Genomic DNA, 57,671 nt, shown 5'->3' with positions numbered 1-57,671 from the left:
AGCAGAACGAGAAATTCGCGAACGAAGAAGTGAATTACAAAAACAGGAAAACCGCTTGTTACAAAAGGAGGAGAATCTCGATCGAAAGGACGAATCTTTAAACAAACGGGAAGCGTTGCTTGAGAAAAAAGAGAATTCTCTCAATGAAAGACAACAGCATATTGAAGAGATGGAAAGCAAAGTGGAAGAACTCGTTCGAAAGGAACAAGCAGAGCTTGAGCGTATTTCTAGCTTGACTCGTGAAGAAGCACGGCAAATCATTTTGGATCGTGTAGAAAAAGAGCTTTCTCATGAAATCGCGCTCATGGTCAAAGAAGCAGAAGCGAAAGTAAAGGAAGAAGCCGATAAAAAAGCAAAAGAAATTTTATCGCTCGCTATTCAACGTTGTGCTGCTGACCATGTTGCCGAAACGACCGTATCTGTTGTAAACTTGCCAAATGACGAAATGAAGGGTCGAATTATTGGACGCGAAGGACGTAACATTCGTACGTTGGAAACGTTAACAGGTATTGATCTCATTATTGATGATACGCCGGAAGCAGTCATTTTATCAGGTTTTGATCCGATCCGTCGTGAAACGGCACGGATTGCGTTAGATAAACTTGTTCAAGACGGGCGCATTCATCCGGCGCGAATTGAAGAGATGGTTGAAAAAGCGAGAAGAGAAGTGGATGAACATATTCGTGAAGTGGGAGAACAAACAACATTCGAAGTTGGTGTTCACGGATTGCATCCAGATTTAATTAAGATTTTAGGTCGATTGAAATTCCGTACAAGCTATGGACAAAATGTTCTTAAACATTCGATGGAAGTTGCATACTTAGCTGGTTTGATGGCAGCTGAGTTAGGTGAAGATGAAATGCTTGCAAGACGAGCAGGCCTTCTTCACGACATCGGGAAAGCTGTTGACCATGAAGTGGAAGGAAGTCATGTTGAGATTGGTGTAGAGCTCGCAACGAAATATAAAGAACATCCGGTTGTCATTAACAGTATTGCTTCCCATCATGGCGATACGGAACCGACGTCGATTATCGCTGTGCTTGTTGCTGCTGCGGATGCCTTATCTGCTGCTCGGCCAGGTGCTCGTAGCGAAACGTTAGAAAACTATATTCGTCGACTTGAGAAGCTTGAAGAAATCGCTGAATCGTATGAAGGTGTTGAAAAGTCGTATGCAATTCAAGCTGGACGCGAAATTCGCATTATGGTGAAACCAGATATGATCGATGACTTGGAAGCGCATCGTTTGGCGCGTGACATTCGCAAGCGCATTGAAGAAGAGCTTGATTACCCAGGTCATATTAAAGTTACAGTAATTCGCGAAACGCGAGCTGTTGAATACGCGAAATAAAGCTACTCCTCGTTTGGAGTAGCTTTTCGTATTGATAAAAGCTTTGTTTTGTGCGAAACTGAAAAATAGAAATCATGAGTATAGAAAGGGTAATACGATGAAACTATTATTTATCGGTGATGTCGTAGGACAACCGGGAAGAAAAATGGTTGATGAATACGTCCCGAAGTTAAAAGCAAAATATAAACCACATGTGATTGTTATCAACGGTGAAAATGCTGCTGGTGGGAAAGGAATAACAGAAAAAATATATCGGCGCTTTTTAGAAATAGGAGTGCATGTAGTAACCCTTGGGAATCATGCGTGGGATAATCGTGAAATATTTGAGTTTATTGATCAAGCGAAAGTACTTGTTCGTCCAGGAAATTTTCCAGCAGGTACACCTGGAAAAGGAATTGTATTTATTCAAGCAGAGGGATATGAGGTTGCGGTCATCAGTTTGCAAGGGAGGACGTTTTTGCCAGCGATTGATTGTCCGTTTAAAAAAGCAGATGAGTTAGTAGAAATGGCGCTCGCACGAACTCCTGTCATTCTGGTAGATTTTCATGCGGAAGCAACGAGTGAAAAACAAGCGATGGGATGGTATTTAGATGGGCGAGTAAGCGCTGTCGTTGGTACGCATACACACGTTCAAACGGCGGACTCTCGTATTTTGCCAAACGGCACCGGTTATATTACTGATGTCGGTATGACAGGTCCTTACGATGGCATTTTGGGTGTGGATCGTGAGGCAGTATTACGTAAATTTTTAACGGGCTTGCCGGTTCGTTTCGAAGTGACGACGGGGCGCGCGCAGTTGAATGCTGTGCTTATCGATATAGATGAAAAAAGCGGGAGAACGAAATCAATTCAACGAATTATGATTAATGATGACCACCCATATTTTGACTAGTCTCTCTTTTTAGATTTTTCTAAAAAATACATATAAATAGCAGGAATACGAGTGAACAGAGGTGAATATATAGTAAACAGTACGAATTTTCTACAAGCAATTGTTAGAAACAAGGAGGAGCTAGAAATGGAAATATTAAAAGTTTCAGCAAAGTCTAATCCTAATTCTGTAGCTGGTGCACTTGCTGGCGTGCTAAGAGAACGCGGTGCAGCTGAAATTCAGGCGATCGGTGCAGGTGCATTAAATCAAGCCGTGAAGGCAGTAGCGATCGCGCGAGGATTCGTAGCACCGAGCGGAGTCGATCTCATTTGTATTCCTGCGTTTACAGACATTCAAATTGATGGAGAAGAGCGGACAGCAATCAAACTTATTGTTGAACCGCGTTAATGCACATAAACCTGTTTGCTTGTATAGCAAACAGGTTATTTTTATCATATGCTACAGAGCGAATTTTCGTATGGAGGGGTCGTTGTGCGTATATTTGACGCTCATTGTGACGTTTTATATCAACTATTTTGTGACCAAGATGTATCGTTTGAGCGAAGCTCATCGCTACATGTCACGTACGATGGATTGCAGCAGGCGGGTGTAACAGTACAAGGATTTGCTATTTACATCCCAAAGCATGTAAGGCCAGAATCGCGCTTTTTTGTAGCTTTAGAGATGATTGATTATTTTTATGAGAAAGTTGTGTCACAACCAAATATGAAAGTAGTTCGTTCAAAAAAAGAAATTGATCAGTTACAACCAAATGAAATCGGAGCCATGCTCACATTAGAAGGGTGTGAAGCCATTGGTGAAAGTTTAACGCAATTGCGCACACTTCTTCGGCTTGGCGTTCGTTCTGTCGGTTTAACATGGAATGATGCAAATATGGTAGCGGATGGGGCATTTGAGCAACGAGGGGGAGGTTTAACGAAATTCGGGAAAGAAGTTGTCCACTTATTGAACGAACAACAATGTTGGACAGATGTGTCGCATTTAAGTGAACGAGCGTTTTGGGATGTCATTGAGTTGGCTCATTATCCGATTGCTTCACATTCAAATGCGTATACGCTTTGCCCGCACCCACGCAATTTGCGCGATGACCAGATTCAAGCTTTGATTAAGAAAAATGGGGTGATCGGTGTGACATTCGTTCCGCAGTTTTTACGTCATGATACGCAAACGACAACAGTGACAGATGTATTGCGTCATGTCGACTATATTTGCTCGTTAGGCGGGGAAAACCATATCGGGTTTGGATCTGACTTCGATGGCATTTTTGAAACGGTTGACCAATTAGCTAATGTTTCGCATTATACTCATTTCATTAATGAATTGCTGAAGCATTTTAAAGAGGAACAAGTGAGAAAATTTTTGTTTTGTAATTTTTATGAGCGAATCCCGCAATAAAAAATTCGGAAGAACAATTCACATTTTTGTAACAAATATGTTGCAATTTTTTTTCAATAGGGCTAGAATGAAAGCGTTTAGTAAATGAAATTTTTCAAAAAATTTATTAAGCGAAATGGTAGAGCTTTTTCTGGAAAAGTGCTACACTTATAATCGTACAATGTTACGTTACAATTGATGGAACTTTAAAGGGGTGTAAGACATGATTAGTCAACTTTCATGGAAAGTTGGAGGACAACAAGGGGAAGGTATTGAAAGTACGGGAGAAATATTCTCCATTGCGCTCAACCGACTAGGCTACTACTTATACGGTTATCGCCACTTTTCATCTCGTATTAAAGGTGGTCATACGAACAATAAAATTCGTGTTAGCACAACGCAAGTTCGTTCGATTGCCGATGATCTTGATATATTAGTAGCTTTTGACCAAGAAACAATTGATTTTAACTTTCACGAGTTACGTCAAGGTGGAATCGTCATCGCCGATGCAAAGTTTAATCCAACGATTCCAGACGAGTCAAGAGCTACGCTGTATGCGGTTCCATTTACAGATATTGCAACAGAATTAGGAACAGCATTAATGAAAAACATGGTTGCAGTCGGAGCTTCTAGCGCTGTACTCGGTCTTGATATTAGCGTATATGAAGGGGTCGTTCAGGAGATTTTCGGTCGCAAAGGCGAGCAGGTTGTTGCCAAAAACATGGAAGCGATCAGAGCGGGCGCTCAGTTTATGCGTGAACAACTTGGTGACAACATTCAACTCATGCAACTTGAGAAGGCGGACGGCAAAAAGAGAATGTTTATGATTGGAAACGATGCGATTGCGCTTGGTGCACTTGCGGGTGGCGCTCGTTTTATGGCAGCGTATCCAATTACCCCAGCGTCAGAGATTATGGAATACTTAATTAAGAAGCTTCCACAATTTGGTGGTACAGTCATTCAAACGGAAGACGAAATTGCAGCTTGTACAATGGCTATTGGTGCAAACTATGCGGGTGTTCGCACGTTGACAGCTTCGGCCGGACCAGGTCTTTCGCTTATGATGGAAGCGATCGGATTAGCTGGAATTACAGAAACGCCAATTGTCATTGTTGATACGCAACGCGGTGGTCCAAGTACAGGTCTTCCGACGAAACAAGAACAGTCCGATTTAATGGCAATGATTTACGGAACACACGGAGAAATTCCGAAAGTAGTCATGGCGCCAAGTACTGTACAAGAGGCGTTTTACGATATGGTTGAAGCGTTTAACATTGCAGAAGAGTATCAATGTCCAGTCATCGTTTTAACAGACTTGCAACTTTCGTTAGGTAAACAAACAGTTGAGCCGCTAGAATACGATAAAATTGAAATTCGTCGTGGCAAACTTGTTACGGGAGAACTCCCTGAAATTCCAGACAAAGGTTGTTTTAAACGATATGAAGTGACGGAAGATGGCGTGTCACCGCGTGTATTACCAGGAATGAAAAACGGTATTCACCATGTGACGGGCGTTGAGCACGATGAAACAGGCCGTCCTTCTGAAGTAGCAGCGAACCGTATTGCACAAATGGATAAGCGTCTGCGCAAGTTGAAACATATTCAATTCCCGACACCAGTTCATAAACATGTGAAGCATGAAGAAGCCGATGTGTTAATCGTTGGGTTTAACTCAACGCGTGGAGCGATTGAGGAAGCGATGGAACGTCTAGAGCGAGATGGCATCAAGGTGAATCATGCTCACGTTCGTCTCATTCATCCGTTCCCAACGGAAGAAATGTTGCCACTTGTGCAATCAGCAAAAAAAGTTGTTGTTGTTGAAAATAACGCAACAGGACAACTTGCCAACATTTTAAAAATGAACGTTGGACATGCTGAGAAAGTATTTAACGTGTTGAAATATGATGGCAACCCGTTCTTACCGCACGAAGTTTATACAAAATGCAAGGAGTTGTTTTAAACATGGCGACATTTAAAGATTTCCGAAATAACATTAAACCGAACTGGTGTCCAGGTTGTGGTGACTTTTCTGTGCAAGCAGCTATTCAACGTGCGGCTGCCAACGTTGGACTTGAACCACATGAGCTTGTTGTTGTCTCTGGAATTGGTTGTTCCGGTCGTATTTCTGGCTACATTAACTCATACGGTTTCCACGGTGTTCACGGTCGGGCACTTCCAATTGCTCAAGGGGTAAAAATGGCCAATCGTGACTTGACTGTCATTGCTGCTGGTGGTGACGGTGATGGATTCGCGATCGGAATGGGGCATACAATCCATGCGATTCGTCGTAACATCGACATTACGTACATCGTTATGGATAACCAAATTTACGGCTTAACAAAAGGACAAACATCACCACGTAGTGAAGTCGGATTTAAAACGAAAAGTACACCACAAGGATCCGTTGAGCCAGCGTTGTCGATTATGGAGATGGCGTTGACAGCAGGGGCTACATTCGTCGCTCAAAGCTTTTCTAGTGATTTAAAAGAGTTGACGCAATTAATCGAAGAAGGCATAAAGCATAAAGGATTCTCGCTCATTAACGTATTCAGCCCGTGCGTCACATACAATAAAGTAAACACATACGACTGGTTTAAAGACAATTTAACGAGCTTAAGTTCCATTGAAGAATATGATCCATCTAACCGCGAAATGGCGATGCAAACGTTGATGAAACATAAAGGGCTTGTTACAGGGCTCATTTATCAAAATAAAGAGCGCAAATCATATCAAGATCTTGTGCCTGGTTATAGCGAAAAACCATTGGCAGAAGCAGATTTAACAATGAGCAAGGAAAAATTTGATCAGCTTGTAGCTGAGTTTATGTAAGGAAAAAGAGGGTGGTGAAAGCCATCCTCTTTTTCATGGAAAAAACATTGTTTAAAAGTCCAGAAAATAATATACTATGTTAGTGTGCGTCTATGAACAAAAGAAAGGAGAATTATGATGAACGAAAAACAACGTTTACAGTACACAGCACAAATTGAAACAGATCATCCAACGGACAAAAAATCCGCTTTGGATGAAAATTTGCAACGTCTCAAGCAAAAAACGAGTCAAGACTATGAAAAATATTTTTCAACTGTATTTGTTCCTCCATCTTTAAAAGAAGCGAAAAAACGTGGAAAAGAGGAAGTGAAATATCATAAAGATTTCTCTATTCCAGAAGAGTTTCGTGGCATGGGGAACGGTCGCAAATTTTACATTCGTACGTACGGCTGTCAAATGAATGAACATGACACAGAAGTGATGGCTGGAATTTTTATGGCGCTCGGCTATGAACCAACGGATCGCCCAGAGGATGCCAACGTCATTTTGTTAAATACGTGTGCCATTCGTGAAAATGCAGAGAATAAAGTATTCGGGGAAATTGGACATTTAAAGCCACTCAAACAAAATAACCCGGATTTATTGCTTGGGGTATGCGGCTGTATGTCGCAAGAAGAATCAGTCGTCAATAAAATTTTGAAGCAATTCCAATACGTTGATATGATCTTTGGCACGCACAATATTCATCGTCTTCCATATATTTTGAAAGAAGCCTATATGTCAAAAGAAATGGTTGTTGAAGTATGGTCAAAAGAAGGCGATGTCATCGAAAACTTGCCGAAAGTGCGCAAAGGAAATATTAAAGCGTGGGTTAATATTATGTACGGTTGCGATAAGTTTTGTACGTACTGTATCGTTCCGTATACACGCGGTAAAGAGCGTAGCCGTCGCCCAGAAGATATTATTCAAGAGGTACGTCACTTAGCTGCACAAGGGTATAAAGAAATTACGCTTTTAGGACAAAACGTGAATGCGTATGGAAAAGATTTTACTGATATGAAATATGGTCTTGGCGATTTAATGGACGAACTGCGCAAAATTGATATTCCGCGCATTCGCTTTACAACAAGCCATCCACGTGATTTTGATGATCGTTTAATCGAAGTGTTAGCAAAAGGTGGGAATTTAGTTGAGCACATTCACTTGCCTGTACAGTCGGGAAGTAGTGAAGTGTTAAAAATGATGGCGCGTAAATATACACGTGAACAATATTTAGAGCTTGTTCGTAAAATTAAAGAGGCCATTCCAGGTGTGGCGCTTACAACAGACATTATTGTCGGATTCCCGAATGAAACAGATGAGCAATTTGAAGAAACGTTGTCGCTCTATCGCGAAGTCGAATTTGATTCTGCATTTACGTTTATTTATTCGCCACGTGAAGGAACACCGGCAGCAAAAATGGTTGATAACGTGCCAATGGAAGTGAAAAAAGAACGTTTACAACGCTTAAACGCATTAGTAAACGAAATTTCTGCGAAAAAAATGAAGGAATATGAGGGACAAGTTGTCGAAGTATTAGTAGAAGGAGAAAGTAAAAATAACCCAGACGTTCTCGCTGGATATACACGTAAAAACAAGCTTGTGAACTTCGTTGGACCTAAGTCTGCGATCGGTCAACTTGTAAACGTGCGCATTACAGAAGCAAAAACATGGACATTAAATGGAGAAATGGTAGAAGAAACGATCGAGGTGAAATAACGTGGCGAAATATACAAAGGATGACATCGTCCAAAAAGCAAAAGAATTAGCTAAAATGATTGCTGAAACGGAAGAAGTAGAGATTTTTAAACAAGCAGAAGCCAAAATTCATGAAAATGAAAAAGTACGCATGATGATTGCTAAAATTAAATCGTTACAAAAACAAGCCGTAAACTTGCAACATTACGGAAAAGTTGAAGCGTTAAAAAAAGTAGAAGCAGAAATTGATGAGATTTACGAACAGCTATCAGACATTCCGATTGTAGAACAATTTAAACAATCGCAAGTAGAAATTAATGATTTGTTGCAGCTTGTTGCGTCCACGATTTCAAAGACGGTGACAGATGAAATTATTACATCGACAGGTGGCGATGTGTTACGAGGAGAAACGGGTGCCCAAGTGAAACATAGCCATTGCGGCCATTGCCATTAAAGAGTCCATTTCACGTGGGCTCTTTTTTTATTTTTGTCACATATTTCGAACAAGTTGCATACAATGAACTATACGGAATGATTGTTTTTTTATGTACACTTTTAGTTTTTTCGTGCATAGGATAAAATGAACAATGCATTTTTGAGGAGGGTTTGTTTCATGTCCCAATACAGAGAAATTATTACAAAGGCAGTTGTGGGAAAAGGGAGAAAGTTTACGCAATCGACGCATACCGTTTCCGCGCAACATCGTCCAACGAGCGTGCTCGGTTGTTGGATTATTAATCATCGGTACGAAGCGAAAAAAGTGGATCGTAGTGTTGAAATTCATGGAAAGTATGATGTGAATGTTTGGTATTCGTACAACGATAATACAAAAACGGAAGTGCTCACAGAAACGGTATCTTATACCGATGTCATTCCGTTGAAGTATCGTAACGAAGAACTCATTAGCGAAGAACAAGAAGTGATTGCACGTGTTGTTCAGCAACCAAATTGTTTAGAATGTACGATTGCTTCAACTGGAAATAAGGTAACTGTGGAAGTAGAGCGGGAGTTCATCGCTGAGGTCATCGGGGAAACAAAAGTACGGATTGCGGTCGTTGATACATCATCTGAAGAAGTGGATGAGGATATTGAAGCTGAATTAGAACAGTTAGATGAAGAGCTTCTTCAAGAAGGAAGCAATAAAAACTAGGAAGTTTGTTCTTCCTAGTTTTTATTTTTTGTTATAATAATTGAAGTCAAGATTTCGGACGTTGGAGGAAAGGTCATGGCTTATACACCAATGATTCAGCAATATTTAGCAATTAAATCACAATATAAAGATGCCTTTTTATTTTTTCGGCTCGGTGATTTTTATGAGATGTTTTTTGAAGATGCGATTAAAGCATCACAAGAGCTAGAAATTACGCTTACTAGTCGTGACGGGGGCGGAGAAGAACGCGTGCCGATGTGCGGTGTACCTTATCATTCAGCCGCGATGTATATTGAACGTTTGATTGAGAAAGGATATAAAGTTGCGATTTGTGAACAAGTTGAGGACCCGAAAACTGCCAAAGGGGTTGTGCGACGCGAAGTCGTTCAACTCATTACCCCTGGAACAGTTATGGAAGGGAAGCAACTTGAAGACAAAGCAAATAACTATTTAGCTTCATTGACATCATTTGAGGATGGTACGTATGGATTTGCATATGCAGATTTAACGACTGGAGAAAGTCGTATGACGATGCTCCATGCATTTGAAGATGTGCTCAATGAAATTTATTCTATTGGCGCGAAAGAAATAGTCGTTCCAACAGCGTATCAAGAAAAATGGGAATTATTGCAAGAAAGATATGCTCTTACCATTTCGTATGAAGATGAAACAACCATTCCGCTTGATTGTACGTCTATTGTTTCACATTTGAAACAAGAAAAATTACTCGTGACGTTTGGGAGATTATTAAATTATTTAGTAAAAACACAGAAGCGACATTTAGATCATTTACAGCCGGTCGAGCTGTACGAAGTCGATGCACATATGAAAATCGACATGTACTCTAAACGTAATTTAGAGTTAACGGAAACGATTCGGAGTAAAGGAAAAACAGGTTCTCTTTTTTGGCTTCTGGACGAAACGATGACTGCGATGGGTGGACGTCTACTTAAGCAATGGATTGATCGTCCGTTATTAGATCGTGAAAAAATTGAACAGCGATGGCATTTTGTTGAACAACTGTTGATCCATTATTTCGAGCGTCAAGAATTACGCGAATATCTTCGCAGTGTATATGATTTGGAGCGATTAGCTGGGCGTGTGGCGTTTGGAAATGTGAACGCGCGTGATTTAATTCAATTGAAAAAGTCGTTAAAACAAGTACCTTTCATTTCCTCACTTCTTATGCAAATTCAAGATGATCACGTTCAATCATTTGCACAACATTTAGATGCATGTGAAGAACTTGTTCAATTGTTGGAAGAAGCAATTGAGGAAAACCCACCGCTTTCCGTGAAAGAGGGTGGCATCATTAAAGATGGTTATAACGAAACGTTAGATCGCTTCCGGGATGCTAGTCGTAATGGAAAGACATGGATTGCGCAATTGGAAGCGAAAGAGAGAGAAGTAACAGGAATTAAATCATTAAAGATTGGTTACAATCGCGTATTTGGATACTATATCGAAGTAACAAAAGCGAATCTACATTTATTGCCAGAGGGTCGATATGAACGTAAACAAACGTTAGCGAATGCTGAACGTTTTGTGACGAAAGAACTAAAAGAAAAAGAGGCACTAATTTTGGAAGCAGAAGAAAAAAGCATGGAACTTGAATACGAACTGTTTGTTTCTATACGTGAACAAGTGAAACAATATATTGTTCGTTTACAAAAATTAGCGAAATACATGAGCCAATTAGATGTTTTACAATGTTTTGCTACGGTTAGTGAAAAATATAATTACTGTAAACCGCAGTTTTCTTATGATCGTCGTCTTGTCGTTCGACAAGGACGACACCCCGTTGTAGAGAAAGTGTTAGGAGCAAATGTTTATGTTCCAAACGATTGTTATATGGATGCTGAACGAGAAATGTTGCTTATTACAGGTCCGAATATGTCTGGAAAAAGCACATATATGCGTCAAATCGCATTAACGGCGATCATGGCACAAATTGGTTGTTTTGTACCAGCAGAAGAAGCGATATTACCGATCTTTGATCAAGTATTTACGCGCATTGGAGCGGCTGACGATTTAGTTGCCGGGCAAAGTACGTTTATGGTAGAAATGCTCGAAGCACGTCATGCGATCGTTCACGCAACACAAAACAGCCTCATCTTGTTTGATGAAATTGGTCGCGGAACATCCACATACGATGGGATGGCGCTTGCACAAGCGATGATTGAATATATTCATGATCGTATCGGCGCTAAAACGCTATTTAGTACCCACTATCATGAATTAACAGCGCTTGAACAACAACTGCCGCGTTTAAAAAATGTGCATGTGAGTGCAATGGAAGAAAACGGTAACGTTATCTTTTTGCATCAAATTAAAGAAGGTCCAGCGGATAAAAGTTACGGCATTCATGTCGCGCAATTAGCGAAGCTGCCGTTAGACTTAATTCAGCGGGCGGAGCAAATTTTACGGGAATTTGAGACAAATGCAACACCGATCGTTAAAGAAAATAGAAAGCAGTTTGAGCAGTTAAGCATGTTTGAAGAACAACGCGACGAAGGGCGCTCAAGTGCATCGAAAAAAGAAAAAGAAGTGATCAAGCGTATCCAATCCCTTAATTTGCTTGATATGACACCGTTAGAAGCAATGAATAAATTATACGAAATTCAAAAATTATTAAAGTGAAAGGAGAGAAAACGTGGGGAAAATTCGTAAGCTTGATGATGCGTTAGCGAATAAAATTGCGGCAGGGGAAGTTGTGGAGCGCCCGGCTTCTGTCGTGAAAGAACTTGTTGAAAATGCGATTGATGCTCATAGCACGATCATTGAAGTGGAGTTAGAAGAAGCGGGATTAGCGAAAATTCGTGTCGTTGACAATGGGGATGGTTTTGAGGAAGAAGATTGTTTTTTAGCGTTTGAACGACATGCAACGAGCAAAATTAAAGATGAGGCAGATTTGTTTCGCATTCGTACGCTCGGCTTTCGAGGAGAGGCGTTGCCTAGCATTGCTTCCGTTTCACATTTAGAATTGAAGACGAGTACCGGTGAAGGACCAGGGACGTGGCTCGTTTTAAAAGGTGGAGAACTTGTGCAGCATGGTCGGACAAGCAGTCGAAAAGGAACAGATATTACCGTTTCTCATTTATTTTTCAATACGCCAGCGCGTCTAAAATATATGAAAACCATTCATACGGAACTTGGTCATGTTGTTGATGTGATAAATCGTCTAGCGCTTGCACATCCGCATATTTCATTTCGGTTAACACATAACGGAAAACAACTGTTTTATACGAACGGAAATGGGGATGTAAGGCAAGTATTGGCAGCGATTTACGGATTGGATGTCGCCAAAAAAATGATTGCGATTCATGCGGAGACGCTCGATTTTACAATTGACGGTTACGTTGCTTTACCTGAGGTGACGCGTGCGTCTCGGAATTATATGACGACGATCGTAAATGGACGGTATATTAAAAACTATTCGTTATATAAAGCGATTGAAGAAGGATATCATACGCTTCTTCCAATTGGACGGCATCCGATTACCTTTTTAAATATTATGATGGACCCGCTTCTTATAGATGTGAATGTTCATCCAGCAAAATTGGAAGTGCGTTTTAGTAAAGAAGCCGAGTTAAACGAGCTTGTTCAACAAACGATTCGCCAATCATTTCAAAAAAAGACGTTAATTCCTGAGGTAACGGCACCGCGAGTAGAAAAAACGAAAGCAGAACAACAAACGTTTTCGTTTGAACATATCGTGAAAGAATCGAATACGATGTCACCTCGTGTAACGGAGATATATCGTGATCAAGAAAAGAAAACAGAAGATCGAATCGTGTTGGAGAAAAGTGATGAACGCGTTCGTGATCAAGATGTCACACTACTTGATGTAGAATCCGTTGTTCCAAGCGAACATGTAATAGAAGAGATGGAGCAAGAACGCATTCCGCCCTTATATCCGATTGGTCAAATGCATGGGACGTATATTTTAGCCCAAAATGAAAACGGGCTATATATTATTGATCAACATGCTGCCCAAGAACGAATTAAATACGAATACTTTCGTGAAAAACTAGCAACCGTTACAAATGAATTACAGCCGTTGCTTATCCCATTGACGCTTACTTATTCATCAAGTGAGTATGTACTTATTGAAAGTTACCGTGATCAATTAGCTGCTTGTGGTGTGTTTTTAGAGCCGTTTGGTCATAACAGTTTTATTGTTCGTTCTCATCCCCAATGGTTTCCGAAAGGGGAAGAATTAGAAATTATTGAGGAAATGATTAAGCAAGTGTTAACGATGAAAAAAGTAGACATCAAGCAGCTCCGCGAAAAAGCTGCCATCATGATGAGCTGCAAACAGTCGATTAAAGCGAATCAATTTTTACGTAACGATGAAATATTTGCGTTGCTCGAATCGTTGCGAAAAACGAGCGATCCGTTTACATGTCCGCACGGTCGCCCAATTATTATTCATTTTTCTACGTATGAATTAGAAAAAATGTTTAAACGCGTCATGTGAAAATGGATGTTTTTTCACATTTTTTCAAAATGAAATGATAAAATGCATATTGTTTGTCTATAATAGATGAATGTGAATTAGAATGGAAAGTAGTGGTATTTTATGGGAGAGAAAGTCGTTGTGTTAATCGGTCCAACGGCTGTAGGGAAAACGAAAATGAGTATACAATTGGCGAAACGCTTAAACGGGGAAATTATTAATGGCGATTCGATGCAAGTATATAAAGGATTGGATATTGGAACAGCTAAAATTCGTCAAGAAGAAACGGAAGGTATTCCACATCATTTACTAGATATAAAGGAGCCGCATGAATCTTTTTCTGTTGCGGAGTTTCAGACGCTTGCTCGTTCACTTATTAAAGATATAACGAAACGAGGAAAACTTCCGATCATCGTTGGTGGTACAGGGCTATATATCCAATCTGTTATTTACGATTATCAATTTTCAGACGCCCCTTCTAACGACTTGTATCGTCAGTCACTTGAACGTTGTTCACCTGATGAGTTGTATGAACAATTGAAACGGATTGATCCTTTAAGTGCGGAACGTATTCATCCGAATAACGTTCGTCGTGTCATTCGTGCGTTAGAAATTTATCATTGTACAGGAAAAACAATGACAGAATGGCTGAAAGAGCAAAAACGTCAGCTGGTATATAACGTAGCACTTATTGGATTGACAATGGAACGAGAGAAGCTATATGCACGTATTAATCAACGAGTAGATCAAATGATTGATCAAGGGTTGATTGAAGAAGTGAAACGATTATATGAACAAGGTTTACGTGACTGTCAAGCAATTCAGGCAATCGGCTATAAAGAGTTATATGCGTATTTTGACGGGATGCTTACGCTGAAAGAAGCAATCGAACAATTGAAACAAAACTCTCGTCGCTACGCAAAGCGTCAGTTCACATGGTTCCGAAATCAAATGCCTGTTCAATGGTTTGACATGACCGATGATACAATATTTGAAAGACGAGTGAGTGAAATTTTGCATTATATAGAAGGAAAGTTTCACTTTCAGTCGAATATGTAAACGTAATGTAGAGAGAAAAAGAGGAGGACGAAGCAATGAAAAACACGATAAACATTCAAGATCAGTTTTTAAACCAATTGCGGAAGGAAGAAACAACAGTTACTGTATTTTTGCTAAATGGATTTCAATTGCGTGGGTTAGTGAAAGGATTTGACAATTTCACAGTATTGTTAGAAGTGGATGGAAAACAACAATTAATTTATAAACATGCCATTTCCACATTTGCACCACAAAAAAACGTAAAAATTGAGATTGAGTAAGATATATCGCTCACCTATATCGGTGGGCGATTTTTTCGTTAGGCATTTGTCACGAAATGGGCGATGGTAGCGTATATTGATAAAAGAAGCAACGATGAAGGAGAGGTGACGTTGCCTTGTCAGAGTTGACGATGAAGCAAACAAAAAGTCAAATTAATATCGTGCTTAATGCGAAAAACGTTAATTATTTACCGAAAGAAGAAACACCGAATCGCATTGATTATCATCAACATGCAGTATTGAAAGAGATTCAGAAGGAACTAGATGAGTTAGTTGGACTAAGTGAAGTGAAAAAATTAATTAAAGAAATTTACGCATGGTTATACATTAATAAAGCACGTCAAGCAAATGGATTAAAGGGAAATAAACAGTCTCTTCACATGATTTTTAAAGGGAATCCCGGGACTGGGAAAACGACAGTTGCTCGTATTCTTGGTAAGTTATTTTTAGAAATGAATGTGTTATCTAAAGGACATTTTATTGAAGCAGAACGTGCGGATTTAGTTGGCGAATATATCGGTCATACCGCCAATAAAACACGTGACTTAATTAAGAAAGCACGTGGAGGTATTTTATTTATTGACGAAGCATACTCCCTTGCGCGTGGAGGGGAGAAAGATTTTGGAAAAGAAGCGATTGATACGTTAGTAAAAGGAATTGAAGATTTTTCTGATGACTTAGTCGTTATTTTAGCAGGATATCCAGCCGAAATGGACTATTTTTTATCTTTAAATCCAGGATTGCCGTCACGCTTTCCGTTAATGCTTGAATTTCCTGACTATACAGCAGAGGAACTTGTACAAATTGCAAAACAAATGCTTCATATAAGAGAATACGAGCTTACTAATGAAGCAGAACGAAAGCTACGTGAACATATTGAGCAACTATTGGCCGACGGATATCAAAGAAAATTTAGCAACGGCCGTTACATTCGAAATTTGATTGAAAAAGCAATTCGAAAACAAGCGGTACGTCTGTTGCACGAAGGGCGTTACGATAAAAAAGAATTAATGATTATACGTGAACGTGACCTAGTTGTTGAATGAATAGGAAAGGGGGCCTTTCCTATTTTTTTATGTGAGTAAAGAAGGGTTTCTTTTTTATTTGTAGAATATAATCTGAAAATAAAAAATATTATTTATATCGATATAAAAATATAAGGGAGGGATTGTTTTGTATTTAACGATTGGTGAAGTGTTCACACAGACGGTAAGAAAGTTCCCGAAAAAAGAAGCGCTCGTTGATGTTCGTACAGGCCTTCGCTACACGTACAAACAATGGGCAAAAGAAGTGGACAAACTTGCGAACGCTTTCTTAAAAGCGGGTGTGCGAAAAGGAGACCGTGTATCGACTGTGCTATTTAATACGGCAGAACTGGCGACTGCTTTTTTTGCGTGCGCCAAAATCGGCGCTGTCTTCAATCCGATTAATTTTCGTTTGCGACCAAAAGAAATCGCTTACATTTTAGCGGATGCTACCCCAAAAATCGTGCTATTTGAACAAGCAGTCGAACCACAAATCACAGCCATTCATCATGAATTTCCACACATTTCTTTTTGGATCATTGACGGGCAAGTGCCAACATATGCTGTTTCTTATCACGAACAAATCCAATGTGCAAGCGACGAACTTCCAGCCATCGACGTTTTCGAAAATGATTTGTATGCGATTATGTATACAAGCGGCACGACAGGGCGCCCAAAAGGAGTGTTGCATCGCCACCGCGACATGATCGAACAAAGTTTAATTTGCAATTCGGTCATGCGCATTCGCGAAACAGAGCGAGGGCTTGTCACCGCACCGATGTTCCATTGCGCAGAATTGCATTGTTGCTTCCTTCCACGCGTCCATGCTGGCGCAACAAACGTGATTGTTCATCATTTCGACCCGAAACAAGTATTAACGGTCATCGAACAAGAACAAATTACCATCTTATTTGCCGCACCGACGATGTGGAATATGCTCTTGCAAGAAAAATTATCCGATTATGATTTATCGTCGCTTCGCATCGGTCTATACGGAGCCGCTCCGATGGCGCCAGTGCTTGTGAAAGAATGCAAAGAGCGGTTAGGCATTGATTTAATCCAAGCGTACGGCATGACGGAAATGGGACCAGCTGTTACGTTCTTGTACGAAGATGAGCAGTTAACGAAAGCTGGGTCTGCTGGGCGGGCGTGCTTAAACCATGAAATTCGCATCGTCAAACCGCGCGAAGACGGTCCATCCGACCCAGATGACATCTTGCCACCGGGACAAGTTGGTGAAATTATCGTTAAAGGTCCATGTATGATGGTTGGCTACTACAACCGTGAAGACGCGACCGAAAAAGCGATGTATAAAGGCTGGTATCATTCTGGCGATTTAGGTTATATGGATGAAGACGGTTATTTGTACGTGGCCGACCGCGTCGATGACATGATTATTAGCGGCGGCGAAAATGTCTATCCTCGCGAAGTAGAAGACGTGCTTTACGAACATGAAGGCGTGCTTGATGTCGCAGTGCTTGGCGAGCCAGATGCGCTATGGGGAGAAAAAGTCGTTGCTTTCGTCGTCAAAAAAGACCAACAGCTTACCGCAGAACAATTAGAGGCGTTTTGTAAACAAAGCGACAAGCTGGCTCCGTACAAACGACCGCGCGCGTACTATTTTGTCGAGGCACTGCCACGCAATGCGAGCGGAAAAATTCAAAAGTTTTTATTGCGCGAACAAATGAAAAAAATGGCGCAATCATAAGGTGGGGACAACATGGCAACCTATTTGCATGAAGAACATCACATTTTTCGGGAGGCGTTCCGAAAGTTTTTGCAAAAAGAAGCGTACCCGTTTTATGCGGAATGGGAAAAACAAGGAATCATTCCACGGGAGTTTTGGCGGAAAATGGGGGAGAACGGATTTCTTTGTCCGTGGGTAGATGAAGCGTACGGTGGATTTGGTGCCGATTTCGGCTATTCAGTCGTCATCAATGAGGAGTTAGAAAGAGTAGGGTCTAGCCTTGTCGGCATCGGCTTGCATAACGATATCGTCGTTCCGTATATCGCATCGTACGGCACAGAAGAACAAAAGAAGAAATGGCTACCGAAGTGTGTATCCGGGGAACTCATCACCGCCATTGCGATGACCGAACCAGGCGCAGGTTCTGATTTAGCAGGTATCCAAACAACGGCGGTGAAACAAGGTGACCATTATATCGTCAACGGGCAAAAAACGTTCATTACAAATGGCATTCATGCGGACTTAGTCATCGTCGTTTGCAAAACGAACCTGAGTGCGAACCCGCCGCATAAAGGGATTAGTTTGCTTGTGGTAGAGCGAGAAACACCGGGGTTTACACGCGGTCGGAAGCTTGAAAAAGTCGGATTGCATGCCCAAGATACAGCGGAGTTATTTTTTAGCGACGCGAAAGTTCCGGTGGAAAACTTACTTGGAGAAGAAGGAAAAGGGTTTTACTATTTAATGGAAAAATTGCAACAAGAGCGGCTCATTGTTGCGATTGCTGCACAAACAGCAGCAGAAGTGATGTTTGACTTAACGAAGCGGTATGTGAAAGAACGTACGGCGTTTGGGAAAACGATTAGCCAATTTCAAACCGTTCAATTTCGGCTTGCGGAAATGGCGACGGAAATTGCGTTAGGGCGCGCGTTTCTTGACGATGTCATCGAACAGCATATCGCAGGCAAAGACGTCGTGGCAAACGTATCGATGGCGAAATGGTGGATGACAGAAATGGCAAAGTGTGTTGCTTCGGAAGGGATGCAGCTTCACGGAGGATATGGCTATATGGAAGAATACGAGATTGCCAGACGTTACCGCGATATTCCGGTGAGCGCCATTTATGCCGGAACGAATGAAGTGATGAAAATGATCATTGCGAAACATCTTGGGCTTTAGGGGGGATTTTGTTGCTTGCTGGAATAAAAGTGATTGATTTTTCCCATTATCTCCCCGGTCCGTTTGCGAGTCTTCGCTTAGCGGATTTAGGGGCGGAAGTAATCAAAATCGAGCCGAAAACAGGCGATCGAATGCGGGAGTTAGCCGATGATTACCTTTTTGACGCGAACAATAAAAATAAAAAAAGCATCGCGCTCGATTTGAAGGACGAGCAAGATGTTCAAATCGCGCAACAGCTTATCCGCGAAGCAGACGTCGTTATCGAAAGTTTCCGTCCCGGTGTCATGAAAAAGCTTGGGCTTGGCTATGAAGACGTATCCGCTCTCAATCCAGCGATTGTTTATTGTTCTATCAGCGGGTATGGTCAGCATAGCACATATGGGAGCCATGACATCAATTATATGGCGCTTTCCGGTGTTTTAGCCCAGATGAAAGCGGACGGCCGCCCCATTCATCCGACGATCACGCTTGCCGATCTCATTACGAGCATGCATGTCGTTGAACAAGTTGCCGCTGCTTTGTATGCTCGGGAGCGGACGGGAAAAGGGTGTTATATAGACGTTGCCCTTGTCGACGGCTTACTTTCAATGATGACAAACCATTTTGTAGTAGAACACTATACGGGGCAAAAAAACGGGATTCCTGTATTAGCTGGCACGGTTGTGTCGTATCATTTGTACGAAACGAAAGACGGGCGCTATATGGCGCTTGCCGCGCTGGAAGCACACTTTTGGCGCAATTTTTGTGACGCAGTCGAAAAGCCAGAATGGTATGAAGGACATTTATCGGCAGCTTGTGACGACAATCCTCTCTTTCTAGAAATAAAGCAGTTGTTTCGCACAAAAACGTTCCAACAATGGATTGCGTTTGCCGAGCAAGTCGATTGTTGCTTAACGCCGGTATTCGAAACAGATGAAGCGAAAACGTGGTTTGCAAATAACGCGTACCGAAAAATGATTCATATCGACAACGACCAAATTGAAGTGGCGACTCGTTATGACGAACATTTTTTTACAAAACGTACACGAGCACCAAAGCTAAACGAACATGGAGGAGTGCATGCATATGATGAACGTTCCATTAAATATTGTGACAATGCTTGAACGGGCAGAAATGTTTTTTCCGAAAAAACAAGTCATTTCGCGGATGAAGAACGGGCTTGTCCGCCACACGTATCAAGAAATTGGCGAACGGACGAGAAAGCTTGCGAGCGCATTACGAACACTTGGCGTCCATACAGGAGACCGCGTCGGTACGTTTGCATGGAACCATCATCGCCATTTAGAAGCGTATTTTGCCATTCCAGGCATCGGGGCGGTGTTGCATACGATTAACATTCGCCTGTCGCCGCAACATATCGCCTATATTATTAATCACGCCAACGACCGTGTGCTATTGATTGACGACGATTTACTGCCGCTCATTGAACGTGTGAAAGACGAAATAAACGTTGAAGCGTTTGTCATTATGACCGATGAACCGACGCTTCCCGAGACGACGCTGTCGCCTGTTTATCATTATGAGGAATTGTTACAACAAGCCGAGCCGATTTCGTTTGTCAAAGATATCGATGAGCATCATCCTGCTGGGATGTGCTATACGTCCGCAACAACTGGAAATCCAAAGGGCGTGTTATACTCCCATCGCGGCATCGTTCTCCATAGCATGGCGCTAGGGCTTGCCGATAGCGCGGCGCTGTCGGAATCGGATGTGGCGCTGCCAGTCGTGCCGATGTTTCATGCGAATGCGTGGGGCTTGCCGTTTGCGGCGGTTTGGTTTGGAACGACGCTCGTTATGCCAGGGGCAGCATTTACACCGAAAATATTGGCAGAACTAATGGAACAAGAAAAAGTGACGCTTGCGGCTGGTGTGCCGACCGTTTGGCTTGGCTTATTGAATGAGTTGGAAAAAGGCACGTACGATTTACGCAGCGTGACGCGCATTTTATGCGGTGGTTCAGCAGCGCCAAAAGGAATGATTCGCGCCTTTGAAGAAAAATACGGCATCCCGTTCGTGCACGCCTACGGCATGACGGAAACGAGTCCGCTTGTCGTCTTATCGCGTCTAAAAAGCTACCAGCAGCACGTATCGAACGAAGAAAAATTGGACATCCGTGCGAAGCAAGGATTTCTTGTCCCTGGGGTAGAAATGAAAGTGATTGGCAAAGACGGCGAAGTAGCGTGGAACGGAACAGAAATGGGCGAACTATGCTTGCGCGGTCCGTGGATTGCCGACGAATACTACAACGATGAGCGAAGCAAAGACGCATTTCGCGATGGTTGGCTATATACGGGAGATGTCGTCACCGTCGATGAGGAAGGATTTATTAAAATCGTCGACCGGACAAAAGACGTCATTAAAAGCGGTGGGGAGTGGATTTCGTCTGTCGATTTAGAAAATGCCTTGATGGCGCACGAAGCGGTGTTTGAAGCTGCCGTTGTGGCGGTGCCACACCCGCAATGGCAAGAGCGACCGATCGCTTGCGTGGTAGTGAAAGAAGGAAAAAATGTGACAAAAGAGGAACTATACGACTTTTTACGTCCGCAATTTGCGAAATGGTGGCTGCCGGATGAGATTATTTTTATGAACGAAATTCCGAAAACAAGTGTCGGAAAATTTTTGAAAATGAAATTACGCGAACAATTTCGCGATTATTTCACGAATGTTCAATAGGGGGAGTAGCGATGCAAACAATTGCAGTCATCGGTGCTGGCTTAATGGGAAGCGGCATTGCCCAGTCGCTAGCGATGGGCGGAAAAACGGTTTATTTATACGATATTTCCGAAGCAGCGCTTGAAAAAGGAATGCAGTCGATTCAAAAAAGCCTTGCTCGCTTTGTAAAGGCTGGTAAACTACAAGAACAAGAAGCAACGGCTATTCTTGCCCGCATCCAAACCGAAACGAATTTGCAAGAAGCAGTAAAAGAAGCGGACGTTGTCATCGAAGCGGTGCCAGAACATTTGCCGCTCAAAAAACAAGTATTTGAACAGCTTGACCGCTATGCGAAACAAGAAGCGATTTTAGCAACGAATACGTCGGAATTAAGCGTGACCGCGATTGCCGCAGCGACTAAACGTCCGAGCCAAGTCGTCGGCATGCATTGGTTTAACCCAGCGCCAGTCATGAAGCTCATTGAGATCGTCAAAGGCGTGGCAACATCCGAACAAACGATCGAAGTGATTCAACAACTGTCCGAAGAAATCGGCAAAGAAACAGTCGTTGTCAAAGATATGCAAGGATTTGTGACAACAAGAGCGCTTGCGGCGCATATGATTGAATGCATTCGCATGTACGAAGAAGGAGTTGCTTCCGCCGAGCATATTGACAAAGCGATTCGCCTCGGGCTGAATTACCCGATGGGACCATTAGAACTTGCCGATTTAGTCGGATTAGATACGATGTTGTTTGTGAGTGAAAATATGACAGAAGCGTATGGCGACCGATTCCGTCCACCACAAACGCTTCGCAAACTTGTCGAAGCGGGGCATCTCGGTCGAAAAACAGGCAAAGGATTTTACACATACGAATGAAAGAAGGGAAAGATATGCGCGAAGTCGTGATTGTCGAAGCGGTACGCACTCCTGTTGGCAAGCGAAACGGGGTGTTCCGTGACAAACATCCTGTTCACTTAGCAGCTGTGGTGCTCGATGAAGTCGTGAGACGAGCGGGGATTGGAAAACAGCTGATCGAAGATATCGTGATGGGATGCGTAACGCCGATTGGCGAACAAGGCTACAATATCGGGAGGCTAGCAGCATTAGAGGCAGGCTTTCCGGTGGAAGTACCGGCGGTGCAAATTAACCGAATGTGCGGGTCGGGACAGCAAGCGATTCATTTCGCTGCGCAAGAAATTAAATCAGGCGATATGGATATTACGATTGCGGCTGGCGTCGAAAGTATGACGAAAGTGCCGATTTTAAGTGACGGGAACGAGCGAACGATTCCACCGTCGCTCCATGAAAAGTACGAATTCGTTCACCAAGGAGTGTCTGCTGAACGGATTGCCGAAAAATACGGATTGACAAGAGAACAGTTGGACGAATATGCATATGAAAGTCATCAACGGGCGCTTCGGGCACAAGCGGAAGGTCGTTTCACCGAAGAAATCATACCCATCCACGGGCTTGATAAAGATGGAAACGACATCATCGTAACAGCCGACGAAGGACCGCGCCAAGATACATCGTTTGAAGCGTTGGCGACATTGAAGCCGGTCTTTAAACAAAACGGAAAAATTACGGCTGGAAACGCAAGTCAAATGAGCGACGGTGCTGCTGCGGCGCTGCTGATGGAGCGCGAAACAGCGATTCGCCTCGGCTTGAAGCCGAAAGCAAAAATCGTCGCGCAAACGGTCGTTGGCTCCGACCCGACATATATGCTTGACGGTGTCATCCCGGCGACGAAAAAAGTATTGCAAAAAGCAAACCTCACCATTGATGATATTGACCTTGTCGAAATTAACGAAGCGTTTGCGCCTGTCGTCCTCGCTTGGCAAAAAGAAATCGGTGCTCCCCTTTCGAAAGTGAACGTTAACGGTGGTGCCATCGCCTTAGGTCATCCGCTCGGTGCAACGGGCGTGAAACTGATGGCATCCCTCGTTCACGAACTCGAACGACGAAAGGGGCGCTACGGGCTACTGACGATTTGCATCGGGCACGGTATGTCCACTGCGACCATCATCGAACGGTGGGAAGAATAAAAAGAAATCGGATGTCTCCATCAAGACATCCGATTTCAGTTTTCCATCTTCAACGATTTATTTGGCAATTTCCAGTTGTACGTATATGATAAAATACGTAATGTTGCAACAATAACAAACAATACGTACAAACTAATTGAAGAATGTGCGATTCCAGTTCCGACTGTAATGCCAGCTACAATAGCCCAAACAGCATAAATTTCATCGCGCAATACGAGCGGTTTTCTTCCCGCCAGTACATCACGGATCATCCCCCCACCGCTCCCGGTCAATACAGCAGCGACGATGACCGCGCTCAACGGAAGATTCATTTGAACAGCATATAGCGCTCCTTGAATGGCGAACGCTGAAAGACCGAGGGCATCAAAAAAGTTCCCCCACCGCTGCCAATGTGGTAGCATTTTTTGCGGAAACAAATAGACAATCGTCATCGCAATAAACGCAATCAAAAAAAGAGTTTGTTGCTGCCAAAGGATCGATACAGGTACACCAATTAATACGTTGCGTACAGCACCGCCGCCGAATGCGGTTACAATTCCGAGAATATACACACCTAAAATATCGTATTCTTCTTCCATAGCAACAATGGCTCCGCTAATCGCAAAGGCGATGGTGCCAATCATACTTAATACTTCCCAAGTCATCGTTGCATTCCTTTCTATCATGTAACATCACGTTAAAATTTTATGTGTAAAATACGAAAAAATCAATGCTCATTTTTCAGTCATAGCACTTTTACATAAGATTTGTTATGATGAGAACAGACGTTCAACAGGAAAGAGGGAAAATATGCAAAAAGAACAAGAAAGAGTGATTATTGTTGGGTGTCAATTACCACATGTCGATGATGAGCGGTTTTCGTATTCAATGGAAGAGCTTTCTTCGCTCGCTCATACGGCAAACGGTAAAGTCGTTATCCAGCTTACGCAAAAGCGGGAGATGATCCATCCGGCTACATATATTGGTAAAGGAAAAGTGGAAGAACTTGTTCGGCTTGTTGAACAGTTTGAACCAGATGTTGTTATTTTTAATGACGAGCTGTCGCCAAGTCAAAACCGCAACTTAACGAAGGTATTGAATGTGCGTGTCATTGATCGGACGCAGCTTATTTTAGACATTTTCGCAAGCCGGGCGCGTTCAAAAGAAGGGAAATTGCAAGTTGAGCTTGCTCAGTTACAATACATCTTGCCGCGGTTAAGCGGGCAAGGTGTAGAACTCTCTCGTTTAGGTGGTGGAATTGGAACGAGGGGACCGGGGGAAACGAAACTAGAAACGGATCGTCGTCATATTCGCCGTCGCATCGATGAAATTAAAGCGCAGCTAAGAGCGGTCGTCGAACATCGTGAACGGTATCGTGAGCGACGAAAAAAAAATGCTGTGTTTCAAATTGCGCTTGTCGGCTATACAAACGCTGGAAAATCCACGCTTTTTAACCGCCTAACGAACGCAGATGCGTTGGAAGAAAATTTATTGTTCGCTACGTTAGATCCGCTCACTAGAAAACTTGTGCTGCCAAGCGGCTACACCGCGCTGTTGACGGACACGGTCGGCTTTATTCAAGACTTGCCGACAACGCTTGTTGCAGCGTTTCGTTCGACGTTAGAAGAAGTGAAAGAAGCTGATTTGATTTTACATATTGTCGATTCGTCCAATCCGGACTATATTCAACATGAACAAACTGTTTACCGCTTGCTTGAGGAGTTGGAGGCGACATCTATTCCAATTGCTACCGTGTATAATAAACGCGACATCGTCCTTCCGAGCTTTGTGCCAAGCCCGAAAACGGACTATTTGTTAGTGAGTGCCTTTCATGAACAAGACGTCCAAACCTTACGCCATTTTATTGAACAAAAAATGATAGAGGCGATGGAACATTATAATGTAGCGATTCCGTCGTTTGCAGGAAAATTGCTCGCACAACTAAAAGCAGAAACAATTGTACAACATATGTATTTCAATGAACAAAGTGGTATGTACGAGTGTAGCGGCTATTTATTGCCGGAACATCCACTTTTAGCACAACTAAGAACATATCAAAAATAGAAAGGGTTGTTTTATGTTTCAACATTTAACTCATGGAGAAAAAATTGAAGCGCTCGTCAAAGAAGTTGAAGTACAAATTGCGCCGGTTCATCGGGCAATTGAAGAGCGGATCGACTATAACCAATATCGCGTTTTGCAGAGCTTTCGTCACCATCAAGTGAGCGATGCTCACTTTATTCCATCAACAGGATATGGTTATGATGACATCGGACGTGATACGCTTGAAAAAGTGTATGCGGACGTATTCGGTGGGGAAGCGGCGCTCGTTCGTCCGCAAATCATTTCCGGTACGCACGCCATTACGATTGCCTTGTTTGGCATTTTGCGCCCCGGCGATGAGCTTTTATACATCACTGGCAAACCGTACGATACACTCGAAGAAATTGTCGGCATTCGTGGCAAAGGTATCGGCTCGTTAAAAGAGTTTCATATCGGCTATCAAAGTGTACCGCTCACTCCAGAAGGAAAAGTTGACTTCGTAGCGGTCAAACAGGCGATCAACGAACGGACAAAGATGATTGGTATTCAACGCTCGAAAGGGTACGATCCTCGACCATCGTTCACTATCGCCGAAATAAAAGAGATGATTGATTTTGTCAAAGCAATCAAACAAGACGTTATTGTGTTTGTTGATAACTGTTACGGAGAATTTGTGGAAAACCAAGAGCCGTGCCATGTTGGTGCCGATTTAATGGCGGGTTCACTTATTAAAAATCCAGGTGGCGGATTAGCAAAAACGGGAGGATATCTCGTTGGTAAACGCGAATGTATCGAGATGTGTGCGTACCGCATGACATCTCCGGGAATCGGGGGAGAGGCAGGCGCCTCTTTATATAGTTTGCAAGAAATGTATCAAGGTTTTTTCTTAGCTCCGCATGTTGTTGGACAAGCGTTAAAAGGGGCGGTTTTCACATCAGCGATGCTCGAACGGATTGGAATGAATACGTATCCAACGTGGGATGCAGTACGTACAGATTTAATTCAATCGGTGCAATTTGATGATGCAGAACAAATGATTGCATTTTGTCAGGCGATTCAATTTGCATCACCAGTCAATGCCCATTTCACCCCATACCCGAACTATATGCCAGGCTATGAGGATGACGTCATTATGGCGGCAGGGACATTTGTACAAGGTGCAAGCATTGAGCTATCCGCCGATGGCCCGATTCGGCCTCCATATGTTGCATACGTCCAAGGGGGACTAACGTACTCACATGTCAAAATCGCTGTTTGCATGGCGATTGATCAGTTGCTTGAAAAACAGTTGATTCAATTATAAAATTTTCAGAAAAAAACATGTGATAAGATGTAACGTGTCATTGACATATAAACTAACATATAATAAAATAAAAATACGTATTACGTAAGGAGGGGTCGACATGAATAGTCACATTCGTCGCTCCATGCCGTTATTTCCTATCGGTATCGTTATGCAGTTAACAGATTTATCAGCGCGACAAATTCGCTATTATGAAGAACACGGTCTTATTTCACCTGCACGGACAGAAGGTAATCGGCGGTTGTTCTCGTTTAATGACGTGGATCGGTTGCTTGAAATTAAAGATCTAATCGAGCAAGGGGTTAATTTGGCGGGAATTAAACAAATTTTTGCTTCACGTCAGCAACAACACGCTGAAGCAACGCCACCTGTTGCGCCGAAAGTCATGAAGCAAGATTTGTCGGAAGCGGAGTTGCGCAAACTTTTGCGTGCCGAGCTGATGCAAGCAGGTCGCTTTAATCGCGCTTCACTTCGTCAAGGCGATATCGCTCGTTTTTTTCATTAAAGAATTTATGTTTTTAACATAAATGATCTTTTCATTTTTGGGGGAGGAATATGTATGGCTAAGTACACAAAAGAAGACATTTTTCGTATTGTAAAGGAAGAGAATGTAAAGTATATTCGCTTGCAATTTACTGATATTCTCGGCACGATTAAAAACGTAGAAATTCCAGTGAGCCAGCTACAAAAAGCGCTCGATAATAAAATGATGTTTGATGGATCATCGATCGAGGGATTTGTTCGCATCGAAGAATCAGATATGTACTTGTACCCAGATTTAGATACATTCGTTATTTTCCCATGGACAGCTGAAAAAGGGAAAGTGGCACGTTTTATTTGTGACATTTATAATCCGGATGGTACACCGTTTGAGGGGTGTCCGCGTTACAACTTAAAACGTGTACTAAAAGAAATGGAGGAGCTCGGATTTACAGAGTTCAACCTAGGGCCAGAGCCAGAGTTCTTCTTGTTTAAGTTAGATGAAAAAGGAGAGCCTACATTAGAGTTAAACGATAATGGCGGTTACTTTGACTTAGCACCAACCGATTTAGGAGAAAACTGCCGACGGGATATTGTATTAGAATTAGAAGAGATGGGATTCGAAATTGAAGCGTCTCACCATGAAGTTGCGCCAGGGCAACATGAAATTGACTTCAAGTATGCAAATGCGGTAAAAGCGTGTGATGACATTCAAACATTTAAGCTTGTGGTCAAGACTGTTGCACGTAAACATGGTTTGCACGCGACATTTATGCCAAAACCACTTTTTGGTGTAAACGGATCTGGTATGCATTGTAACTTATCGCTCTTTAAAAATGGTGAAAATGCTTTCTTTGATCCAAATGGCCAATTACAACTGAGCGAGACAGCATTACAGTTTATTGCAGGTGTGTTAAAACACGCGCCAAACTTTACAGCGGTAACGAACCCAACAGTAAATTCATATAAACGTCTCGTTCCAGGATATGAGGCACCTTGTTACGTTGCATGGTCGGCACGTAATCGTAGCCCGCTTGTTCGTATCCCAGCATCGCGCGGCATGAGCACACGAATTGAAGTGCGTAGTGTGGATCCTGCAGCTAATCCATATTTGGCCATGGCTGTATTATTGGCGGCCGGACTAGATGGAATTAAAAACAAATTGACGCCGCCTGCGCCAGTCGATCGCAACATTTATGTGATGACAAAAGAGGAACGTTTAGAGGAAGGTATTGTTGACTTACCTGCGACATTAGCGGAAGCGCTCCAAAACTTAAAATCGGATGAAGTAATTGTTAATGCGCTTGGTAAACATTTATTCGAACACTTTGTCGAAGCGAAAGAAATTGAATGGGATATGTTCCGCACGGCTGTGCATCCGTGGGAACGTGAACAATATATGAGCCTTTACTAAAAAAGCTAACGGTTTTTCCGTTAGCTTTTTTTCCGTTTCTTTTTCTTTCTTAATGAATAGTTCGATATACACCGATGACTTTCCCTAAAATTGTAGCGTTTTGGACAATGATCGGCTCCATTGAAGAGTTCTCAGGCTGCAAACGGATATGATCTTTTTCTTTAAAAAACCGTTTTACTGTCGCTTCATGATCTTCCGTCATCGCTACAACGATATCCCCGTTATTTGCTGTTTGTTGTTGACGGACGATCACGTAGTCTCCGTCTAAAATACCGGCTTCAATCATGCTTTCTCCGACAATTTGCAACATAAATACTTGATCATCTGGTGAGACGAACCGTTCTGGAAGGGGGAAGTATTCTTCGATATTTTCAATTGCAGTAATTGGTTGTCCGGCTGTGACTTTTCCGACGATTGGGACATTGATGACATTTGTTCTCGGGATGGATTCATGTTCGTCCAAAATCTCAATGGCGCGAGGTTTCGTTGGATCACGTCTAATGAACCCTTTGCTTTCTAAACGGGCTAAATGTCCGTGAACGGTAGAACTTGAAGCTAAACCAACTGCCTCGCCAATTTCCCTCACAGATGGTGGATACCCTTTCGTGCGCACTTCTTGTTTAATAAAGTCCAAAATTTGTTGTTGTCGTTTTGATAATTTTGCCACCATTATACACCTCTTCCTATTCAATCTTTGTCCATATTATAACATAAATTCGTATGTTAACACAAACATAAGTTCGAGAAATAGTTGACACGAACAAAAGTTCGCGTTATCATAAATACAAACAAATGTTCTTGGGGGTAGGTTTGATGAGCAAAATACATTATATAATAATGATCTTATTTAGCTTTTTGTTTGTATGGGCATTTATGCATGTCACACAATCTGTTGATAAAGAAAAATATGTGGAGATTACGGTATCAGCTGGCGATACACTATGGGGGCTTGCAGAGCAATATAAACATGAACATCAATTGTCACGGCAACAATTCATTGAATGGGTAATGAAAGTAAATAAACGTTCAGACGATCAATTGATCGTTGGTGAGAAAATTGTCATTCCTGTGTTAAAATCAAATAGCGAAAATCAGCTTGTTGCTAATAAACCATAAAGAAAGGGATGACGGATGAACGCGATTATTTATTGTCGTGTAAGTACGACAAAAGAGGCACAAGAAACATCGCTACAAAGACAAAAAGAAGAGCTTCAGCACCTCGCTATGGAATACGAAATGAATGTGATCAAGACCATTGAAGAACAGGCAAGTGGTTATGATATTGAACGGGAAGGAATTATGGAGCTGCTTGATACGATGAAACAACATCGCATCGACGTCGTTCTCGTTCAAGATGAAACAAGACTTGGACGAGGAAATGCAAAAATTGCTCTTCTTCGTTGTTTACAAAAGGAAGGGATTCGCGTCTATACGGTAAGTCATCGTGGGGAGCTTCAATTATCAGAAGCAGATTCGATGGTGTTAGAGATTATTAGTATTGTTGAAGAATACCAAAGAAAGATACATAATTTAAAAATTAAACGTGGCATGCAACGGGCCGTTCAAAACGGATATCGTCCAGAAAACAATTTACGCAACATTGGTGAACACGCTGGACGCGATCGGAAAGATGTGCCGATTGAAGATATTGTTCGTTTACGCCAAAATGGCTTAACGTTTGCAGAAATTGCGGCTACCCTTCGTTCATTTGGTTATGATGTATCTAAAGCGACTGTTCATCGGAGATACAAAGAACACGAACAACTTGTCAACAAAGAAAAGTTTTTGTATGATGATACGAGCAAAAAAATCAATACAAAGGAATGAGGTTGAATGTTATCTTCTGAAAAAATTGCACGAATTAATGCGTTAGCTAAAAAAGCAAAAATGGAAGGTCTTACGGACGAAGAAAAACAAGAGCAACTCCAACTTCGTACAGAGTATATTGCGGCGTTTCGTGCGTCAATGATTGAAACGTTGCATGCCGTGAAAGTCATTGATCCGAACGGAAACGATGTCACTCCTCAAAAATTAAAGGATAGTAAGAAAAAACGCCTGCATTAATATGCCTATCATGGAGAACATACGAGTATAGATGTTCTCTTTTTTCGTCAGTTTGTCAAAAAAAATGTTGTGAAGCATTGTACATTTTACGAACTTTTCTATATCATAAAAGATGAACATGTTTGCAAATGAAAGGATGAAGACGATGACACACTCTATTGAACAATTATCGATTGCGGCGATTCGTACGTTGTCCATTGATGCTATCGAAAAAGCTAATTCCGGTCATCCGGGTATGCCGATGGGCGCAGCACCGATGGCGTATACGCTATGGACGAAGTTTATGAATCATAACCCACGCAATCCAAAGTGGTTTAATCGCGATCGCTTTGTGCTGTCAGCAGGGCACGGTTCAATGCTATTGTATAGCTTGCTCCATTTAAGTGGTTACGACGTCACGATGGAAGATATTAAGCAGTTTCGTCAATGGGGAAGTAAAACACCGGGACATCCAGAATACGGTCATACCCCAGGTGTCGAAGCAACAACTGGTCCGCTTGGGCAAGGAATTGCGATGGCTGTTGGAATGGCGATGGCAGAACGTCATTTAGCAGCTACGTACAACAAAGATAAGTTCGAAATGATCAATCACTTTACATATGCCATTTGTGGTGATGGCGACTTAATGGAAGGGGTTTCGGCAGAAGCTGCGTCGTTAGCGGGGCATTTGAAACTCGGCCGCCTCATCGTTCTTTATGATTCGAATGATATTTCGCTAGACGGCGAATTACATCTTTCGTTTTCAGAAAGTGTAGAACAGCGTTTCAAAGCGTATGGATGGCAATATATTCGTGTCGAAGATGGCAATAACATCGAGGAAATTGCCCGAGCTATTGCTGAAGCTCAAAAAGATTTAGAACGTCCGACATTAATTGAAGTAAAAACGACAATCGGTTATGGTTCACCAAACAAAGCGGGAACAGCAGATGTACATGGCGCTCCGCTAGGTAAAGATGAAATTAAGTTAACAAAAGAAGCATATAAATGGACGTTTGAAGAAGATTTTTACGTTCCAGATGAAGTATATGCTCATTTTGAAAAAGTAGTTAAAGAAGCCGGAGAGAAAAAAGAAGCTGAGTGGAATGCTTTATTTGCTGAATATGAAAAAGCATATCCAGATTTAGCGAAACAGCTAAAAATGGCGATTGAAGGTAAACTTCCTGAAGGTTGGGAAAAAGCGTTGCCTGTATATGCTGAAGGGAAGAGTCTAGCAACACGTGCTTCTTCTGGAGAAGTATTGAATGCTATCGCAAAAGTTGTGCCACAATTTTTAGGTGGATCCGCAGACCTAGCAGGTTCAAATAAAACGTTGATTAAAGGAGCAGGAGACTTCTTACCTGGAAGTTATGAAGGTCGTAACATTTGGTTTGGTGTACGTGAATTTGCGATGGGCGCAGCGTTAAATGGGATGGCGCTTCATGGCGGTGTAAAAGTGTACGGTGGTACGTTCTTCGTCTTTTCAGATTATTTACGTCCAGCGATTCGACTTGCTGCACTTATGGGATTGCCTGTCACATATGTATTTACGCATGATAGCATTGCTGTTGGTGAGGATGGTCCAACGCATGAGCCAATTGAACAACTCGCTTCATTAAGAGCGATGCCAAATGTATGCGTCATTCGTCCGGCAGATGCGAACGAAACAGCAGCTGCATGGCGGTTAGCGGTAGAATCTACGGATCGTCCAACGGCGCTTGTGTTGACACGTCAAAACCTTCCTACGCTAGCGACAACAGCAGGGCGTGCGTATGAAGGAGTGAAGAGAGGAGCGTATGTTGTTTCTGAAGCTCAAGGAGAAGTACAAGCATTGTTGCTAGCATCTGGTTCAGAAGTTAGCTTAGCTGTAGAAGCACAAAAAGCGTTAGCGAATGAAGGTATTCATGTTTCGGTTGTAAGTATGCCTTCGTGGGACCGTTTTGAAGCGCAACCAGCGCAATATAAAGAAAGCGTCATTCCGAAGCATGTAAAAAAACGTCTTGCGATTGAAATGGGTGCATCTCTTGGTTGGGAACGATATACAGGTGACGAAGGGGATATTTTAGCTATCGATCGCTTTGGGGCCTCAGCACCTGGTGAAAAAATTATGCAAGAATATGGATTTACAGTAGAAAACGTTGTAGCGCGAGTCAAAGCATTATTAAGTAAATAATAAAACGGGGAGATGTGCTCCCCGTTTTATTATCGAATGAAGATTTTTTACTGAACATATTGTACAAACCGTTATTGTTTAGTATAGTGTAATGTAGACAACATGAAGGAGGAAAAAATATGTGGGAAATGATTTTAGTAGGCATTGTAGCGCTTGCTGCTGGCGTTGCGCTCGGATTTTTTATCGCGCGTAAAACAATGATGAACTACTTAAAGAAAAATCCACCGATTAATGAACAAATGATTCGAATGATGATGATGCAAATGGGTATGACGCCATCGCAAAAAAAGATCAACCAAATGATGAAAGCGATGAACAATCAGTTGAAATAAAGGTAAGGCACTCACAACGAGTGTCTTTTTTAGCATGGAAAGAAGCTGTTGCCCGTATTTGTATTTTTTTGATAAAATATAGCTAAATGAAGAAAGAATGGAGTGCCAATCATATGGACATTCAACTGTTTGTTGCGTTTGGGGCAGGTGTGTTGTCGTTTATTTCTCCTTGCTGTTTGCCGCTTTACCCAGCCTTTTTATCATATATTACGGGAATTTCAGTTAGTGATTTAAAGTCTGATTATGCATTGTTACAAAAAAGAAGTTTGTTACATACGTTATTTTTTTTGCTCGGTTTTTCTTTTATCTTTATTGCGATCGGTTTCGGCACATCGATTCTTGGACGTTTTTTTCATACGTACCAAGATCTTATTCGGCAAATTGGTGCAATACTGATGGTGTTTTTCGGATTTGTTATTATCGGCATCTTTAAGCCGACCTTTTTAATGACGGATCGTCGTTTATCCTTTCAACAACGTCCATCAGGTTATATCGGATCTTTTCTTATTGGTATGGCGTTTGCTGCTGGTTGGACGCCGTGTACAGGTCCGATTTTAGTATCCGTGATTGCTCTAGCAGCGACAAATCCGAGTTTAGGCGTTGTCTATATGACCGCCTATTCACTCGGTTTTGCTTTGCCTTTTTTGCTTTTATCGTTTTTTATTGGGAAAATGGGTTGGATTCGGAAACATCATGTTAAGCTAATGAAAGTCGGCGGATATGTCATGATAGGCATGGGGGTTGTACTGTTTTTTGATTGGATGACGAAAATTACGATTTATATGACAAACATATTTGGTGGCTTTACAGGTTTCTAGTTTCTTAGGGTGTGGAGGGAAAGGAAATGGCGAGAATTTTAATTGTCGATGATGCAAAATTTATGCGCATGACATTAGCGAATATTTTAAAAAAAGCGAATCATGAAGTGGCTGGGGAAGCAGAGAACGGAAAAGAAGCTGTTGATCTTTATATAGAGTTAAAGCCAGACGTGGTGACACTCGATATTACAATGCCAGTGATGAGTGGTCTTGAAGCTGTGAGGGAAATTAAACGTCATGATCCTCATGCGAAGATTATTATGTGTTCCGCGATGGGGCAACAAAAAATGGTTGTTGAAGCTATTGAAGCAGGGGCGCTAGATTTTATCGTAAAACCATTTGATGAAAGTCGCGTCATGGAGGCTATTCAACGTGTGTTACAGTAAGATGAGAAAGGAAGATTGATTTTGGCTATTTTTAGTTCGGTATTTGCGGTGTTTATGGCTGGACTTGTTTTCTTTATTCGTATGAAAGCAGCAGAAAAACCGACAAACGCCAAAAAAATTATATTACCCCCTATTTTTATGAGCACAGGCGCTCTTATGTTTCTTCATCCAATGTTTCGAGTAACGATGTTAGAATGTGTAGAAGCAGTTTTTGTTGGAGCGCTTTTTTCTATTTTGTTAATTAAAACATCTTCGTTTGAAGTTCGAGGCAACAAAATTTATTTACAACGTTCAAAAGCGTTCGCTTTTATTTTTGTTGGCTTAATTGTATTGCGTCTCGCTTTAAAAACATATTTAAGCCGCACCATTGAGTACGGAGAACTCGCGGGAATGTTTTGGATTTTAGCCTTCTCGATGATTGTTCCGTGGCGCGTGGCGATGTATGCATCATATCGTCGCCTCCAACGTGAAATAAAAGAAAAAAGCTAATCAGCAACAGGCGATTAGCTTTTTTTTGTTAGTAAATGTTCGTATTTTGTAAAATCAATTTGTTTTTCTCTTAGCGCTTTAATTAAAAATTTATGATCACGCTTTGGTGTGGCGAGAATATAGCCACGAACAACTAAATCTTCTGTAATTTGATTCGCATTTTCTTGCAACGCCAACTCTCCAATTTTCCCAGCAATTTTTTGGCGTGCCACATCGCGAAACAACTCAGGAACTGGGCGAACTAAATCTTCAAGTAGCGCTTTTTCTTTTTCAGACCATAAATGACGCGTTTGCTCAATATAATATTGTTGCCAATCCAATTCTGACTTCCCATCCTCTTTTGGTAGCCGTTTTAAAAATTTCCTAAACATGAAGAAGCCACCGATTGACATCGTAACAAGAAGAAAAACGACCCAAAATAAAATAAACCATAAAAACCAACCTGTTAGCATACATTCCACCTCAACGTTTATTATGTAAAAAAACAATGGCAGAATCAAGTAAAAGAGCTGACAGTTGCGTCAGCTCTTTTACATATCGTGACTTGAGTTATGCTTTTGGCGGGTATGATTTTGATTTTTTACTTTTTTCGAACCACTAAGCGGTTCTGGTTGTCCTGGGTTATCTCCTTTTGGGGCATTTTTACGCATGTCTTTGCTTGTATTTTTGTTCATGCGACACACTCCTTTCTTTCATATGATGGCATGATAAACCGTATTTATGCATATTTCATCCGTCAATAGGCACGATAATAACAAAAAGAGAGGAGTGAAAGCGATGCCTTATCATAAAAATAAGCAACAGGCGTTTGAAGCTGCACAACAAGGAACAATGGAGGCAAAAGAATGGTATGATCATCTGGTGAAAAGTGACGCAGACTATGGAAGTCAGTTGCATCATCTAAAGCAAGAAGTAAACGAGGCGTTTGAACAAATTAATAACGCGCTTGAAGTAGCCTCGGAAAAACAACGCAAACAGCTTGAACAATTTCGTCATGATTTGCAAGCGATTGTCGACGAAGTTAACATGTATGAATAATCCCGCTTCAAGCGGGATTATTGATTTTTCTTTCGTTTTTTATTATTTTGTTTTTGAGCTTCGGTGAGTGGCTCGTTGGAGAGCTCTTCATTGTAGCCAGCACCTTTTCCTTGTGCGCTCGCATCGTTCATGCCAGGAATGACATGATTTGCTTTTCTTTTTACCATCTTTTTTCACCTCCTACAACTATTGTTGGAAATAGAGCAAAAAAATATGCATTTATCTGAAACTTATAAACAATTATTATTTACTTATGTAGAGCATTGTATTAAGATAAAAGCGTAGGAATTTTGTGGGTGTGGGAGAAGATGATTTGTTAGAAGGGGGTAATACATAATGGTGAAAAATGATGTATTTCAAGCGCGTGATACGTTTGAGGTGAACGGGAAAAAATATCATTATTATCGTTTACAAGCGCTTGAAGAAGCAGGAATCGGAAATGTATCGCGTCTTCCGTATTCTATTAAAGTGCTTCTTGAATCAGTACTTCGTCAAGTTGATGGACGTGTCATTACGAAAGAGCATGTTGAAAATTTAGCGAAATGGGGAACGAGCGAACTAAAAGATGTAGACGTTCCGTTTAAACCATCTCGCGTCATCTTGCAAGACTTTACAGGTGTCCCTGCTGTTGTTGACTTAGCTTCCATGCGGAAAGCAATGGCCGACATCGGCGGAGATCCGTATGAAATCAACCCCGAAATTCCTGTTGATCTTGTGATCGACCATTCTGTCCAAGTTGATAAAGCAGGGACAGAAGATGCGCTCGAGTATAACATGAATTTAGAATTTGAACGCAATGCAGAGCGTTATAAGTTTTTGAAGTGGGCACAAAAAGCGTTTAGCAATTATCGTGCTGTTCCTCCAGCAACAGGTATTGTGCACCAAGTTAACTTAGAGTATTTAGCGAATGTGGTGCATGTTGTTGAAGGGGAAAATGGTGAGTATGAGGCGTTCCCAGATACGCTTGTTGGCACAGACTCCCACACAACAATGATTAACGGTATTGGCGTACTCGGTTGGGGTGTTGGTGGTATCGAGGCGGAAGCAGGCATGCTTGGACAACCATCTTACTTCCCAGTACCAGAAGTAATTGGTGTACGTTTAACAGGAAAATTACCGAATGGTACGACAGCAACAGACCTTGCGTTAAAAGTGACACAAGTGCTTCGGAAAAAAGGGGTTGTCGGCAAGTTTGTTGAATTTTTCGGTCCAGGTGTGGCGACATTGCCGTTGGCCGACCGTGCAACTGTGGCCAACATGGCACCTGAATATGGTGCAACGTGTGGCTTCTTCCCGGTTGATGCTGAGGCGCTTGATTATTTACGTTTAACAGGTCGTGACGAACAACATGTTCAAGTCGTTGAAGCATATTGCAAAGCGAATGGTTTGTTCTATACACCAGATGCACAAGAGCCTGTGTTTACAGATGTTGTTGAAATTAACTTATCAGAAATTGAACCAAATCTTTCTGGGCCAAAACGTCCACAAGATTTAATTCCGCTTTCAAAAATGAAAGAATCGTTCCGTCAAGCTGTTGTTTCTCCGCAAGGGAACCAAGGTTTTGGCTTGACTGAAGCAGATTTCGATAAAGAAATGACTGTTACGTTAAACGGCGAAGAAGTAAAAATGAAAACAGGTGCGATCGCAATTGCGGCGATTACAAGCTGTACGAACACATCTAACCCATATGTGTTGATCGGAGCAGGCTTGGTGGCGAAAAAAGCGGTAGAAAAAGGATTGAAAGTACCGAAATATGTAAAAACTTCGCTTGCGCCAGGTTCGAAAGTTGTCACAGGTTACTTAAAAGATTCAGGTCTTCTCCCTTACTTAGAGCAAATTGGCTTTAATATTGTCGGTTACGGTTGTACGACATGTATCGGTAACTCTGGTCCGCTTGCTCCAGAGCTTGAAAAAGCGATTGCAGAAAACGATTTGCTTGTAACAAGCGTATTGTCTGGTAACAGAAACTTTGAAGGACGCATTCACCCGCTTGTCAAAGGTAACTATTTAGCATCACCACCACTTGTCGTGGCATACGCTCTTGCCGGAACAGTCGATATCGATTTATTAAATGAGCCGATCGGTAAAGATCAAAACGGAAATGATGTGTACTTTAACGATATTTGGCCATCTACAGAAGAAGTGAAGGAAGTTGTAAAACAAGCAGTGACGCCAGAATTATTCCGTAAAGAATACGAGCGAGTATTTGACGATAACGCACGTTGGAATGCGATTGAAACGACGGACGAGCCACTTTATCAATGGGATGAAAACTCAACATATATTCAAAATCCGCCATTCTTTGAAGGATTATCGCCAGAAGTGGAAGAAGTAAAACCACTTGCTGGTTTGAGAGTGGTTGGAAAGTTTGGCGACTCTGTCACAACAGATCACATTTCGCCAGCTGGATCGATCGGTGTAAACACACCAGCAGGACAATATTTAATTTCTAAAGGTGTTGATCCGAAAGACTTTAACTCGTACGGTTCTCGTCGTGGTAACCATGAAGTGATGATGCGTGGTACGTTTGCAAACATCCGTATTCGCAACCAAATCGCGCCAGGTACAGAGGGTGGCTATACAACATATTGGCCAACAGGCGAGGTCATGTCGATTTACGATGCTTGCATGAAATATAAACAAGATGGTACAGGGCTTGTTGTTATTGCTGGAAAAGATTACGGTATGGGAAGTTCGCGCGACTGGGCGGCAAAAGGAACATACTTGCTCGGTATCAAAACGGTTATTGCGGAAAGCTTTGAACGTATCCATCGTTCAAACCTTGTGCTTATGGGTGTGTTACCACTCCAATTTAAAGAAGGGGAAAATGCTGAGACGCTTGGATTGACAGGTAAAGAAGTATTTGAAGTGCATATTGATGAAAACGTCAAACCGCGCGACTACGTCAAAGTAACAGCGACAGACGAGCAAGGAAACAAAAAAGAATTTGAAGTGCTTGTTCGTTTCGATAGCGAAGTAGAAATCGACTACTACCGTCATGGTGGAATTTTGCCGATGGTATTGCGCGAGAAGTTAAAACGATAAGAAGAGAGCGATCTGCTCTCTTCTTTATTTTGTGTTTGTCTTTTTCGCTGCGTTTTCTAATGCACTTTTTGGATCAGGGGTAAATGTGGCATCATATCCTTGTGGATTGACGCTTGGAGCGTTTTGCCCACGATTTCTTCCGTTATTTTTACTCATCATGTCCACCTCCTGCGCATATTGTATCCGTCTTTTTCAAAAAATATATATAAGAGGAGGCAGTGACATGAATCGAGCCATTCAAACAGCATTGTGTACAATTGCTTTAGCCCAATTTTTAAAAATTCCATTGACGAAAAGAAAAACGAAAAAGTGGGATTGGTCGCTTTTTTTTGAAACGGGAGGCATGCCAAGTTCACATTCTGCGGGTGTTGCCTCCCTTGCCACATATGTTGCTTTAAAACGAGGAGTGCATAGTATAGATTTTGCCCTTGCAGCCATTTTTGGTTTAATTGTTATGTATGACGCCCAAGGAGTGCGTCATCAAGCAGGAGAGTTAGCTATTCGTGTGAACGAATTAACTGAGGAAATCGAACGGTTAAAAGGTGCTCAAGATGACGGAAAGTTGGACCGAAAAGAAGAGTTGTTGCGCGAACGGCTTGGTCATCAACCAATTGAAGTGATTGGAGGGGCGTTTCTTGGTATCGTTACAGGGGGATTATCTTATGTAATAAGTAGGTGGAAGCGCTCGCTATGAGAGGTGAGCGCTCTTTTTTCTTTGCCATATATGTTGAGGGAGTTCTGACAAAATCATCCCTAATAAAATAAGTCCAGCTCCAAATAAGGCCGCTTGTTGAAGATACTCATCATTCCATATATATGCAGTTAGAGCCGCAAAAACAGGTTCTAAAGCAAAAATTAAAGCAACACGTGTTGGAGATGTATATTGTTGAAAATGCGTTTGAATAAAGAAAGCAATCGTTGTCGCGAACAGTGCGGTAATGAGTAGAGCCAGCCATACATCAAATTCAAAAAAAGTGGATAGTGGAATAAGAGACCAGTCTTCAAACAAATATGAACATATAAAACAAGTGATGGATACTGTTTGAACTTGAATCGTTGTTAGCAGGATAGGTGAAAATTTTGTTGCATATATGCTTGTCGTTACGATATGTAGCGCAAAAGCGATAGCGCACAAAAAGACGAACACATCTCCTTTATTGATCGACATATCTCCGCTTGCGGTTAAAAGATATAGTCCGCATGTAGCGAGTATGCTTCCGACAACGGCGTTAAACGAAGGTCTTTGCTTTAAAATGATAAATGAAAGGAAAGGAACGATAACAACATTTAATCCGGTAATGAATCCCGCTTTTGATGAAGTCGTATACAATAAACCAATCGTTTGAAAGGCATATCCAAGACATAGCCATATGCCAAGAAGCGATCCAGCACATATAAGTTGTCGATCCAGAGGTTTACGTTCGAAGATAAGCACCCAAGCCCATAGCAGTACGCTAGCGATCGCAAAACGTACGCCATTAAACATTAATGGAGGTAAAAAAGCAATGGCGTTTTGAACGACGACAAACGTAGCACCCCAAACAAATGCAACAAATAATAAACTAATATCAGCTTTGTATTTCATTTGACTCTCCTTTACAAAAAAAATGTTGTATAAGACCGAAGTCTCATACAACATTTTACCATTATTCTGTATATTTTGGAGATATTTTTTTTGCAAAATATACAAAAGGTGTATCCAACATTGCAACAATCCATTTCAGTACATATGTTGTCATAAAAATTTGTATCCAATCATGCAACGGAAATACACCGAGAAATGCAATGGATGTGAAAACGAGTGTATCGATCAATTGGCTAATCATTGTGCTTCCATTATTGCGAATCCAAAGTTGCGAATCGCGCGGAAATTTCTTTTTAAACCAATGAAATAAGTGAACATCAAGCGATTGACTAATTACAAAAGCAAGTAAGCTACCAAGCGCGATACGTGGCAATAAACCAAAAATCGTTTCTAACGCTGGTTGAGCAAAATCGCTCACATGCGGCTTAAATAATAAAGCGATTTGCATGACGATTGTGAGTGAAATAAGTGTAAAAAAGCCGAGCCATACCGCTTTTTGTGCTTCTTTTTTTCCGTATTTTTCACTTAAAATGTCAGTCACTAAAAAGGCGGTTCCGTACATGACGTTTCCGAGTGTAGCTGTCATACTAAGCAATTCAACGGTTTTGACGACTTGTAAATTAGCAACGACAGTAGAAAAGCCGATCCATACGAATAAACCTGAGCGACCGAAGAAACGATAAATGAGCAATACAAGTGAAAATGTGACGATGGCAGAAAAAAGACCGAGTATTTCGTTAAACATCGTGATCCCTCCTCGTATGAAAATATAAAGACACAAGCGATATTATACAACTGACATCATTTTTTGTCTAAACTGTTATAATAAAATAAAAAGAAAAGGTGAGTGACATATGAAGGTTTTTATGGAATGGACATATGTAACACCGAAGAAAAAGGAAATGGTGTGGACATCAACAGAGATGGAAGTGACAGAGGCTCTATTTTTTGCAGAGGATATAGAAAGAACAGGGAGAGTGAAACAACTTTTATTTTATGATGCAAGTGGTGTGGCTTGGACGAAAAAGGAGTTAATGAAGCTTATGAAAGAAATTGAAACGGAGCCGCACGACGTGATTGCTTATTTTGATGGCGGTTATGATCGTCAATCAAAAAAAGCAGGAATTGGAATCGTGATTTATTATAAACAAAACGGTGCACAATTTCGTAGGCGAGCAAATGCGCAGTTAGACGAATTGCAGTCAAATAATGAAGCAGAGTATGCAGCCTTTTATTTTTTACTCGAACAAATCGAGCATCTCGGTGTTCATCATTTGCCTGTTGTATTCCGTGGGGATGCGCATGTTGTATTGCATCAATTGTCTAATGATTGGCCTGTATTTTCAGACGAGGGGAGATGGGTGGAGCGAATTGAGCAAAAAATGAAAAAGCTTCGTATTTCTCCAATTTATGAACCCATTAATAGAAAAGAAAATAGTGAAGCAGATCAGTTAGCAACACAAGCTCTTCGTGGGAAGATAATTGTAAGTACAATACAATTGGAGCGTGAATGATGAATCGAAAAGATGTGTTACTTCGAATAAATGAATTATTTGACACGTATTGTGAGGAGTGTTTTGTAAAACGTGCACTCCGTAAAGAATACGGGAAATTATATGCACAATCGTTTTGCATCCAAACATGTACAATAGGAGAAAAAATGAAGCAATACGGTCAGTTGCTTGTGAAACAAAAAACGTAACAAGGTGCCCCGAGATACGGGACACCTCATCATTACATGTGGTGGATCGTTTTTGATAATTGATGATATGCGTCCGCTAATTCCTTTTCACATTGTAATAGCAGTGGATCCTCGATGTTTGTTTTAGCGCGTGCGATCGCTTCTTTTGCATTTTCGATCGCTTGTTTTGCGTGATCGAAAGTGTGACTGTCTAAGCTCATCGTTGCCGCTGCAACCATCTTTTTTGCCGATTCAACCGCTAAATGTGCATCTTCAATTTTCGTAAATACGCTATCGGCCTGAAGGTGTGGCTTTTTTGGGTTTTGTGTCATCATGATCCCTCCTCACTTGTAGTATTTGTGTGAAAAGAGGAGAGTATGTAATAAAAAAGACCAGCATATTGCTGGTCTTTTCGTCGAGCTATATATGAATCATCTCAGACGATTATAATTTCACTACGTTTGCAGCTTGAGGACCACGGTTTCCTTGAACGATTTCAAAAGAAACAGCTTGACCTTCTTCTAACGTTTTGTAGCCTTCACCTTGGATTGCTGTGAAGTGTACGAATACATCGTCTCCACCTTCAACTTCGATGAATCCGTAACCTTTTTCGTTGTTAAACCATTTTACTTTACCGTTTTGCATAATACTGAATCCTCCTAATACCTTTTAGCCAACAGGCTAATGAAAAAATTTTTCATATAACGGAATATACTCACAGCAACCAAGTCGGTGCAGGACATATATTCAGTTAGATGATAATTAGACTATACACGAATGATGAGGAAGAGTCAAGACAAAAAGGTGATTTTTTCAAAAAATTTTTTTAGAGGAGGATTTTTGTAATAAGTGCATAACATTAACAGTAAGTAGTATAGAAAGGGAGTGAGCGGTATGTATCGTGGTCAGATTCGTGGGAAAGAAGTGATCATTAAGTTAAGCAATCATGTACGGAAGCAAAAAGTCGATCAAGAAAAGTTATATCAAACGATTTTAGCATTTGGCGAGGCAGCATTTAATCAACAAAAAGAACAATTCGGCATTGTAAGCAAGCAGGGGTTAATTGTAGCCTCAGTTGAACAGCACGATTTGCCTGTGATTTCGGTCGATTATATTATCCCTTCTCATCATGTGTATGAATAAAGTCCAGTAAAGTCTGGGCTTTATTTATGTTATAGTCGTCAATAGATGAATTTTTTATAGAAAACAATTGTGAAAATATGTATGATCATAAATATATGAGGATAAAGGTGGGAACGTATGATGATCAAACAATGGACGATTCAGACGACGAAGCGAGATGAATTTGTAGACATTACTTCACTTGTTCAATCCTTTATTACAGAGAGTGGTGTACAAGAAGGAGTTGTTGTTGTTTATTGTCCACACACGACAGCAGGAATCACAATTAATGAAAATGCTGATCCAGATGTTAAACGGGATATGATTCGCCGTTTTGATGAATTGTATCCATGGTATCATTCTCTCGATCGGCATAGTGAAGGAAACACAGCTGCTCATATGAAAGCAAGCACGGTTGGATCATCTGCGCATGTCATTGTCACAAAAGGTCAGTTGCTTCTCGGAACATGGCAAGGTATTTATTTTTGTGAGTTCGATGGACCGAGAACACGTACATTTTATGTGAAGGTGATGGAAGGATGAACGGACAACGTATTTTGCCGGCAGTGCGTTCGATGAAAGATTTTGACAGGCTATTAAAAATGAATTATGAATATGGTGTGTTTTTAGACATTCATATCGGTATGTTGAAAAGTGTGTATACATATGCAAACGAACATGGGAAAAAAATGTTTCTTCACGTTGATTTAATACAAGGGCTAAAAAGTGATGAGTATGCGACAGAATTTTTATGTCAACTCGTTAAACCGTACGGATTGATTTCAACCAAAAGCAGTGTGATCACGAAAGCAAAACAAAAAGGTGTTGTTGCGATTCAACGAACATTTATTATTGATTCGAACGCCTTTGAACGAAGTGTTCAACTTGTCGAAAAAACAAATCCTGATTATATTGAGGTATTACCTGGTGTTGTTCCGAAAGTTATCTCTCAACTTCATGAACGAACTGGGAAAGAAATTATTGCTGGAGGATTAATAGAAAACGAAACCGAAGTGGAAGCGGCGATTGCTGCAGGGGCTGTTGCGGTAACGACATCAAATGTCGAACTTTGGCGATATTTCGAGCCAAAATAATACAAAAAATCCATTGACACCGTTTTCAATATCCGTTAAACTTGTAAACAAGTTAATTAACTTTGTGACGGAGAAAAGGAGACTCACGCATGTTCCATGTGACGGGATATGTGTGGGTCTTTTTGTTTCTGTCAAAAATAAAAATAGCAAAGGGGAGGAAAGACGATGACACCATTTATAGCCGAAATTGTGGGAACTGCATTATTAATTATTTTTGGGGGAGGTGTATGCGCTGCTGTTAGTTTGAAGAAGTCGTTTGCCCAAAATGGTGGTTGGATTGTGATCACAATGGGGTGGGGACTTGGAGTCGCTATTGCAGTATATGTCGTTGGGCAATATAGCGGTGCTCATCTAAATCCTGCGGTTACACTAGCTTTAGCTTTTAACGGAGACTTTTCTTGGATTCAAGTTCCTAAATATGTTTTAGCCCAAATGATTGGTGCAATGATTGGTGCGACATTTGTGTTTTTATATTATTTACCGCATTGGAAAGAAACAGAGGATGCAGGCACAAAGCTTGGTGTTTTCTCCACGGGACCAGCCATTCCAAATCGCTTTGCAAATTTACTCAGCGAGATACTAGGAACTTTTATTTTAACTGTTGGAATTTTAGCAATTGGAGCGAATAAGTTTACAGAAGGTTTAAATCCGCTTATTGTTGGTTTTTTTATTGTTAGTATAGGTCTTTCTCTTGGTGGAACGACTGGATATGCGATCAACCCTGCAAGGGATTTAGGACCGAGAATTGCACACTTTTTATTGCCTATCCCAGGTAAAGGAAGCTCGAATTGGGGATATGCTTGGGTTCCGGTTGTCGGTCCAATATTAGGCGGTTCGTTAGGTGGACTTTTTTATAAAGGTGTGTTTAAAGGGGAAATGACACAATCATTTTGGTATGTTTTTATTTTGACAATGCTCATTTTAGGCATCGCGTTTGCATCAGAGCAGAGAAAAAATAATAATCCACAGATAGCAAGAAAAATAACAATATAGTAAAAATAGTGAGGGGAGAATGAAATATGGATAAATACATTTTAGCTCTTGATCAAGGAACAACGAGTTCACGTGCTATTTTATTTAATCAAAAAGGGGAAATTGTTCATATTGCACAAAAAGAGTTTACACAATATTTTCCACAGCCAGGATGGGTGGAGCATAACCCAAATGAAATTTGGGGTTCTATTTTAGCTGTCATTGCAACGGTATTGTCAGAGGCAGCTGTTGAACCAAAGCAAATCGCCGCAATCGGTATTACAAACCAACGTGAAACAACGGTCGTATGGGACAAACAAACAGGACAACCGATTTATAACGCCATTGTATGGCAATCGCGCCAAACCGCACAAATTTGTGAGCAGTTAAAGCAAGCTGGATACGATGAAGTGTTTCGTGAAAAAACAGGTTTGCTTATTGACGCTTACTTTTCAGGAACGAAAGTGAAATGGATTTTAGATCATGTGGAAGGAGCACGTGAAAAAGCGGAAAGAGGGGAGTTGTTATTTGGGACGATTGATACATGGCTTACTTGGAAGCTATCTGGTGGAAAAGTGCATGTGACAGACTACTCTAACGCTTCAAGAACGTTAATGTTCAATATTTATGAACAAAGATGGGATGATGAACTACTCGGCATTTTACAAGTGCCAAAAGCAATGCTACCGGATGTTCGGCCATCTTCAGAAATTTACGCACATACAGCACCGTACCATTTCTTTGGGCAAGAAGTGCCGATTGCTGGTATTGCAGGAGATCAACAGGCAGCTTTGTTCGGGCAAGCATGCTTTGAACAAGGAATGGCGAAAAACACATACGGTACAGGTTGCTTTATGTTAATGAATACGGGCGAAAAAGCAGTTCAGTCTAAACACGGTTTATTAACGACAATTGCATGGGGAGTCGATGGAAAAGTCGAATATGCGTTAGAAGGAAGCATTTTCGTTGCTGGATCTGCCATTCAATGGTTACGTGACGGATTACGAATGATTAAGGAAGCAAAAGATAGCGAAGTATATGCAACGAAAGTACAATCAACAGATGGTGTATATGTGGTACCAGCGTTTGTAGGACTTGGGACACCATATTGGGATAGCGATGTACGAGGAGCGGTATTTGGCTTGACACGCGGAACGACAAAAGAGCACTTTATTCGCGCAACGCTTGAGTCACTTGCATATCAAACGAAAGATGTGTTAACTGCAATGGAAGCGGATGCGGGGATTACATTAAAAACGTTACGTGTTGATGGTGGAGCGGTAAAAAACAATTTTCTAATGCAATTTCAAAGTGACATCCTCGGCGTACCCGTTGAAAGACCAGTTGTGAACGAAACGACTGCTCTCGGTGCTGCTTACTTAGCAGGGCTCGCGGTTGGCTATTGGCAAAGTAGAGAAGAGATTGCGAAACAATGGAATATAGATCGTGCTTTTGAACCAAAAATGAATGTTGATGTTCAACAACAACTTTATGATGGATGGAAAAAAGCAGTTCGTGCTACGCAAGCCTTTAGATAGAAAAACAAAATCGACTGTCGACTAGACAGTCGATTTTTTTTTAAATAAAACTATGTTCTAAATAATCAATAAGAAAAACAAAATATTTTGTTAATATAACCGTTTTCACATCCGAAAAAATGTGATAATATAATCAATAAAAAAGAAAAAAATTTTGTTTTTAAAGAAATGTGAGGGCTATATGGTATACGATGGGATTATCTTGAGCATCTTAATCGGTTTATTTCGCGGAGGCAATTTTAAAGGGATCGCGACATTAAAGTTAAAAGGCGGTTGGATCTTCCCTGTGCTGTTGCTTGTGCAATGGATTTTCTTCCTATTGCAAGACCGAATTGCTTTTCTAGCGAATATAAGCAACGTCACATTTATTATCGTTTACATCGTTGGACTAACATTTATTTGGCTTAATCGCCATTATCCGGGAATGAAAACGATCTTCGCAGGCGTGCTTTTAAACTTTATTGTTATTGCATTAAACGGTGGTAGAATGCCTGTATCACTTGAAGCGACACAAGCCGTTTTAGGACAAGAATACGTTGAACTTTTAAAAACGGGACTTTACGGAAAGCATACAGCTATTACAGCTGATACGATCTTTCCGTTCTTAGGCGACATAATTCCGTTAGCGCCACCTTATCCGCGAGCGAAAGTGATTAGCATTGGCGACGTTGTCATGAATATCGGTGTCTTTTTGTTTATTCAGTATTTAATGATGAAAGAGAAACAAACAAATGCTTCCCAACCAATACATGAAGGGAGGTGAAACACATGAACGCACGCGTGAAAAATGTACTTATTAATCTCCTCGTTATCGGCTCTGTTGTTGTGGCATTAACTTCAGGATTTAAGTTTGGAAGTTAAAAATAGTACTGGGGGCGTGGACAGCTCCCAGTAAGTAATAATGTGAAGATAGAGAGTGATAGAATTGAATGCAAGAGAAGGAGTTTTTGAAGATTACACAAAGTTATATGCTCTGCTGATATCTGTAATCGGTTTATATTTTTTTATCAACCACACTAATCTTGAAAGTTTGACTCTCAGTGATTGGGTTTTAATATATGTTTTATCTGGAACAGTTTCATTATTGAATTATTTCGTGGTAGATATTCCACCAAAGGGAAATTCTCTGTCCTTAGATTCATCGGTTTATTTGGCAACTTTATTTATATACGGTATAAATATTGCTCTTTATATACTTCTAATAAGTAGTATAGCTCATTTTTTTTATAATAGAAAAATGGCTTGGTGGAAACATTTTTTCAACTTTTCAATGTATTGTCTAATGATAAGTAGTGCATATTATGTTTTAATAAACTTATCTATCCAAATTGGCAACATTGACTACGAGAATTTTTTTGGATATCTATTTAGCCTAACTGTATATGGATTAGTTAACATTTTTTTAATGTATGTTTTTTTTGCTTTTTTATCGAAGCAGGACTTGTTGTCTGCTTTATACAGTATGTTTAGCGAGGGAATATTTAGTGAAGCCCTCATTAGTTATTCGGTTACACTTCTCCTTTCCTTTGTTTTAGGATTGATGATTAGAGATGACTTGTTTTTTGGGTTATTTATTTTTACAATACTAGTTATGTGTTTATCATTTGTTTTTAAGAAGTTTCTATATCTTTATCAAGAAATGGCCAATCAGGCAAATAAAGATTACCTCACCGGCTTATATAACCACGGATATTTTAAAGATTACTTAAAGGAATTATTTCGGGAGACGAAAAAAACAGGTGGCCAGTTTTCGATCGCTTTTTTAGATTTAGATGATTTTAAAAAATATAATGATTATCATGGTCATGTGCAAGGGGATCGATTATTAAAGTTTGTTGGGGAATTTTTGAGAAACGAAACAAAAGATTTAGGATATATTGTTGCCCGTTATGGTGGAGAGGAGTTCGCGATTGCTTTACCCAGAATAACAAAACATGAAGCAGCAGCTTTTATGGATCAATTACGAAAAAAATTAAATGATACACCATTTGACGGAGTTGACCGCCTTCCGTATCGTTGCATTTCGTTTTCATGTGGAGTTGCGGAGTATGAGTCTGACATGTATGAAGAAAGTGAACTATTACATAAGGCTGATCAAGCGCTTTATTATTCAAAAGCACAAGGGAAAAATAATGTACAATTGTACGATGCGAAAAGAATATCGCGTGATGCATTGAAATTTAAAGAAGATTTAGATGCGATTGAAGAGCAGTTAAAATTGTTGCTTTATAAAGATGTATATACATACCGTCATAGTAAACGTGTATTTAAATATGCAATGGAATTTAGCGATCGTTTAACTCTTACGGAAGAGGAAAAACGTACACTCGTTTTAGGGGCGCTTGTTCATGATATTGGAAAAATCGAAGTTTCACGAGATATTATTAACAAAACAAGCAAGCTTGATCCAGATGAATGGGAAATAATGAAAAAACACGTTATATGGGGGAAAGAAATTGTCCTTTCGGATGGTCGGTTTGAAGAAGTGATTCCTCTTGTTGAACTTCATCATGAACGTTATGATGGACGAGGATATCCTTATGGACTGAAAGGCGAAGAGATCCCGAAATTGGCACGTATTTTGTGTATTATTGATTCATTTGATGCGATGACAACAGACCGCCCGTATCAACGAACAAAAACATTCTCCGAAGCAATTGTTGAATTGCGCCGCTGTTCTGGGACGCAATTCGATCCTCAATATGTCGAGCCATTTATCCAAATGATTGAAGAATATTATCCTGAGAAAGTCGGAAATGAAAACGAAACTGTCTCACCGTGAGGCAGTTTTTATTTTTCCGAAAATTGATCGTTTGTGAATGATATATGAAATAAAATGATTATTTTTGATTAAAATTGAATGAATTTGGTTGATTTTTTGTATATATTTCAGTATGATAAAAATGTAAGCGATTTAAAAAGGAGGTGTGAAGTTGTTAACACCAGAACGACATCGCATTATTTTACAGCTGTTACAAGAAAAAGAAGTCGTCAAGCTACATGAACTCGTTGAAGCAACGCAATGCTCCGAGTCGACAATTCGACGTGATTTAAGTCAGTTAGAAAAAGAAAAAAAATTAAAGCGCGTCCATGGTGGTGCAGCGTTGTTACAACAAAAAAGAGAAGAGCTGAGCGTTTTTGAAAAATCGACGAAAAACATTCATGAAAAACAGCTTATTGGTAAATATGCAGCAAGCCTTATTCAAGATGGAGATTGCATTTATTTAGATGCGGGAACGACAACATTACAGATGATTCCTTATATTCAAGCAAAAAATATCGTCGTTGTGACAAATGGAATGATGCATATTGATGCACTATTAGAAAAGGATATCCCGACGTATGTTGTTGGCGGATTAATTAAGAAAAAAACGAATGCATTAATCGGTCGAGGAGCTATTCACTCGTTGCAGCAATATAGTTTTGACAAATGTTTTATTGGAGTAAATGGCGTTCATATTGATTTTGGTTATACGACTCCAGATCCTGAAGAAGCGTTTATGAAACAAACAGCCATCCATTTATCACAACAAGCTTTTGTATTAGCTGATCATTCGAAATTAAACGAAAGTACGTTTGCAAAAATTGCCGAATTACAAGAGGCAACGATGATTACGGATGAAACAGATGAAGAATTGCTAGCAATGTATGAAGCAAAAACGACAGTAGAGGTTGTGAAATGATGATTTATACATGTACATTAAACCCTTCCGTCGACTATGTTGTTGAAGCACAACAGATCGAACTTGGAAAATTAAATCGCGCGACAAAAACATCCTATTTTCCTGGGGGGAAAGGAATTAATGTATCACGCGTACTAAAGCGACTACACATTCATAATATTGCTCTCGGGTTTATCGGTGGATTTACGGGACAGTTCATTGCTGATGAATTGAAACGGGAACATATTTTAACAGATTTTATTACTGTACCGGGACAAACGCGATTAAACATTAAGTTAAAAGGGGAAAAAGAAACAGAAGTAAATGGCGAAGGGCCTGTCATTAGCGATGAACATAAAGAAGCGTTGATCGATAAAATTAAACAGCTAAAAAAAGGAGATATCCTTGTTTTAGCAGGAAGCCTTCCGCCGTCGATAGATGATACATTTTACGTCATGATGATGGAAGAAGCGAAAAAACGAAAAGTTGCAGTTGTTGTTGATACGAGTGGTAGTGCATTGAAACAAGCAATCGCATACGAACCATTTTTACTTAAACCGAATCAAATGGAGCTTGGGGAATTGTTCGGAGTGAGTATTCATAGTCGCCATCAAATTATAGAATACGGAAAAAAACTAATTGACAATGGTGTGCAACATGTCATTGTTTCCCTTGCTGGAGATGGGGCAATTTTGTTCCATAAAGACGTCATATTAATCGCCCAAGCCCCAAAAGGAATGGTAAAAAATTCAGTTGGGGCAGGTGATTCGATGGTAGCAGGATTTTTAGCTGCGTACGTGAACGAAGCACCACTTGAAGAAGCATTTCGATATAGCGTCGCAGCAGGGAGTGCGACGGCATTTTCGGAAGATTTATGCACAGAAGATGAGGTTTATCGCTTATTAGAACAAGTGACCATCATCAGAATGGAGGATCGTGTATGAGAATAACAGATTTGTTGACAGAAGATACGATTGTTCTTGATTTGAAAGCCCGAACAAAAAAAGAAGTGATTGAAGAATTAGCAAATGTTCTTGAGAATACGGGAAAATTGTACGATCGTCAGACGTTTATCGAAGCAATTTTTGCTCGCGAAGCGCAAAGTACGACAGGAATCGGAGAAGGAATTGCCATCCCTCACGCAAAAACGAAGGCGGTGCGCACCCCAGCCGTTGTTTTTGGACGTTCGAAAGAGGGAATTGATTACGATGCGTTGGACGGAAAAAGAAGCCATTTGTTTTTCATGATTGCTGCACCAGAAGGAGCCAACGATACTCACTTAGAAGCGCTATCTCGCTTGTCAACATTGTTAATGGATACATCGTTTCGCTCAGAAATTGAAAACGCTTCATCAAAACAACAAATTATTCAGACGATTCAAGAAAAGGAGGGAGAAATGGTGACTGAAGAAAAACAGACGGTTGGAAAGAAAAAAGTATTAGCCGTGACAGCGTGCCCAACAGGGATTGCGCATACGTATATGGCTGCTGATGCTCTGAAGGCGAAAGCAAAAGAAATGGGAGTGGACATAAAGGTAGAAACGAATGGTTCAAGCGGGGTGAAAAATGAGTTAACACAACAAGAAATTGAACATGCTGTTGCCATTATCGTTGCAGCAGATAAGCAAGTAGAAATGGACCGATTCGATGGAAAACATGTCATCCAAGTACCTGTTGCCGATGCGATTCGTAAACCAGAGCACCTCATTGACCGAGCATTAAAACAAGATGCCCCAATTTATCGTGCAAGTGGTGGCAATCGCTCGTATGCATCAAAAGAACGAACAGGTTTTTATAAACATTTAATGAACGGCGTATCGAATATGCTTCCGTTCGTTGTTGGTGGCGGAATTTTAATTGCGATCTCATTTATTTTTGGTATTAAAGCGTTTGATCCAAATGATCCGTCATTCCATCCGATTGCAAAAGCATTAATGGACATCGGTGGTGGTAGTGCCTTTGCCCTCATGATTCCTGTTTTATCTGGATTTATCGCGATGAGCATCGCCGATCGCCCAGGATTTGCACCGGGGATGGTCGGAGGATTTATGGCCGCGAATGGCGGTGCAGGCTTTTTAGGTGGACTAATTGCGGGCTTTTTGGCCGGTTATCTCGTTGTTGGATTGAAAAAATGGTTTAGCCGTTTGCCACAATCACTTGAAGGAATTAAACCTGTTCTACTTTATCCATTATTCGGAATATTGCTCACGGGATTTATTATGATGTATGTCGTCATTGACCCAGTGAAAGCATTAAATGAAGGAATGAAAACATGGCTTGAAAATATGGGCACAGGTAACCTTGTTTTGCTTGGTCTTGTCCTTGGAGGAATGATGGCAGTCGATATGGGTGGACCGATCAACAAAGCGGCGTTTACGTTTGGAATTGCGATGATTGATGCAGGGAACTATGCACCGCATGCAGCTATTATGGCAGGTGGAATGGTTCCACCTTTAGGATTAGCGATTGCGACAACGTTATTTAAAAAGAAATTTACAAAAGCAGAGCGGGAAGCGGGAAAAACATGCTATATTATGGGGGCTTCATTTATCACAGAAGGAGCCATTCCATTTGCAGCAGCTGATCCAGGACGTGTCATTCCATCAATTATTGTTGGTTCAGCGGTTGCCGGAGCGTTGACGATGATGTTTGGCATCGGTCTCCCAGCTCCACATGGTGGAATTTTTGTAATCCCGATCGTAAAAGGAAACCCGTTGTTATATGTGCTTGCCATTTTAATTGGTTCACTTGTGACTGCATTCATGGTTGGTTTGTGGAAAAAAGAAGTAAAAGAATAATAGATAAAGAGCGCGCGATAAAAAATCGCGCGTTTTTTCTTAAAAAATACTTTGACAAAGATAATCATTATCATTTAATATATAGTTGTTGAAAATGATTATCAATAATAAGGATAGGGGGATTACTAATGGCAAAAGTCATTATGGTATTCACAAGTATGACAGGGAATACAGAAGAGATGGCGGAAGCGATTGCTGAAGGCGTTCGAGAACAAAGTGCGGAGTTAGACGTGAAAGAAGTATTAGACACCACAGCAACAGAGCTCGAGGAATATGACGGTATTTTGCTTGGAGCGTACACATGGGGAGATGGTGAATTACCAGATGACTTTTTAGATTTTTACGATGAATTAGATAGCGTTGATTTGACAGGTAAAAAAGCGGCTGTTTTCGGCTCATGCGATTCAAGTTATGAAAAATATGGTGCTGCCGTTGATATTTTAATTGAAAAGTTGCAAGAACGTGGGGCTGAAGTCGTTCTCGACGGGCTCAAGGTTGAATTGACACCGACAAATGAAGAGAAACAATTATGTCGTTTATTCGGTCGAGATTTTGTAAAACATTTGTAAAAGGTCGTTTTACACACGACCTTTTTTAAATAAACTATGTTCTAAATAATCAATAAAAAAGAAAGAACAAGTCAATAACTAACTTGTTCAAATTGAGAGCGCTTTGATGATGTTTCGATATCTGACTTATAATAAGATGGAAAATACATATACACATCTGTTCCTTCTCCAACTTCACTATGAATAAATAAATCTCCTTTCATCGTCTCAACGATGCGGTATACAACCATCATTCCGAGACCGGTTCCTTTTGCTCCTTTTGTTGTAAAATACGGTTCTCCTAAACGTTCAATTTGTTCTTTTGTCATGCCAACTCCTGTATCACCAATATGAATAAGTACGTAATCTTTATCGATCGATACGTTAATACGCAACGTACCTCCATTTGGCATCGCTTCAATGGCGTTCTTCATTACATTGAGTAAACATTGCTGAAACTTTTGACGTTCTCCTTTCACTGCAAACGGAACAAGAGATGTTTGAATTTCAATGCTACTCATATTAGCAAAGGGGCGTAAAATATCAATCACTCGTTCGATTTCTGTTTTTACATTTAACTTTTCAACATGTTCTGGCGCCGGTTTTGCAAATGTTAAATAATCGGTAATAATAGCCTCAGCGCGATCAATCTCCTCAATGGCAATTTGAATATATTGCTTATCTTTATAATTCATTCGTTCGCTTTGGAGTAGCAATTGCATAAATCCTCTCGATACGGTTAATGGGTTACGCACCTCATGTGAAATAGAAGCAGCTAAATGTCCAACGACTTCCATTTTTTCAGCGCGGACAATACGCCGCCGAAGTTCGCTATGTTTTTGAATCGTTTCAGTAATGTAAGCACCTAAAAATGCGGCAAGTGGTTGTGCTGGAAAGTATGTTGAAATAATGTGTGACAATTGGTATTCATCACCAATATGTATGTGAGAGAGTATCATTGTTAAAATAGCTGTGCCAATCGATAAAAGAGTAATGAAAGTTATTCGTTGCTTGGATGATAAAGATGTTTTAAACTTTCGGTAAAAAAAGAAACAAGTCACAGCTTGAATGGTTGTAATGATCATTGTTACTATGATGCCTTCTGTACCACCGATGATGATACGGTAAACTACAGTAATTATCGAAAGAAAAAGAGCTGAAAATGCGCCACCATATAAACCACCAATCCAAGTGGCTACTTGACGCAAATCGAAAACAAACCCATTTGTTGCATGTATCGGAAACGTCATACAAAATATAATACATATGCCGATTGCGATCGTTTTCAACATCGTTTTCACGTGATCAGATATGCGGCGTTCTTCAAGCCAAATCGGAACGATCAATAATGCTAATATAATGAAAAATAAGTTTAGCAATATTTCTTTGATTAGTGAGGGCATGTGAAGCCACTCCTTCCGACATATATTTTGAATTATTTGAATATTTAAGTCGAATGATCTCTTTTCATTGTAGAGAAAGTGAACGATGGTGTGAATACATAATAGTTCGATGTTTTATGTCATGTTTCTACAAATTTTGCGCAATTTTTCATCTTTATGTGGTATGATGGAAAGAAAAGGAGATGAGAGAATGGTTGAGAAAGCGTTAACGAATAAAAAAATTGCACTATGTGCCTCGCGTAAAATAGAGGAAATGAGCATGCTTATCGCTAAACAAGGAGGTATTCCTCTCTCTCGACCTGCCCAAGGAACGATGTTTTTCAATAAAGAGCTAGAGCAACAGCTTCATCAAATGATCAATGAACAAAATGATTGGTTTATTTTCACAACAGGAATTGGTGCCGAAACGTTAATAAAAAAAGCAGACGAATGGGGAATGAAAGATGCGTTACTTCAGGTCATTCGCCGAGCACATATAGCGGCACGGGGCTATAAAACAGTAAATGTGCTACGTACGTACGGTATCAGTCCGCATATAACGGCAAATGATGGAACGACACGTGACCTTATACGTGCTTTGGGAGATGTCGAATGGAAAAATAAACATGTGGTTGTTCAGCTTTACGGAGATTCTGTTCCATCCTTACAACAATTTTTAGTTAAACAAGGGGCTTTGTACAAAGAAGTATGGCCATATCTTCATACTCCACCTACACCAAGTGTGATGAAACAGCTTGTTGATGAAATCATTTCTCGATCTGTACAAGCGGTTTGTTTTACATCAGCAATTCAAGTGCGTTTTTTCTTTTCGGTTGTGAACGAATGGGGATACATACGTGAAATTAAACGAGCATTGGCCGATGACGTTGTAGCTGTTGCGGTTGGAAAGGTGACAAAAGAAGCGTTATATGAAGAAGGGGTTGCACGTGTCATTGCACCGGATCACGAACGTATGGGGGCCATGATTGTCGAACTCGCAAAATATTTTGAGAAAAAGTAGCCGTGCATACAATATGCGCGGCTACGTACGAAATGATTCAACTGTTGCGCGTAGCTGATCACCAAGTTTTGCAAGCGTTTGGGCGGCCGAAGAAATTTGTTCGTTCATTGCTAATTGTTCTTCTACAGTTACAGCGCTTTCTTTACTTTTTTGCATGACTTGTTGTGCTAGATGTTTTAATCGCTTCATTGTTTTAGTTAGTTCGTTTGAAATAGCAGTCATTTGTTCAATCGCTGCGGATGTGGTTTGCACTTTAGAAAACACTTGTTCTACTGAATAGTCAATTGTTTGGAAAGCTTGTTCTGCTGTTTCATAGTATATGACGCTGTCGGCAATTTTTTTTGTATTTTGTTCCATCGAATGTGCTACTTGCTTTGTTTCGATTTTTATTTGATCAATCATAGTTTCAATTTCTTTCGTCGCTTCTTTCGATTGTTCAGATAGCTTTCTCACTTCATGAGCGACGACAGTAAACCCTTTTCCATGCTCACCAGCGCGTGCGGCTTCAATCGCAGCGTTAAGTGCAAGTAAATTTGTTTGTTCGGCAATTGCTGTAATGACGTTTGTAATTTTTCCGATTGTTTCCGAATGTTGCTGGAGCGATTCAACAAGTGTTTTTGTTGTAAACATCGCATCATGCAATTCGTGTGCCTGTCTCGTAACTGCTTGAATGGCTTGTTTTCCTTTATTGACGGAATGATGTGCTTGTTCTGCTGAAGTAAGTAGATCTTCTGTACTTTCGGCAATTTGACTCATTCCTGTCGCGAACTCGTGTAAAGAATCATCAGTTTCTTTTAACATATGCAGTTGTTGTTGTGCTTCTGTATATGTTTGCTCAGCTTTTGTTGCTGCCTTTTCAGACGATTGTGTACTTTCTTCTGCACTTGCGGCAAATTGTTCTGCTTGTGATGCGATGTGAATAGAAACGTCCTTTATTGTTTGAATCGTTCCTTTCAATTTTGTTTTCATATGATTGATTGACTCAATCATACGTCTTGTTTCATCTTTCGTTTTTACTGATAGAGGAGCATTCCTGTTAGAAAGGTTTTCGGGGACTTGAAAGAAAAAAGCCCTCTTGGTATGATGCAGGGGTG

Annotated in this window: 61 protein-coding genes (1 of these 61 running past the window's edge); 49 read left to right on the top strand and 12 right to left on the bottom strand. The window is 40.8% G+C overall.

What is annotated here, in order from left to right; all coding sequences use genetic code 11:
• From rny to LD028_RS03615, 20 genes are all read left to right on the top strand, one after another.
• Positions 1-1,348, top strand: partial view of a ribonuclease Y gene (rny, locus tag LD028_RS03710; RefSeq protein WP_004890666.1) — the 3' portion only. It extends 209 nt beyond the left edge of the window; the window shows 1,348 of its 1,557 coding nt (coding positions 210-1,557); its start codon lies beyond the left edge, outside the window; its stop codon occupies positions 1,346-1,348.
• Between the two features lie 97 nt (positions 1,349-1,445).
• Positions 1,446-2,240, top strand: coding sequence for a TIGR00282 family metallophosphoesterase (locus LD028_RS03705; RefSeq protein WP_237810960.1), 795 nt, complete (start codon positions 1,446-1,448; stop codon positions 2,238-2,240).
• Between the two features lie 126 nt (positions 2,241-2,366).
• Positions 2,367-2,627, top strand: coding sequence for a stage V sporulation protein SpoVS (gene spoVS, locus LD028_RS03700; protein ID WP_003181955.1), 261 nt, complete (start codon positions 2,367-2,369; stop codon positions 2,625-2,627).
• Positions 2,628-2,675: 48 nt separating this feature from the next.
• On the top strand, positions 2,676-3,635 hold the full coding sequence (locus LD028_RS03695) for a dipeptidase (protein ID WP_237810959.1): 960 nt from the start codon (positions 2,676-2,678) through the stop codon (positions 3,633-3,635).
• Between the two features lie 202 nt (positions 3,636-3,837).
• Positions 3,838-5,574 (top strand): 2-oxoacid:acceptor oxidoreductase subunit alpha, encoded by a 1,737-nt coding sequence (locus LD028_RS03690; RefSeq protein WP_006323457.1) that lies wholly within the window; start codon positions 3,838-3,840, stop codon positions 5,572-5,574.
• A 2-nt stretch (positions 5,575-5,576) separates the two neighbouring features.
• On the top strand, positions 5,577-6,443 hold the full coding sequence (locus tag LD028_RS03685; RefSeq protein ID WP_237810958.1) for a 2-oxoacid:ferredoxin oxidoreductase subunit beta: 867 nt from the start codon (positions 5,577-5,579) through the stop codon (positions 6,441-6,443).
• A gap of 117 nt (positions 6,444-6,560) precedes the next feature.
• Positions 6,561-8,141 carry a tRNA (N6-isopentenyl adenosine(37)-C2)-methylthiotransferase MiaB gene (gene miaB, locus LD028_RS03680; RefSeq protein WP_035021064.1) on the top strand — a complete coding sequence of 527 codons (1,581 nt, stop codon included), beginning with the start codon at positions 6,561-6,563 and terminating at the stop codon, positions 8,139-8,141.
• Between the two features lies 1 nt (position 8,142).
• Positions 8,143-8,574, top strand: a complete 432-nt coding sequence (locus tag LD028_RS03675) for a YlbF/YmcA family competence regulator (protein WP_237810957.1) — start codon at positions 8,143-8,145, stop codon at positions 8,572-8,574.
• Between the two features lie 159 nt (positions 8,575-8,733).
• The gene (locus LD028_RS03670) at positions 8,734-9,270 is read left to right on the top strand and encodes an outer spore coat protein CotE (RefSeq protein ID WP_004890648.1); all 537 of its coding nucleotides are present in this window, start codon (positions 8,734-8,736) and stop codon (positions 9,268-9,270) included.
• A 75-nt stretch (positions 9,271-9,345) separates the two neighbouring features.
• Positions 9,346-11,910, top strand: a complete 2,565-nt coding sequence (gene mutS, locus LD028_RS03665) for a DNA mismatch repair protein MutS (RefSeq protein WP_237810956.1) — start codon at positions 9,346-9,348, stop codon at positions 11,908-11,910.
• Positions 11,911-11,923: 13 nt separating this feature from the next.
• Positions 11,924-13,750 carry a DNA mismatch repair endonuclease MutL gene (gene mutL, locus LD028_RS03660; RefSeq protein WP_237810955.1) on the top strand — a complete coding sequence of 609 codons (1,827 nt, stop codon included), beginning with the start codon at positions 11,924-11,926 and terminating at the stop codon, positions 13,748-13,750.
• Between the two features lie 102 nt (positions 13,751-13,852).
• Complete coding sequence (gene miaA / locus LD028_RS03655) at positions 13,853-14,788, top strand: tRNA (adenosine(37)-N6)-dimethylallyltransferase MiaA (RefSeq protein ID WP_237810954.1); 936 nt, start codon at positions 13,853-13,855, stop codon at positions 14,786-14,788.
• 35 nt (positions 14,789-14,823) lie between these two features.
• Complete coding sequence (hfq, locus tag LD028_RS03650) at positions 14,824-15,048, top strand: RNA chaperone Hfq (protein ID WP_004890637.1); 225 nt, start codon at positions 14,824-14,826, stop codon at positions 15,046-15,048.
• 116 nt (positions 15,049-15,164) lie between these two features.
• Positions 15,165-16,094, top strand: coding sequence for a stage V sporulation protein K (gene spoVK, locus LD028_RS03645; protein ID WP_006318291.1), 930 nt, complete (start codon positions 15,165-15,167; stop codon positions 16,092-16,094).
• Positions 16,095-16,221: 127 nt separating this feature from the next.
• Positions 16,222-17,781, top strand: a complete 1,560-nt coding sequence (locus LD028_RS03640) for a fatty acid--CoA ligase (protein WP_237810952.1) — start codon at positions 16,222-16,224, stop codon at positions 17,779-17,781.
• A gap of 12 nt (positions 17,782-17,793) precedes the next feature.
• Positions 17,794-18,936: an acyl-CoA dehydrogenase family protein gene (locus LD028_RS03635; protein WP_237810505.1), complete on the top strand. Its 1,143-nt coding sequence runs from the start codon at positions 17,794-17,796 to the stop codon at positions 18,934-18,936.
• Positions 18,937-18,947: 11 nt separating this feature from the next.
• Complete coding sequence (locus LD028_RS03630) at positions 18,948-20,039, top strand: CaiB/BaiF CoA transferase family protein (protein WP_237810504.1); 1,092 nt, start codon at positions 18,948-18,950, stop codon at positions 20,037-20,039.
• Positions 20,002-21,609 (top strand): long-chain fatty acid--CoA ligase, encoded by a 1,608-nt coding sequence (locus LD028_RS03625; protein WP_237810503.1) that lies wholly within the window; start codon positions 20,002-20,004, stop codon positions 21,607-21,609. Before LD028_RS03630 ends, LD028_RS03625 begins: the two co-directional genes overlap by 38 nt.
• A gap of 11 nt (positions 21,610-21,620) precedes the next feature.
• Positions 21,621-22,466, top strand: coding sequence for a 3-hydroxyacyl-CoA dehydrogenase family protein (locus tag LD028_RS03620; protein WP_006318296.1), 846 nt, complete (start codon positions 21,621-21,623; stop codon positions 22,464-22,466).
• Positions 22,467-22,480: 14 nt separating this feature from the next.
• A complete protein-coding gene (locus tag LD028_RS03615; protein ID WP_237810502.1) occupies positions 22,481-23,635 on the top strand; it encodes a thiolase family protein in 1,155 nt (384 codons plus the stop codon).
• 35 nt (positions 23,636-23,670) lie between these two features.
• Here LD028_RS03615 and LD028_RS03610 read toward each other — a convergent pair whose 3' ends face one another.
• A complete protein-coding gene (locus LD028_RS03610) occupies positions 23,671-24,279 on the bottom strand; it encodes a trimeric intracellular cation channel family protein (RefSeq protein ID WP_237810501.1) in 609 nt (202 codons plus the stop codon).
• Positions 24,280-24,424: 145 nt separating this feature from the next.
• Here LD028_RS03610 and hflX point away from each other — a divergent pair, with 145 nt between their 5' ends.
• The 4 genes from hflX (at position 24,425) to glnA (ending at position 28,854) form a co-directional block, all read left to right on the top strand.
• The gene (gene hflX, locus LD028_RS03605; protein ID WP_237810500.1) at positions 24,425-25,678 is read left to right on the top strand and encodes a GTPase HflX; all 1,254 of its coding nucleotides are present in this window, start codon (positions 24,425-24,427) and stop codon (positions 25,676-25,678) included.
• A gap of 13 nt (positions 25,679-25,691) precedes the next feature.
• Positions 25,692-26,960 carry a methionine gamma-lyase family protein gene (locus LD028_RS03600; protein WP_077428334.1) on the top strand — a complete coding sequence of 423 codons (1,269 nt, stop codon included), beginning with the start codon at positions 25,692-25,694 and terminating at the stop codon, positions 26,958-26,960.
• 100 nt (positions 26,961-27,060) lie between these two features.
• Complete coding sequence (locus LD028_RS03595) at positions 27,061-27,465, top strand: MerR family transcriptional regulator (RefSeq protein WP_077428335.1); 405 nt, start codon at positions 27,061-27,063, stop codon at positions 27,463-27,465.
• A gap of 54 nt (positions 27,466-27,519) precedes the next feature.
• Entirely contained in the window at positions 27,520-28,854 is a 1,335-nt protein-coding gene (glnA, locus tag LD028_RS03590; RefSeq protein WP_237810499.1) for a type I glutamate--ammonia ligase, read from the top strand.
• Between the two features lie 49 nt (positions 28,855-28,903).
• Here glnA and lexA read toward each other — a convergent pair whose 3' ends face one another.
• Positions 28,904-29,521 (bottom strand): transcriptional repressor LexA, encoded by a 618-nt coding sequence (gene lexA / locus LD028_RS03585; RefSeq protein ID WP_171700061.1) that lies wholly within the window; start codon positions 29,519-29,521, stop codon positions 28,904-28,906.
• A 146-nt stretch (positions 29,522-29,667) separates the two neighbouring features.
• Here lexA and yneA point away from each other — a divergent pair, with 146 nt between their 5' ends.
• The 8 genes from yneA (at position 29,668) to LD028_RS03545 (ending at position 35,092) form a co-directional block, all read left to right on the top strand.
• Positions 29,668-29,970 (top strand): cell division suppressor protein YneA, encoded by a 303-nt coding sequence (gene yneA, locus LD028_RS03580; RefSeq protein ID WP_237810496.1) that lies wholly within the window; start codon positions 29,668-29,670, stop codon positions 29,968-29,970.
• Positions 29,971-29,985: 15 nt separating this feature from the next.
• Positions 29,986-30,681, top strand: coding sequence for a YneB family resolvase-like protein (locus LD028_RS03575; protein WP_237810494.1), 696 nt, complete (start codon positions 29,986-29,988; stop codon positions 30,679-30,681).
• Between the two features lie 6 nt (positions 30,682-30,687).
• Complete coding sequence (locus tag LD028_RS03570; protein ID WP_006318312.1) at positions 30,688-30,918, top strand: DUF896 domain-containing protein; 231 nt, start codon at positions 30,688-30,690, stop codon at positions 30,916-30,918.
• A 145-nt stretch (positions 30,919-31,063) separates the two neighbouring features.
• A complete protein-coding gene (tkt, locus tag LD028_RS03565) occupies positions 31,064-33,067 on the top strand; it encodes a transketolase (RefSeq protein ID WP_237810493.1) in 2,004 nt (667 codons plus the stop codon).
• Between the two features lie 119 nt (positions 33,068-33,186).
• Positions 33,187-33,399, top strand: coding sequence for a YneF family protein (locus tag LD028_RS03560; RefSeq protein ID WP_003398951.1), 213 nt, complete (start codon positions 33,187-33,189; stop codon positions 33,397-33,399).
• A 113-nt stretch (positions 33,400-33,512) separates the two neighbouring features.
• On the top strand, positions 33,513-34,217 hold the full coding sequence (locus tag LD028_RS03555) for a cytochrome c biogenesis CcdA family protein (protein WP_035019581.1): 705 nt from the start codon (positions 33,513-33,515) through the stop codon (positions 34,215-34,217).
• Between the two features lie 26 nt (positions 34,218-34,243).
• Positions 34,244-34,603, top strand: a complete 360-nt coding sequence (locus LD028_RS03550) for a response regulator (protein ID WP_237810492.1) — start codon at positions 34,244-34,246, stop codon at positions 34,601-34,603.
• Between the two features lie 21 nt (positions 34,604-34,624).
• On the top strand, positions 34,625-35,092 hold the full coding sequence (locus LD028_RS03545) for a CcdC family protein (RefSeq protein WP_004890601.1): 468 nt from the start codon (positions 34,625-34,627) through the stop codon (positions 35,090-35,092).
• 14 nt (positions 35,093-35,106) lie between these two features.
• Here the strand turns inward: LD028_RS03545 and LD028_RS03540 are convergent, their stop codons facing one another.
• Together LD028_RS03540 and LD028_RS03535 are read right to left on the bottom strand one after the other, a co-directional pair.
• A complete protein-coding gene (locus LD028_RS03540) occupies positions 35,107-35,544 on the bottom strand; it encodes a DUF2621 domain-containing protein (protein ID WP_035019583.1) in 438 nt (145 codons plus the stop codon).
• A 78-nt stretch (positions 35,545-35,622) separates the two neighbouring features.
• On the bottom strand, positions 35,623-35,766 hold the full coding sequence (locus LD028_RS03535; protein ID WP_006318326.1) for a small acid-soluble spore protein P: 144 nt from the start codon (positions 35,764-35,766) through the stop codon (positions 35,623-35,625).
• Positions 35,767-35,869: 103 nt separating this feature from the next.
• On the opposite strand from LD028_RS03535, the gene LD028_RS03530 reads away from it, so the two are divergent.
• Positions 35,870-36,130 carry a hypothetical protein gene (locus tag LD028_RS03530; RefSeq protein ID WP_035019584.1) on the top strand — a complete coding sequence of 87 codons (261 nt, stop codon included), beginning with the start codon at positions 35,870-35,872 and terminating at the stop codon, positions 36,128-36,130.
• 17 nt (positions 36,131-36,147) lie between these two features.
• Here LD028_RS03530 and sspO read toward each other — a convergent pair whose 3' ends face one another.
• Positions 36,148-36,297 (bottom strand): small acid-soluble spore protein O, encoded by a 150-nt coding sequence (sspO, locus tag LD028_RS03525; RefSeq protein ID WP_004890592.1) that lies wholly within the window; start codon positions 36,295-36,297, stop codon positions 36,148-36,150.
• Positions 36,298-36,466: 169 nt separating this feature from the next.
• Between sspO and acnA the strand changes: the two genes are divergently transcribed.
• Positions 36,467-39,175: an aconitate hydratase AcnA gene (gene acnA, locus LD028_RS03520; RefSeq protein WP_006318333.1), complete on the top strand. Its 2,709-nt coding sequence runs from the start codon at positions 36,467-36,469 to the stop codon at positions 39,173-39,175.
• A gap of 24 nt (positions 39,176-39,199) precedes the next feature.
• On the opposite strand, the gene sspL is transcribed toward acnA, so the two are convergent.
• On the bottom strand, positions 39,200-39,331 hold the full coding sequence (sspL, locus tag LD028_RS03515; RefSeq protein ID WP_035018667.1) for a small, acid-soluble spore protein L: 132 nt from the start codon (positions 39,329-39,331) through the stop codon (positions 39,200-39,202).
• 67 nt (positions 39,332-39,398) lie between these two features.
• On the opposite strand from sspL, the gene LD028_RS03510 reads away from it, so the two are divergent.
• A complete protein-coding gene (locus LD028_RS03510) occupies positions 39,399-39,869 on the top strand; it encodes a divergent PAP2 family protein (protein ID WP_041638403.1) in 471 nt (156 codons plus the stop codon).
• Here LD028_RS03510 and LD028_RS03505 read toward each other — a convergent pair.
• Both LD028_RS03505 and LD028_RS03500 read right to left on the bottom strand, forming a co-directional pair.
• Entirely contained in the window at positions 39,864-40,760 is an 897-nt protein-coding gene (locus LD028_RS03505) for a DMT family transporter (protein WP_077428341.1), read from the bottom strand. The two genes, LD028_RS03510 and LD028_RS03505, sit on opposite strands and share 6 nt — an antisense overlap.
• 61 nt (positions 40,761-40,821) lie before the next feature.
• Positions 40,822-41,505, bottom strand: coding sequence for a queuosine precursor transporter (locus LD028_RS03500; protein WP_237810491.1), 684 nt, complete (start codon positions 41,503-41,505; stop codon positions 40,822-40,824).
• Positions 41,506-41,614: 109 nt separating this feature from the next.
• Here LD028_RS03500 and LD028_RS03495 point away from each other — a divergent pair, with 109 nt between their 5' ends.
• A complete protein-coding gene (locus LD028_RS03495; protein WP_035018665.1) occupies positions 41,615-42,274 on the top strand; it encodes a ribonuclease H family protein in 660 nt (219 codons plus the stop codon).
• Complete coding sequence (locus LD028_RS03490; RefSeq protein WP_035018664.1) at positions 42,274-42,462, top strand: zinc-finger domain-containing protein; 189 nt, start codon at positions 42,274-42,276, stop codon at positions 42,460-42,462. Before LD028_RS03495 ends, LD028_RS03490 begins: the two co-directional genes overlap by 1 nt.
• Before the next feature lie 32 nt (positions 42,463-42,494).
• Here LD028_RS03490 and LD028_RS03485 read toward each other — a convergent pair whose 3' ends face one another.
• Both LD028_RS03485 and cspD read right to left on the bottom strand, forming a co-directional pair.
• The gene (locus LD028_RS03485) at positions 42,495-42,776 is read right to left on the bottom strand and encodes a DUF2564 family protein (RefSeq protein ID WP_309240386.1); all 282 of its coding nucleotides are present in this window, start codon (positions 42,774-42,776) and stop codon (positions 42,495-42,497) included.
• Positions 42,777-42,885: 109 nt separating this feature from the next.
• Complete coding sequence (cspD, locus tag LD028_RS03480; protein WP_003398931.1) at positions 42,886-43,086, bottom strand: cold-shock protein CspD; 201 nt, start codon at positions 43,084-43,086, stop codon at positions 42,886-42,888.
• 249 nt (positions 43,087-43,335) lie between these two features.
• Between cspD and LD028_RS03475 the strand changes: the two genes are divergently transcribed.
• From LD028_RS03475 to LD028_RS03425, 11 genes are all read left to right on the top strand, one after another.
• Positions 43,336-43,584 (top strand): hypothetical protein, encoded by a 249-nt coding sequence (locus LD028_RS03475; protein WP_004890569.1) that lies wholly within the window; start codon positions 43,336-43,338, stop codon positions 43,582-43,584.
• A 120-nt stretch (positions 43,585-43,704) separates the two neighbouring features.
• The gene (locus LD028_RS03470; protein ID WP_237810508.1) at positions 43,705-44,106 is read left to right on the top strand and encodes a secondary thiamine-phosphate synthase enzyme YjbQ; all 402 of its coding nucleotides are present in this window, start codon (positions 43,705-43,707) and stop codon (positions 44,104-44,106) included.
• Entirely contained in the window at positions 44,103-44,657 is a 555-nt protein-coding gene (locus LD028_RS03465; RefSeq protein ID WP_237810489.1) for a glycerol-3-phosphate responsive antiterminator, read from the top strand. Before LD028_RS03470 ends, LD028_RS03465 begins: the two co-directional genes overlap by 4 nt.
• 165 nt (positions 44,658-44,822) lie before the next feature.
• On the top strand, positions 44,823-45,650 hold the full coding sequence (locus tag LD028_RS03460) for an MIP/aquaporin family protein (RefSeq protein ID WP_237810488.1): 828 nt from the start codon (positions 44,823-44,825) through the stop codon (positions 45,648-45,650).
• A gap of 26 nt (positions 45,651-45,676) precedes the next feature.
• On the top strand, positions 45,677-47,167 hold the full coding sequence (gene glpK / locus LD028_RS03455) for a glycerol kinase GlpK (RefSeq protein ID WP_237810487.1): 1,491 nt from the start codon (positions 45,677-45,679) through the stop codon (positions 47,165-47,167).
• Positions 47,168-47,348: 181 nt separating this feature from the next.
• Positions 47,349-47,930: a DUF5317 domain-containing protein gene (locus LD028_RS03450; RefSeq protein ID WP_004890556.1), complete on the top strand. Its 582-nt coding sequence runs from the start codon at positions 47,349-47,351 to the stop codon at positions 47,928-47,930.
• Positions 47,931-48,437: 507 nt separating this feature from the next.
• Complete coding sequence (locus tag LD028_RS03445; protein WP_370642769.1) at positions 48,438-49,949, top strand: bifunctional diguanylate cyclase/phosphohydrolase; 1,512 nt, start codon at positions 48,438-48,440, stop codon at positions 49,947-49,949.
• A 151-nt stretch (positions 49,950-50,100) separates the two neighbouring features.
• Complete coding sequence (locus LD028_RS03440) at positions 50,101-50,850, top strand: DeoR/GlpR family DNA-binding transcription regulator (protein ID WP_237810485.1); 750 nt, start codon at positions 50,101-50,103, stop codon at positions 50,848-50,850.
• Entirely contained in the window at positions 50,850-51,773 is a 924-nt protein-coding gene (gene pfkB, locus LD028_RS03435) for a 1-phosphofructokinase (RefSeq protein ID WP_237810507.1), read from the top strand. Before LD028_RS03440 ends, pfkB begins: the two co-directional genes overlap by 1 nt.
• Positions 51,770-53,626, top strand: a complete 1,857-nt coding sequence (locus LD028_RS03430; protein ID WP_237810484.1) for a PTS fructose transporter subunit IIABC — start codon at positions 51,770-51,772, stop codon at positions 53,624-53,626. The genes pfkB and LD028_RS03430 overlap by 4 nt, the downstream gene beginning before the upstream one ends.
• A 128-nt stretch (positions 53,627-53,754) precedes the next feature.
• Positions 53,755-54,195 (top strand): flavodoxin, encoded by a 441-nt coding sequence (locus LD028_RS03425; protein ID WP_237810483.1) that lies wholly within the window; start codon positions 53,755-53,757, stop codon positions 54,193-54,195.
• 71 nt (positions 54,196-54,266) lie between these two features.
• On the opposite strand, the gene LD028_RS03420 is transcribed toward LD028_RS03425, so the two are convergent.
• Entirely contained in the window at positions 54,267-55,577 is a 1,311-nt protein-coding gene (locus tag LD028_RS03420) for an ATP-binding protein (RefSeq protein ID WP_237810482.1), read from the bottom strand.
• A 109-nt stretch (positions 55,578-55,686) separates the two neighbouring features.
• Here LD028_RS03420 and LD028_RS03415 point away from each other — a divergent pair, with 109 nt between their 5' ends.
• Entirely contained in the window at positions 55,687-56,577 is an 891-nt protein-coding gene (locus LD028_RS03415) for a uroporphyrinogen-III synthase (protein ID WP_237810481.1), read from the top strand.
• A gap of 21 nt (positions 56,578-56,598) precedes the next feature.
• Here LD028_RS03415 and LD028_RS03410 read toward each other — a convergent pair whose 3' ends face one another.
• Positions 56,599-57,567 (bottom strand): methyl-accepting chemotaxis protein, encoded by a 969-nt coding sequence (locus tag LD028_RS03410; protein WP_237810480.1) that lies wholly within the window; start codon positions 57,565-57,567, stop codon positions 56,599-56,601.
• Positions 57,568-57,671: the final 104 nt, after the last annotated feature.

It is taken from the genome of Anoxybacillus sp. LAT27, from assembly GCF_022030075.1.
Taxonomy (GTDB): Bacteria; Bacillota; Bacilli; order Bacillales; family Anoxybacillaceae; genus Anoxybacillus; species Anoxybacillus kestanbolensis.
Note: the sequence above shows the minus strand (reverse complement) of the source record. Positions and strands in the feature narration are given on the sequence as shown.

What these genes read in the sequence shown, in the direction of transcription:
- LD028_RS03705 (WP_237810960.1), top strand. Translation starts at nt 1,446, where the DNA reads ATGAAACTATTATTTATCGGTGATGTCGTAGGACAACCGGGAAGAAAA.
- spoVS (WP_003181955.1), top strand. Translation starts at nt 2,367, where the DNA reads ATGGAAATATTAAAAGTTTCAGCAAAGTCTAATCCTAATTCTGTAGCT.
- LD028_RS03695 (WP_237810959.1), top strand. Translation starts at nt 2,676, where the DNA reads ATGCTACAGAGCGAATTTTCGTATGGAGGGGTCGTTGTGCGTATATTT.
- LD028_RS03690 (WP_006323457.1), top strand. Translation starts at nt 3,838, where the DNA reads ATGATTAGTCAACTTTCATGGAAAGTTGGAGGACAACAAGGGGAAGGT.
- LD028_RS03685 (WP_237810958.1), top strand. Translation starts at nt 5,577, where the DNA reads ATGGCGACATTTAAAGATTTCCGAAATAACATTAAACCGAACTGGTGT.
- miaB (WP_035021064.1), top strand. Translation starts at nt 6,561, where the DNA reads ATGAACGAAAAACAACGTTTACAGTACACAGCACAAATTGAAACAGAT.
- LD028_RS03670 (WP_004890648.1), top strand. Translation starts at nt 8,734, where the DNA reads ATGTCCCAATACAGAGAAATTATTACAAAGGCAGTTGTGGGAAAAGGG.
- mutS (WP_237810956.1), top strand. Translation starts at nt 9,346, where the DNA reads ATGGCTTATACACCAATGATTCAGCAATATTTAGCAATTAAATCACAA.
- miaA (WP_237810954.1), top strand. Translation starts at nt 13,853, where the DNA reads ATGGGAGAGAAAGTCGTTGTGTTAATCGGTCCAACGGCTGTAGGGAAA.
- hfq (WP_004890637.1), top strand. Translation starts at nt 14,824, where the DNA reads ATGAAAAACACGATAAACATTCAAGATCAGTTTTTAAACCAATTGCGG.
- LD028_RS03635 (WP_237810505.1), top strand. Translation starts at nt 17,794, where the DNA reads ATGGCAACCTATTTGCATGAAGAACATCACATTTTTCGGGAGGCGTTC.
- LD028_RS03625 (WP_237810503.1), top strand. Translation starts at nt 20,002, where the DNA reads ATGATGAACGTTCCATTAAATATTGTGACAATGCTTGAACGGGCAGAA.
- LD028_RS03620 (WP_006318296.1), top strand. Translation starts at nt 21,621, where the DNA reads ATGCAAACAATTGCAGTCATCGGTGCTGGCTTAATGGGAAGCGGCATT.
- LD028_RS03615 (WP_237810502.1), top strand. Translation starts at nt 22,481, where the DNA reads ATGCGCGAAGTCGTGATTGTCGAAGCGGTACGCACTCCTGTTGGCAAG.
- LD028_RS03610 (WP_237810501.1), bottom strand. Translation starts at nt 24,279, where the DNA reads ATGACTTGGGAAGTATTAAGTATGATTGGCACCATCGCCTTTGCGATT.
- hflX (WP_237810500.1), top strand. Translation starts at nt 24,425, where the DNA reads ATGCAAAAAGAACAAGAAAGAGTGATTATTGTTGGGTGTCAATTACCA.
- LD028_RS03600 (WP_077428334.1), top strand. Translation starts at nt 25,692, where the DNA reads ATGTTTCAACATTTAACTCATGGAGAAAAAATTGAAGCGCTCGTCAAA.
- LD028_RS03595 (WP_077428335.1), top strand. Translation starts at nt 27,061, where the DNA reads ATGAATAGTCACATTCGTCGCTCCATGCCGTTATTTCCTATCGGTATC.
- glnA (WP_237810499.1), top strand. Translation starts at nt 27,520, where the DNA reads ATGGCTAAGTACACAAAAGAAGACATTTTTCGTATTGTAAAGGAAGAG.
- yneA (WP_237810496.1), top strand. Translation starts at nt 29,668, where the DNA reads ATGAGCAAAATACATTATATAATAATGATCTTATTTAGCTTTTTGTTT.
- LD028_RS03575 (WP_237810494.1), top strand. Translation starts at nt 29,986, where the DNA reads ATGAACGCGATTATTTATTGTCGTGTAAGTACGACAAAAGAGGCACAA.
- LD028_RS03570 (WP_006318312.1), top strand. Translation starts at nt 30,688, where the DNA reads ATGTTATCTTCTGAAAAAATTGCACGAATTAATGCGTTAGCTAAAAAA.
- tkt (WP_237810493.1), top strand. Translation starts at nt 31,064, where the DNA reads ATGACACACTCTATTGAACAATTATCGATTGCGGCGATTCGTACGTTG.
- LD028_RS03560 (WP_003398951.1), top strand. Translation starts at nt 33,187, where the DNA reads ATGTGGGAAATGATTTTAGTAGGCATTGTAGCGCTTGCTGCTGGCGTT.
- LD028_RS03555 (WP_035019581.1), top strand. Translation starts at nt 33,513, where the DNA reads ATGGACATTCAACTGTTTGTTGCGTTTGGGGCAGGTGTGTTGTCGTTT.
- LD028_RS03550 (WP_237810492.1), top strand. Translation starts at nt 34,244, where the DNA reads ATGGCGAGAATTTTAATTGTCGATGATGCAAAATTTATGCGCATGACA.
- LD028_RS03540 (WP_035019583.1), bottom strand. Translation starts at nt 35,544, where the DNA reads ATGCTAACAGGTTGGTTTTTATGGTTTATTTTATTTTGGGTCGTTTTT.
- LD028_RS03535 (WP_006318326.1), bottom strand. Translation starts at nt 35,766, where the DNA reads ATGAACAAAAATACAAGCAAAGACATGCGTAAAAATGCCCCAAAAGGA.
- LD028_RS03530 (WP_035019584.1), top strand. Translation starts at nt 35,870, where the DNA reads ATGCCTTATCATAAAAATAAGCAACAGGCGTTTGAAGCTGCACAACAA.
- sspO (WP_004890592.1), bottom strand. Translation starts at nt 36,297, where the DNA reads ATGGTAAAAAGAAAAGCAAATCATGTCATTCCTGGCATGAACGATGCG.
- acnA (WP_006318333.1), top strand. Translation starts at nt 36,467, where the DNA reads ATGGTGAAAAATGATGTATTTCAAGCGCGTGATACGTTTGAGGTGAAC.
- sspL (WP_035018667.1), bottom strand. Translation starts at nt 39,331, where the DNA reads ATGAGTAAAAATAACGGAAGAAATCGTGGGCAAAACGCTCCAAGCGTC.
- LD028_RS03510 (WP_041638403.1), top strand. Translation starts at nt 39,399, where the DNA reads ATGAATCGAGCCATTCAAACAGCATTGTGTACAATTGCTTTAGCCCAA.
- LD028_RS03505 (WP_077428341.1), bottom strand. Translation starts at nt 40,760, where the DNA reads ATGAAATACAAAGCTGATATTAGTTTATTATTTGTTGCATTTGTTTGG.
- LD028_RS03500 (WP_237810491.1), bottom strand. Translation starts at nt 41,505, where the DNA reads ATGTTTAACGAAATACTCGGTCTTTTTTCTGCCATCGTCACATTTTCA.
- LD028_RS03495 (WP_035018665.1), top strand. Translation starts at nt 41,615, where the DNA reads ATGAAGGTTTTTATGGAATGGACATATGTAACACCGAAGAAAAAGGAA.
- LD028_RS03490 (WP_035018664.1), top strand. Translation starts at nt 42,274, where the DNA reads ATGAATCGAAAAGATGTGTTACTTCGAATAAATGAATTATTTGACACG.
- LD028_RS03485 (WP_309240386.1), bottom strand. Translation starts at nt 42,776, where the DNA reads ATGATGACACAAAACCCAAAAAAGCCACACCTTCAGGCCGATAGCGTA.
- cspD (WP_003398931.1), bottom strand. Translation starts at nt 43,086, where the DNA reads ATGCAAAACGGTAAAGTAAAATGGTTTAACAACGAAAAAGGTTACGGA.
- LD028_RS03475 (WP_004890569.1), top strand. Translation starts at nt 43,336, where the DNA reads ATGTATCGTGGTCAGATTCGTGGGAAAGAAGTGATCATTAAGTTAAGC.
- LD028_RS03470 (WP_237810508.1), top strand. Translation starts at nt 43,705, where the DNA reads ATGATCAAACAATGGACGATTCAGACGACGAAGCGAGATGAATTTGTA.
- LD028_RS03465 (WP_237810489.1), top strand. Translation starts at nt 44,103, where the DNA reads ATGAACGGACAACGTATTTTGCCGGCAGTGCGTTCGATGAAAGATTTT.
- LD028_RS03460 (WP_237810488.1), top strand. Translation starts at nt 44,823, where the DNA reads ATGACACCATTTATAGCCGAAATTGTGGGAACTGCATTATTAATTATT.
- glpK (WP_237810487.1), top strand. Translation starts at nt 45,677, where the DNA reads ATGGATAAATACATTTTAGCTCTTGATCAAGGAACAACGAGTTCACGT.
- LD028_RS03450 (WP_004890556.1), top strand. Translation starts at nt 47,349, where the DNA reads ATGGTATACGATGGGATTATCTTGAGCATCTTAATCGGTTTATTTCGC.
- LD028_RS03445 (WP_370642769.1), top strand. Translation starts at nt 48,438, where the DNA reads ATGTATTGTCTAATGATAAGTAGTGCATATTATGTTTTAATAAACTTA.
- pfkB (WP_237810507.1), top strand. Translation starts at nt 50,850, where the DNA reads ATGATTTATACATGTACATTAAACCCTTCCGTCGACTATGTTGTTGAA.
- LD028_RS03430 (WP_237810484.1), top strand. Translation starts at nt 51,770, where the DNA reads ATGAGAATAACAGATTTGTTGACAGAAGATACGATTGTTCTTGATTTG.
- LD028_RS03425 (WP_237810483.1), top strand. Translation starts at nt 53,755, where the DNA reads ATGGCAAAAGTCATTATGGTATTCACAAGTATGACAGGGAATACAGAA.
- LD028_RS03420 (WP_237810482.1), bottom strand. Translation starts at nt 55,577, where the DNA reads ATGCCCTCACTAATCAAAGAAATATTGCTAAACTTATTTTTCATTATA.
- LD028_RS03415 (WP_237810481.1), top strand. Translation starts at nt 55,687, where the DNA reads ATGTTTTATGTCATGTTTCTACAAATTTTGCGCAATTTTTCATCTTTA.
- LD028_RS03410 (WP_237810480.1), bottom strand. Translation starts at nt 57,567, where the DNA reads ATGATTGAGTCAATCAATCATATGAAAACAAAATTGAAAGGAACGATT.